Annotated in this window: 56 protein-coding genes, 3 tRNA genes and 1 pseudogene (1 of these 60 cut by a window edge); 31 read left to right on the top strand and 29 right to left on the bottom strand. The window is 68.1% G+C overall.

What is annotated here, in order from left to right:
* The 9 genes from recJ to ACFX59_RS16225 form a co-directional block, all read right to left on the bottom strand.
* Window positions 1-970: the 5' portion of a single-stranded-DNA-specific exonuclease RecJ gene (gene recJ / locus ACFX59_RS16265; protein ID WP_387433708.1), read on the bottom strand. The gene continues 785 nt to the left of window position 1, outside the view; 970 of the gene's 1755 nt are visible here — the first part of the coding sequence; it begins with the start codon at window positions 968-970; the stop codon falls past the left edge of the window.
* 96 nt (window positions 971-1066) lie between these two features.
* Complete coding sequence (locus ACFX59_RS16260) at window positions 1067-1753, bottom strand: 2OG-Fe(II) oxygenase (protein WP_307104391.1); 687 nt, start codon at window positions 1751-1753, stop codon at window positions 1067-1069.
* An 81-nt stretch (window positions 1754-1834) separates the two neighbouring features.
* A complete protein-coding gene (locus tag ACFX59_RS16255; protein ID WP_387433705.1) occupies window positions 1835-2752 on the bottom strand; it encodes an RcnB family protein in 918 nt (305 codons plus the stop codon).
* A gap of 114 nt (window positions 2753-2866) precedes the next feature.
* Window positions 2867-3424: a (2Fe-2S)-binding protein gene (locus ACFX59_RS16250; RefSeq protein WP_387433703.1), complete on the bottom strand. Its 558-nt coding sequence runs from the start codon at window positions 3422-3424 to the stop codon at window positions 2867-2869.
* Window positions 3425-3472: 48 nt separating this feature from the next.
* On the bottom strand, window positions 3473-4612 hold the full coding sequence (locus tag ACFX59_RS16245) for a CaiB/BaiF CoA-transferase family protein (protein WP_309694260.1): 1140 nt from the start codon (window positions 4610-4612) through the stop codon (window positions 3473-3475).
* Between the two features lie 139 nt (window positions 4613-4751).
* Window positions 4752-5936 carry an acyl-CoA dehydrogenase gene (locus ACFX59_RS16240; RefSeq protein ID WP_387433700.1) on the bottom strand — a complete coding sequence of 395 codons (1185 nt, stop codon included), beginning with the start codon at window positions 5934-5936 and terminating at the stop codon, window positions 4752-4754.
* A gap of 136 nt (window positions 5937-6072) precedes the next feature.
* Window positions 6073-8202 carry a TonB-dependent receptor gene (locus ACFX59_RS16235; protein ID WP_387433698.1) on the bottom strand — a complete coding sequence of 710 codons (2130 nt, stop codon included), beginning with the start codon at window positions 8200-8202 and terminating at the stop codon, window positions 6073-6075.
* Between the two features lie 78 nt (window positions 8203-8280).
* Window positions 8281-8646 carry a hypothetical protein gene (locus ACFX59_RS16230; RefSeq protein WP_387433696.1) on the bottom strand — a complete coding sequence of 122 codons (366 nt, stop codon included), beginning with the start codon at window positions 8644-8646 and terminating at the stop codon, window positions 8281-8283.
* Entirely contained in the window at window positions 8643-8819 is a 177-nt protein-coding gene (locus ACFX59_RS16225; RefSeq protein WP_307104405.1) for a hypothetical protein, read from the bottom strand. The genes ACFX59_RS16230 and ACFX59_RS16225 overlap by 4 nt, the downstream gene beginning before the upstream one ends.
* A 74-nt stretch (window positions 8820-8893) precedes the next feature.
* Between ACFX59_RS16225 and ACFX59_RS16220 the strand changes: the two genes are divergently transcribed.
* A complete protein-coding gene (locus tag ACFX59_RS16220; protein WP_309694275.1) occupies window positions 8894-9529 on the top strand; it encodes a S24 family peptidase in 636 nt (211 codons plus the stop codon).
* A 5-nt stretch (window positions 9530-9534) separates the two neighbouring features.
* On the opposite strand, the gene ACFX59_RS16215 is transcribed toward ACFX59_RS16220, so the two are convergent.
* Complete coding sequence (locus tag ACFX59_RS16215; protein WP_387433693.1) at window positions 9535-9741, bottom strand: hypothetical protein; 207 nt, start codon at window positions 9739-9741, stop codon at window positions 9535-9537.
* Window positions 9742-9878: 137 nt separating this feature from the next.
* On the opposite strand from ACFX59_RS16215, the gene ACFX59_RS16210 reads away from it, so the two are divergent.
* The 6 genes from ACFX59_RS16210 to ACFX59_RS16185 all read left to right on the top strand — a co-directional run bounded on the left by ACFX59_RS16210 (window position 9879) and on the right by ACFX59_RS16185 (window position 18415).
* On the top strand, window positions 9879-10109 hold the full coding sequence (locus ACFX59_RS16210) for a hypothetical protein (RefSeq protein WP_307104411.1): 231 nt from the start codon (window positions 9879-9881) through the stop codon (window positions 10107-10109).
* A gap of 113 nt (window positions 10110-10222) precedes the next feature.
* Entirely contained in the window at window positions 10223-12238 is a 2016-nt protein-coding gene (locus tag ACFX59_RS16205) for an autotransporter assembly complex family protein (RefSeq protein ID WP_387433690.1), read from the top strand.
* 77 nt (window positions 12239-12315) lie between these two features.
* The gene (locus ACFX59_RS16200; protein WP_387433716.1) at window positions 12316-16398 is read left to right on the top strand and encodes a translocation/assembly module TamB domain-containing protein; all 4083 of its coding nucleotides are present in this window, start codon (window positions 12316-12318) and stop codon (window positions 16396-16398) included.
* Between the two features lie 42 nt (window positions 16399-16440).
* Window positions 16441-17415, top strand: a complete 975-nt coding sequence (locus tag ACFX59_RS16195) for a quinone oxidoreductase family protein (RefSeq protein ID WP_387433714.1) — start codon at window positions 16441-16443, stop codon at window positions 17413-17415.
* 77 nt (window positions 17416-17492) lie between these two features.
* Window positions 17493-18110: a peptidylprolyl isomerase gene (locus ACFX59_RS16190; protein ID WP_387433688.1), complete on the top strand. Its 618-nt coding sequence runs from the start codon at window positions 17493-17495 to the stop codon at window positions 18108-18110.
* On the top strand, window positions 18107-18415 hold the full coding sequence (locus ACFX59_RS16185; RefSeq protein WP_387433686.1) for a putative quinol monooxygenase: 309 nt from the start codon (window positions 18107-18109) through the stop codon (window positions 18413-18415). The genes ACFX59_RS16190 and ACFX59_RS16185 overlap by 4 nt, the downstream gene beginning before the upstream one ends.
* A gap of 524 nt (window positions 18416-18939) precedes the next feature.
* Here ACFX59_RS16185 and glnA read toward each other — a convergent pair.
* From glnA to aroQ, 7 genes are all read right to left on the bottom strand, one after another.
* On the bottom strand, window positions 18940-20352 hold the full coding sequence (glnA, locus tag ACFX59_RS16180; protein ID WP_307104423.1) for a type I glutamate--ammonia ligase: 1413 nt from the start codon (window positions 20350-20352) through the stop codon (window positions 18940-18942).
* Between the two features lie 107 nt (window positions 20353-20459).
* Window positions 20460-20798, bottom strand: coding sequence for a P-II family nitrogen regulator (locus ACFX59_RS16175; protein WP_007405799.1), 339 nt, complete (start codon window positions 20796-20798; stop codon window positions 20460-20462).
* 160 nt (window positions 20799-20958) lie between these two features.
* Complete coding sequence (gene arsC / locus ACFX59_RS16170) at window positions 20959-21294, bottom strand: arsenate reductase (glutaredoxin) (RefSeq protein WP_387433711.1); 336 nt, start codon at window positions 21292-21294, stop codon at window positions 20959-20961.
* 100 nt (window positions 21295-21394) lie between these two features.
* Window positions 21395-21784, bottom strand: coding sequence for an HdeA/HdeB family chaperone (locus ACFX59_RS16165; RefSeq protein WP_387433683.1), 390 nt, complete (start codon window positions 21782-21784; stop codon window positions 21395-21397).
* Between the two features lie 173 nt (window positions 21785-21957).
* Window positions 21958-23307, bottom strand: a complete 1350-nt coding sequence (gene accC, locus ACFX59_RS16160) for an acetyl-CoA carboxylase biotin carboxylase subunit (RefSeq protein ID WP_309703603.1) — start codon at window positions 23305-23307, stop codon at window positions 21958-21960.
* 6 nt (window positions 23308-23313) lie between these two features.
* Window positions 23314-23802 carry an acetyl-CoA carboxylase biotin carboxyl carrier protein gene (gene accB, locus ACFX59_RS16155; RefSeq protein ID WP_387433680.1) on the bottom strand — a complete coding sequence of 163 codons (489 nt, stop codon included), beginning with the start codon at window positions 23800-23802 and terminating at the stop codon, window positions 23314-23316.
* Window positions 23803-23816: 14 nt separating this feature from the next.
* On the bottom strand, window positions 23817-24251 hold the full coding sequence (gene aroQ / locus ACFX59_RS16150; protein WP_387433678.1) for a type II 3-dehydroquinate dehydratase: 435 nt from the start codon (window positions 24249-24251) through the stop codon (window positions 23817-23819).
* Between the two features lie 115 nt (window positions 24252-24366).
* On the opposite strand from aroQ, the gene thiS reads away from it, so the two are divergent.
* A complete protein-coding gene (thiS, locus tag ACFX59_RS16145; protein ID WP_387433675.1) occupies window positions 24367-25377 on the top strand; it encodes a sulfur carrier protein ThiS in 1011 nt (336 codons plus the stop codon).
* Between the two features lie 90 nt (window positions 25378-25467).
* On the top strand, window positions 25468-25650 hold the full coding sequence (locus tag ACFX59_RS16140; protein WP_307104433.1) for a CsbD family protein: 183 nt from the start codon (window positions 25468-25470) through the stop codon (window positions 25648-25650).
* 215 nt (window positions 25651-25865) lie between these two features.
* Here ACFX59_RS16140 and ACFX59_RS16135 read toward each other — a convergent pair whose 3' ends face one another.
* Window positions 25866-27515: a thiamine pyrophosphate-binding protein gene (locus tag ACFX59_RS16135; protein ID WP_387433672.1), complete on the bottom strand. Its 1650-nt coding sequence runs from the start codon at window positions 27513-27515 to the stop codon at window positions 25866-25868.
* Window positions 27516-27615: 100 nt separating this feature from the next.
* On the opposite strand from ACFX59_RS16135, the gene ACFX59_RS16130 reads away from it, so the two are divergent.
* The 6 genes from ACFX59_RS16130 (at window position 27616) to leuD (ending at window position 33084) form a co-directional block, all read left to right on the top strand.
* Window positions 27616-28317 carry a CoA transferase subunit A gene (locus tag ACFX59_RS16130; RefSeq protein WP_387433670.1) on the top strand — a complete coding sequence of 234 codons (702 nt, stop codon included), beginning with the start codon at window positions 27616-27618 and terminating at the stop codon, window positions 28315-28317.
* A gap of 148 nt (window positions 28318-28465) precedes the next feature.
* Complete coding sequence (locus ACFX59_RS16125) at window positions 28466-29332, top strand: HAD family acid phosphatase (RefSeq protein ID WP_387433667.1); 867 nt, start codon at window positions 28466-28468, stop codon at window positions 29330-29332.
* A 2-nt stretch (window positions 29333-29334) separates the two neighbouring features.
* Window positions 29335-29970, top strand: coding sequence for a CoA transferase subunit B (locus tag ACFX59_RS16120; protein WP_307104443.1), 636 nt, complete (start codon window positions 29335-29337; stop codon window positions 29968-29970).
* Window positions 29970-30659 carry a glutathione S-transferase family protein gene (locus ACFX59_RS16115; protein WP_387433662.1) on the top strand — a complete coding sequence of 230 codons (690 nt, stop codon included), beginning with the start codon at window positions 29970-29972 and terminating at the stop codon, window positions 30657-30659. Before ACFX59_RS16120 ends, ACFX59_RS16115 begins: the two co-directional genes overlap by 1 nt.
* A gap of 176 nt (window positions 30660-30835) precedes the next feature.
* The gene (leuC, locus tag ACFX59_RS16110) at window positions 30836-32305 is read left to right on the top strand and encodes a 3-isopropylmalate dehydratase large subunit (protein WP_387433660.1); all 1470 of its coding nucleotides are present in this window, start codon (window positions 30836-30838) and stop codon (window positions 32303-32305) included.
* A gap of 158 nt (window positions 32306-32463) precedes the next feature.
* Window positions 32464-33084, top strand: a complete 621-nt coding sequence (gene leuD, locus ACFX59_RS16105; RefSeq protein ID WP_387433658.1) for a 3-isopropylmalate dehydratase small subunit — start codon at window positions 32464-32466, stop codon at window positions 33082-33084.
* 51 nt (window positions 33085-33135) lie between these two features.
* Here leuD and ACFX59_RS16100 read toward each other — a convergent pair whose 3' ends face one another.
* Window positions 33136-33270 carry a hypothetical protein gene (locus ACFX59_RS16100; RefSeq protein ID WP_307104450.1) on the bottom strand — a complete coding sequence of 45 codons (135 nt, stop codon included), beginning with the start codon at window positions 33268-33270 and terminating at the stop codon, window positions 33136-33138.
* Window positions 33271-33519: 249 nt separating this feature from the next.
* On the opposite strand from ACFX59_RS16100, the gene ACFX59_RS16095 reads away from it, so the two are divergent.
* The 11 genes from ACFX59_RS16095 to ACFX59_RS16045 all read left to right on the top strand — a co-directional run bounded on the left by ACFX59_RS16095 (window position 33520) and on the right by ACFX59_RS16045 (window position 41241).
* Window positions 33520-33843 carry a DUF1476 domain-containing protein gene (locus tag ACFX59_RS16095; RefSeq protein ID WP_309694350.1) on the top strand — a complete coding sequence of 108 codons (324 nt, stop codon included), beginning with the start codon at window positions 33520-33522 and terminating at the stop codon, window positions 33841-33843.
* Between the two features lies 1 nt (window position 33844).
* Entirely contained in the window at window positions 33845-34096 is a 252-nt protein-coding gene (locus ACFX59_RS16090; protein ID WP_307104454.1) for a BolA family transcriptional regulator, read from the top strand.
* A 31-nt stretch (window positions 34097-34127) separates the two neighbouring features.
* Window positions 34128-34451, top strand: coding sequence for a Grx4 family monothiol glutaredoxin (gene grxD / locus ACFX59_RS16085; protein WP_307104456.1), 324 nt, complete (start codon window positions 34128-34130; stop codon window positions 34449-34451).
* 159 nt (window positions 34452-34610) lie between these two features.
* Window positions 34611-34979 carry a BlaI/MecI/CopY family transcriptional regulator gene (locus tag ACFX59_RS16080; protein ID WP_307104458.1) on the top strand — a complete coding sequence of 123 codons (369 nt, stop codon included), beginning with the start codon at window positions 34611-34613 and terminating at the stop codon, window positions 34977-34979.
* Window positions 34976-36589, top strand: a complete 1614-nt coding sequence (locus ACFX59_RS16075; protein ID WP_387433653.1) for a M56 family metallopeptidase — start codon at window positions 34976-34978, stop codon at window positions 36587-36589. Before ACFX59_RS16080 ends, ACFX59_RS16075 begins: the two co-directional genes overlap by 4 nt.
* A 90-nt stretch (window positions 36590-36679) precedes the next feature.
* Window positions 36680-37540, top strand: a complete 861-nt coding sequence (locus ACFX59_RS16070; protein WP_387433651.1) for an MBL fold metallo-hydrolase — start codon at window positions 36680-36682, stop codon at window positions 37538-37540.
* Window positions 37522-38250: a DUF4230 domain-containing protein gene (locus tag ACFX59_RS16065; protein WP_387433649.1), complete on the top strand. Its 729-nt coding sequence runs from the start codon at window positions 37522-37524 to the stop codon at window positions 38248-38250. The genes ACFX59_RS16070 and ACFX59_RS16065 overlap by 19 nt, the downstream gene beginning before the upstream one ends.
* Before the next feature lie 45 nt (window positions 38251-38295).
* Window positions 38296-39282 carry a quinolinate synthase NadA gene (gene nadA, locus ACFX59_RS16060; protein ID WP_309703576.1) on the top strand — a complete coding sequence of 329 codons (987 nt, stop codon included), beginning with the start codon at window positions 38296-38298 and terminating at the stop codon, window positions 39280-39282.
* A complete protein-coding gene (nadC, locus tag ACFX59_RS16055) occupies window positions 39279-40115 on the top strand; it encodes a carboxylating nicotinate-nucleotide diphosphorylase (RefSeq protein ID WP_387433646.1) in 837 nt (278 codons plus the stop codon). Before nadA ends, nadC begins: the two co-directional genes overlap by 4 nt.
* Window positions 40116-40141: 26 nt before the next feature.
* Window positions 40142-40537 (top strand): hypothetical protein, encoded by a 396-nt coding sequence (locus ACFX59_RS16050; RefSeq protein ID WP_387433644.1) that lies wholly within the window; start codon window positions 40142-40144, stop codon window positions 40535-40537.
* Window positions 40534-41241 (top strand): ribonuclease T, encoded by a 708-nt coding sequence (locus ACFX59_RS16045; RefSeq protein WP_387433641.1) that lies wholly within the window; start codon window positions 40534-40536, stop codon window positions 41239-41241. Before ACFX59_RS16050 ends, ACFX59_RS16045 begins: the two co-directional genes overlap by 4 nt.
* An 8-nt stretch (window positions 41242-41249) precedes the next feature.
* On the opposite strand, the gene ACFX59_RS16040 is transcribed toward ACFX59_RS16045, so the two are convergent.
* The 7 genes and pseudogenes from ACFX59_RS16040 to aroA all read right to left on the bottom strand — a co-directional run bounded on the left by ACFX59_RS16040 (window position 41250) and on the right by aroA (window position 47807).
* Entirely contained in the window at window positions 41250-41669 is a 420-nt protein-coding gene (locus ACFX59_RS16040; RefSeq protein ID WP_387433638.1) for a DUF4112 domain-containing protein, read from the bottom strand.
* 5 nt (window positions 41670-41674) lie between these two features.
* Window positions 41675-42976: an ABC transporter substrate-binding protein gene (locus ACFX59_RS16035; RefSeq protein WP_387433635.1), complete on the bottom strand. Its 1302-nt coding sequence runs from the start codon at window positions 42974-42976 to the stop codon at window positions 41675-41677.
* A 140-nt stretch (window positions 42977-43116) separates the two neighbouring features.
* Window positions 43117-43200, bottom strand: a tRNA-Leu gene (locus tag ACFX59_RS16030).
* Window positions 43201-43311: 111 nt separating this feature from the next.
* Window positions 43312-43626, bottom strand: a pseudogene (locus ACFX59_RS16025) (integration host factor subunit beta); the annotation flags it as partial.
* A 123-nt stretch (window positions 43627-43749) separates the two neighbouring features.
* Window positions 43750-45459 (bottom strand): 30S ribosomal protein S1, encoded by a 1710-nt coding sequence (rpsA, locus tag ACFX59_RS16020; protein WP_307104474.1) that lies wholly within the window; start codon window positions 45457-45459, stop codon window positions 43750-43752.
* A gap of 387 nt (window positions 45460-45846) precedes the next feature.
* A complete protein-coding gene (gene cmk / locus ACFX59_RS16015; RefSeq protein ID WP_387433632.1) occupies window positions 45847-46479 on the bottom strand; it encodes a (d)CMP kinase in 633 nt (210 codons plus the stop codon).
* A complete protein-coding gene (aroA, locus tag ACFX59_RS16010) occupies window positions 46476-47807 on the bottom strand; it encodes a 3-phosphoshikimate 1-carboxyvinyltransferase (RefSeq protein ID WP_387433629.1) in 1332 nt (443 codons plus the stop codon). Before aroA ends, cmk begins: the two co-directional genes overlap by 4 nt.
* A 95-nt stretch (window positions 47808-47902) precedes the next feature.
* On the opposite strand from aroA, the gene ACFX59_RS16005 reads away from it, so the two are divergent.
* The 3 genes from ACFX59_RS16005 (at window position 47903) to ACFX59_RS15995 (ending at window position 48537) form a co-directional block, all read left to right on the top strand.
* Window positions 47903-48226 (top strand): TIGR02300 family protein, encoded by a 324-nt coding sequence (locus ACFX59_RS16005; RefSeq protein ID WP_307104832.1) that lies wholly within the window; start codon window positions 47903-47905, stop codon window positions 48224-48226.
* Between the two features lie 87 nt (window positions 48227-48313).
* A tRNA-Ala gene (locus ACFX59_RS16000) sits at window positions 48314-48389 on the top strand.
* Window positions 48390-48461: 72 nt separating this feature from the next.
* Window positions 48462-48537 (top strand) — tRNA-Ala (locus ACFX59_RS15995).
* A gap of 248 nt (window positions 48538-48785) precedes the next feature.
* Here ACFX59_RS15995 and ACFX59_RS15990 read toward each other — a convergent pair.
* The 3 genes from ACFX59_RS15990 to ACFX59_RS15980 all read right to left on the bottom strand — a co-directional run bounded on the left by ACFX59_RS15990 (window position 48786) and on the right by ACFX59_RS15980 (window position 53557).
* Entirely contained in the window at window positions 48786-50246 is a 1461-nt protein-coding gene (locus ACFX59_RS15990; protein ID WP_307104480.1) for a globin-coupled sensor protein, read from the bottom strand.
* Window positions 50247-50399: 153 nt separating this feature from the next.
* A complete protein-coding gene (locus ACFX59_RS15985) occupies window positions 50400-52415 on the bottom strand; it encodes a M3 family metallopeptidase (RefSeq protein ID WP_387433627.1) in 2016 nt (671 codons plus the stop codon).
* Window positions 52412-53557, bottom strand: a complete 1146-nt coding sequence (locus tag ACFX59_RS15980; protein WP_387433624.1) for a PLP-dependent cysteine synthase family protein — start codon at window positions 53555-53557, stop codon at window positions 52412-52414. The genes ACFX59_RS15985 and ACFX59_RS15980 overlap by 4 nt, the downstream gene beginning before the upstream one ends.
* Window positions 53558-53674: 117 nt before the next feature.
* On the opposite strand from ACFX59_RS15980, the gene ACFX59_RS15975 reads away from it, so the two are divergent.
* Both ACFX59_RS15975 and ACFX59_RS15970 read left to right on the top strand, forming a co-directional pair.
* Window positions 53675-54142, top strand: a complete 468-nt coding sequence (locus ACFX59_RS15975; protein ID WP_354296265.1) for an Lrp/AsnC family transcriptional regulator — start codon at window positions 53675-53677, stop codon at window positions 54140-54142.
* 404 nt (window positions 54143-54546) lie between these two features.
* Complete coding sequence (locus tag ACFX59_RS15970; protein WP_387433621.1) at window positions 54547-55542, top strand: bile acid:sodium symporter family protein; 996 nt, start codon at window positions 54547-54549, stop codon at window positions 55540-55542.
* Window positions 55543-55690 lie beyond the last annotated feature (148 nt).

Raw genomic sequence — 55690 nt, 5'->3', positions numbered from 1 at the left:
CCGCCGGGTCCTCGGTGGTGAGCAGCCGCACCCCCAGATCGGCGCGGCCCACCCGTCCGCCCGCATTGATGCGCGGACCCAGCGCAAAGCCGAGGTCGGAACAGGTCGGTGCGCGGGTCAGCCGTGCCGCCTCGGTCAGCGCGGCCAGGCCGATATTGCGCCGCTGCGCCATGACCTTCAGCCCCTGGGCGACGAAGGCGCGGTTGAGGCCGCGCAAGGGGGCCACATCGGCCACCGTGCCCAGCGCGACGAGGTCGAGCAGGTCGAGCAGGCGCGGCTCGGCCCGGTCGGCGAAGAAGCCGCGGGTGCGAAGCGTCCGGATCAGCGCCGCACCCAGCAGGAAGCAGACGCCGACCGCCGCCAGATGGCCGTGCGCGGCGCCCTCGGTCTCGTCCAGCCGGTTGGGGTTGACCACCGCATGGGCGCGCGGCAACTCGGTCGCGCATTTGTGGTGGTCGACCACCAGTATCTCGATCCCGGCGGCCTGGGCGGCGGCGAGCGGCTCGAACGCCTGCGCGCCGCAATCGACGGTGACGATCAGGTTGGCGCCCTCCGCCTGGAGGCGCAGCAGCGCCGCCTCGGTCGGGCCATAGCCTTCGCTGAGACGGTCGGGGATATAGGCGCGGGGCGCCAGGCCGAGGTCGCGCAGCAGGCGGACCATCACCGCCGCCGAGGTCGCGCCGTCCACGTCATAATCGCCGAAGATGGCGACCGCCTCTCGCGCCATCACCGCATCGGCCAGGCGCGCGGCGGCGCGGTCCATGTCGCGGAAGATCGAGGGATCGGGCATGAATCCCCGGATCGACGGCGTGCGATGCTCCTCGACCGCATCGGGCGGGCAGCCGCGTGCGAGCAACAGCTGCGCAACCAGATCGTCATGACCTAGCCCGTCGCGCGCATCGGCGGCCAGGGCACGCCAGCGCCAGGGCTGGCCGAGAATCGATTGGCCGATGCCGAGGACTTCGGTCATGGGCGGGCGGCGAAAGCGGAGAACGTCACGCGAACGCCATGCCATGCCGCGCGGAGTCGCGACAAGGGGGGATGGGGGCGGGCAGGGACCGCCGGGTCAGCTGACCCAGTTGCCCTCGCGAAACCATTTGGTGATGACGTATTTGACGCCCTCGACCACCGGCATCCCTTCATGCAGGGTCATCTCGTTGGGGCTGCCGTCCAGCTTCATGTTGTTCCAGGCGAGCAGAAGGCCCCGGCGCGGCGCGACGCGGATGCCGGCCTGCGGAAACCAGGTCGCGCCGCCCTCCGGCACGTCGTTGAGATAGATCATCGCGGTCCAGGTGCGCTGGCCGCCATGGACCCGGACCTTTTCCCAATAGCTTTCGCTTTCGTGGAAATAGTCGTGATGCGCGCGGAATTGCTGGCCGGGGGCATAACGCTGGCCCTGCATCGTCTCGCCCTGTTCGGGGGCGATGCCGAGCAGATCGGCGATCGATTCGTCGATCGGCTGCACATCGGGGGACCAGCGGTTCATGTCGCAGCTTTCCGATGTGCGGAATCCGTAATCGGGCCGGTCGGACAACAGGGTCGAGGGCCGACGATTGGAATCGATCATCGCGATCAGCGCGTCGCACTGGGCGGGCGTGAGGAAGTCATGCTGATAATAGATTTGCGCGGTATCGGTCACCACCCGCTGGACCGCAGGGTTGGCGTCCAGCCGTTCGGGCACGCTGACCCCGAAGCGGGCGCGGACGGGGGAGGCGGCGGGATTGCCCTTCGGCTTCCTCGAAAACAACGACATGACCCGGATGTGCGACGATGGGCCGCCAAAGACAAGAGGGCTGGAGACGGAGGGGGCGCGTGCACCCCCTCCGTCCCGCCATTACCAGAAGATGTCGTACACGATGTCGACCACCAGCCCGCTGCGCAGGTCGACCAGCACCGCATCATTATAATAGCGGACCCAGCGATACGAGCCGTAAGCGGGCGGCAGGCGATAGGCATAGGGATCGTCCAGCCAATAGCTCTGGCCGAAATACATCGGCTCCAGGATCACGCCGCTGGAGAAACGCTGATAGCCATAGCCACCATAGGGCGAATAATAACGGGGCAGGTGATAGGTGCCGCGATTGAGCGAGCGCCAGCCCAGCCAGTCATAGCGGCGGTCGCGACGCCAGCTGCGGTTCCACTGATCGGCCCAGGCGCGCCGTTCGGCAAAGCCGTAATTCTGGTCGTTCTGGTCCCGCCAGTCGCCGAAGCTGCGGCCCCAGCGGTCGCGATCCTCGCGCCGACGCCGTTCCTCATCGCGCCAGCGCTGGTTCTGCGCTTGGTCCCGCCATTCCCTTTGACGCCATTCCTGCTGGCGGCGGTCGTCGTCCGGCGTCCGCCAGCCCGCCGGGTCGCGCGGCCGGTCGCCGCGCCAGTCGCCGCGATCGGGGCGCGGCCGGTCCGGTCCGGGTCCGTCCGGGCCAGGGCGGTCATAGTCGCGTGGTCCGCCATCGGGGCGGCCGGGTGCGGGGCCGGGTTCGGGACGCTGTGGGCGCGGCGCCTCGGCATGGTCCGGGCGGAAGGCCGGGCGGTTCTCGGGAAAGGATTCGCGGTCGTGGAAGATTGGCCGCCCCTCGCTGCGCTCCAGCCGACCGGCCGGGCCGCCCGGACCGGGGCCTCCGGGGCGGGGGCCGCCCTCCGGACGGCCGCGCGGGCCATCCATGATCATCGCCTGCGCGCCGACCATCGCCGGGGCCATGCCCGCCGCCATCGCCGCCGTCGCCAGCAAGCCCGCCATCCAGTTCCTGCTCATCGCTCGCATCCCCATCCGTCGGCGCACGAGCCGACCCCGATCATGCGATGCACCTTGCCCCATGGCCGTTGAGCGGATGCTGAACCCGTCCGTCAGCATTGTGAAAGAATCGGGTCATGGCGTGTCATGAACGCCCGCAGGCGCAAGGAGCGCGGGAACGGCACGCGCGGCGTCGGCGGGATCGGTGCCGGGCAGGGGGGCGGCGGGGATCGTCTCCTCGCCCCGCGCGGCACGGGCGGCGCGCTGGATCGCCTCGACCAGCCGGGGATAGACGCCGCAGCGGCACAAATTGGTGATCTGCGCGCGGATCGTCGCTTCGGAGGGGGCCGGATAGCGGCGGAGCAGCGCGGCGGCGGCCATCACCAGGCCGGGGATGCAAAAGCCGCACTGGCTGACATTGGCGGCCAGGAACGCCTGCTGCACGGGGTGCGAGCGGTCGCGCGACAGCCCTTCGATCGTGGTGACGACGCTGCCCTCGATCCGACCGATGGGGATCTGGCAACTGCGCACCGCCCGCCCGTCCAGATCGACCGTGCACGCGCCGCAATCGCCCGTGCCGCAGCCATATTTGGTGCCGGTCAGGTTGGACGCGTCGCGCAGCGCCCAGAGCAGCGGCGTGTCCGGGGGCAGGCGATAGCGGATGGGCTGGTTGTTGACGGTCAGGCTGGTCATCGGGGGCGAGGCATAGGCGATCGACCAGCCCCGCTCAATCGAGGCGGGCTACGTCGTCGGCCGGTCGCGTCCCAGCAGCGGCGCGGCGCGGTCGAGCATCAGGTCGGCGTCGGAAAAGCGGATCGGGGTGCGGACGCCGGGAACGGTGGAGCCGTCGGGCCGCTGCGGATGGATGGCCAGTCCGCGCGCGACGACCTGCGGATCGGCAAAGGCCTGTTCCACCGTATTGATCGGCCCGGCGGGCACGCCCTCCGCCGCCAGCCGGGCGAGCAGCGTGTCGCGCGGCCAGACCCGCGTCGCCGCTTCGATCATCGGGGTCAGCGTGTCGCGATGCTCGCAGCGCAAGGCGTTGGTCGCGAAGCGGGGATCGTCGCCATCGATCCCGACCAGCGCGGCGAAGCGCCGGAACTGCGTGTCATTGCCCACCGCCAGGATGAACCAGCCGTCGCTGGCGGGAAAGGCGGCATAGGGCACGATATTGGGATGCGCATTGCCCAGCCGGGTCGGCGTCGTGCCCGAGGCGAGATAGTTCATCGCCTGGTTGGCGAGCACCCCGGTCATCGTGTCGAGCAGCGCCATGTCGATCCGCTGCCCACGGCCCGTGCGCTCCCGCATGTGCAGCGCCGCCTGGATCGCGATCACGGCATAGAGCCCGGTCATGATGTCCGCCAGCGCCACGCCGATCTTCTGCGGCGGACCGTCCGGCTCGCCGGTCAGGTCCATGATCCCGCTCATGCCCTGGACGATGAAGTCATAGCCCGCGCGCGGGGCATAGGGGCCGTCCTGCCCGAAGCCGGTGATCGAGCAATAGATCAGGCGCGGGTTGATCGCCGACAGGCTGTCATGGTCGAGGCCGTAGCGGGCAAGGCCGCCCAGCTTGAAATTCTCGATCACCACATCGGCATCGGCGACCAGGTCGCGGACGATCCGCTGCCCCTCCGGCGTTGCGAAGTCGGCGACGACCGAGGATTTGCCGCGATTGGCGGCGTGGAAATAGGCCGCGTCGCGGCTGCCGTCCGGGTTGGCGATGAAGGGCGGGCCCCAGCGGCGGGTGTCGTCGCCCTCGGGGCTCTCGACCTTGACGACCTGCGCGCCGAGGTCGGCCAGCACCTGCCCCGCCCAGGGACCGGCGAGGATGCGGGCCAACTCGACGACTTTCAGTCCGGTCAGGGGTGGGGGATTTGCCATCCTCAATCCTCCCCATCGCAAGATGGGGAGGGGGACCGCGCCCGCTGGGCGTGGTGGAGGGGCAGGGGCATAAGCCCCTCCACCATCCTTCGGATGGTTCCCCTCCCCAAGCCAAGCTTGGGGAGGAATGGGGACGGGATCAAAATGCCGCGATCCCGGTGATGGCGCGGCCCAGGATCAGCGCGTGGACGTCATGCGCGCCTTCATAGGTGTTGACCGTCTCCAGGTTCAGCATGTGGCGCATCACCTGATACTCGCCCGAAATGCCGTTGCCGCCATGCATGTCGCGCGATGCCCGCGCGATGTCGAGCGCCTTGCCGACATTGTTGCGCTTGACGATCGAGATCATCTCGGGCGCGAACCGGCCCTCGTCCATCAGGCGGCCGACGCGCAGCGAGGCTTGCAGGCCCAGCGCGATCTCGGTCTCCATATCGGCCAGCTTCTTCTGATAGAGCTGCGTCGCCGCCAGCGGCCGCCCGAACTGCTTGCGGTCCAGCCCATATTGGCGTGCGGCGTGGAAACAGAATTCGGCCGCCCCCATCGCGCCCCAGCTGATCCCGTAGCGTGCGCGGTTGAGGCAGCCGAACGGGCCCTTCAGCCCTTCGACATGCGGCAGCAGCGCGTCCTCGCCCACCGCCACCTCGTCCATCATCACCATGCCGGTGATCGAGGCGCGCAGGGACAGCTTGTTGTCGATCTTGGGCGCCGACAGCCCCTTCATGCCCTTTTCCAGCACGAAGCCCCGGATCGCGCCGCCATGCGCATCCGACTTGGCCCAGATCACGAAGACATCGGCGATCGGCGAATTGGAGATCCACGTCTTGCCGCCCGACAGGACATAGCCGCCATCGACCTTCTTGGCGGTGGTGCGCATGCCGCCGGGATCGGAGCCCGCATCGGGTTCGGTCAGCCCGAAACAGCCGATCCATTCGCCGCTCGCCAGCTTGGGCAGATAGCGGCTTTTCTGTTCGTCCGAGCCATAGGCATGGATCGGATACATGACGAGGCTCGACTGCACGCTCATCATCGAGCGATAGCCGCTGTCGATCCGCTCCACCTCGCGCGCGATCAGGCCATAGGCGACATAGGATGCGCCGACGCCGCCGAATTCCTCCGGGATGGTGGGGCCGAGCAGCCCGAGTTCGCCCATCTCGCGGAAGATCGCGGGATCGGTATGCTCGTTGGCGAAGGCGTCGATGATGCGCGGCGCCAGCCGGTCGTCGGCATAGGCGCGCGCGGTGTCGCGGATCATCCGCTCGTCATCGGTCAGCTGGTCGTCGAGCAGCAAGGGATCCGCCCAGTCGAACTTGCCCATTCGGGACATGTCTTCTCTCCTTATCCTCCCGCTTCTCCCGAAGGCGGCCTGGTTTGTCCACCCCCGGCGGGGGCGGGCGGCGACATGAAAAAGGGCCCCTCCCGCCGGAACGGGAAGGGCCCAGGTCTGAACGCTCGAGGGGGCGTCAGAGCTTGAAGCTGAGCGTCGCGCGCAGATCGCGACCGGCCAGCGGCGCGAAGTCCTTCAGCACGCTGGCATGGCGGCGCGCGTCGACGTCGAAGATGTTGTTGGCCGACAGGGTCAGCGTCGTCGGGTTCACCGCGCCCCAGGGCTTGAGCTGGACCGAGGCGTTGACCAGCGTGAAGCCGTTGGTCGGCGTCTCCAGCCCCAGCACGCGGCTCTGGCGGAAGCTGCGCTCCACCTCGACGCGGGCGTTCACCCGGTCCGACTGCGCTTCCAGCCCGCCGAGCAGCCGCAGCGGCGGGATGCGCGGGGCGGGGCCGGTGTTCAGGATCTGCGCATGGACATAGTCGCCCAGCAGGTCGGCGTTGATCGCATAGGTGCCGATCGTCGCAAGGCGAACCGAACCCTCCGCCTCGATCCCGTAATAGCGGGCATCGGCCTGCGCATATTGGAAGCAGGGCAGATCGACCTTGCGTCCCGACGGCGCGGCCGCTGCTTCGCACGGACCCTGCTGGACCAGCGCGTCATAGATATAGTTGGAGAAGCGGTTGTAATAGGCCGAGGCGTCGAAGCTATATCCCTCGCCATGGCCGTGGACGGTCGCCTCGATGCCCCAGCTCGCTTCCTTCTTGAAATTGGGGTTGCCCAGCTCATAGGCCTCGGTCCCGGCGTGCGGGCCGTTGGCGAACAGTTCCTCGGCCGACGGCGCGCGTTCGGTGCGCGACAGGTTCAGGCCTGCGCGCCAGTCGGGCGCGAAGCCGTAGCTGGCACCGACCGAGCCCGAAAAGGCGTCGAAGCTGCGCTGGCCCCGGAAGAAGCGGTTGTCGGCGACGGCGGTGCGCGCGGTCAGCGAGGTATGCTCGTAACGGGCGCCCGCCTCCATCTTGAAGGCGCCGCGATCCAGCTGCTGCAGGGTGAACAGGCCGACCTGCGCGGTGTTGTTGCGCGGCAGGAACGCCTCGTCGCCGCGCACGTCGAAGTCGCGGTTGAAGAACTGAACGCCTGATGCACCCTGCCAGCCGTCGCGCTTCGACTGGACCAGCTCGAGGCGGCTCTCGATGCCCTTGTTGTAGAAGGCGGTGCCGATGCCGCCATCTTCCTCCAGCTCGTAATGGCGATACTGCGCCGCGCCCGCGCGCAGGCGGATGCGGTCGAGGAAGCCGCCGCCCGTCTCGATCTCGCCGCGCAGGTCGAGGCGGTTCTGGACGAGGCTGAGACGCGGCGCCTCGGGCTTTTCGCCACCGGGGGTGAGGGTATAGCGGATCGGCACGCCGTACAGGCTGTCGTAATGGCTATAGGCGATGCCCAGCGAGCCCGTATCGGTGATCAGCGCACCGCCGACCCCCGCCGTCCAGGTCTCGCTGGCGGTGTTGGGCAGGCGACCGCGAAGATTGGCGAGCCGGGCGAAGTTGAGCGGGTCGCGGGGCGCCTGTGCCGCCGCCGCCTGCGCCTCGGCGCGGGCGCGCGGAGACAGGACATAGCCGCCGATCTTCAGATTGTCGGTCTTCAGATACGAACCGTCCGCGTGGACCACGAACTGCTTGCCGACCGCGACATCGGTCGCGCCCGCCACCGACCGTTCGGTCGCGGCCGAGCCATAGGTCGCCATGCCCGACAGGCGATAGCCATTTTCGGGCACGGTGCGCGGGATGCGGGTGTCGATGACGTTGACCACGCCGCCCACCGCCGAGGATCCGAACAGCAGCGCGGAGGGGCCGCGCAGCACCTCGATCCGCTCGGCGAGCAGCGGGTTGATGACGACGGCATGGTCGACGCTGGTGTTCGACACGTCGATCGATCCGATACCGTCGGTCAGCACGCGGATACGCTCGCCCTGGAAGCCGCGCAGCACCGGGCGCGAGGCGTTGGGGCCGAACGAGGTGGCCGACACGCCCGGCTGACGGGCCAGCGTCTCGCCGATGGTCGGCCGGATCGAGCGTTGCAGTTCCTCGCCCGTCACGATCGAGGTGCCCGACAGCACGTCCGCTTCCGACTGCTGGACCGGCGCGGTCACCACGATCTCGCGGCCGCGATTGGTCGGCTGGCCTACGGTCTGCGCGGCGGCGGGAAGGGCGAACAGGGCGGCGACGGCGGTGGCCGACAGGCCGGACAGCAGGACGGACTTGGGCAAGGACAGGGCTCCGATGATTGGCGAAGCCCCGTCGGTAGCGTAGTGTTACAACATATCAACAGAAAAATGACCGACCGTTCATCCGTTTGCCGCATCCGCAAAGGTCAGGACGCGCAGCAGCCACCCCTCCGCCGCCGGTTCGACCGCCAGATCGGCGACGATATCGCGACCCAGCGGAATATCCGCCTCCGCCAGATCGGCCAGCCAGGCGGCCAGGGCGGGGGAAGAGGGTGCGGCCAGCGACAGGGTCGCCACTGATCCACTGAATGTCGCCGACGACCAGGGCTCGACCGCCTGGACCGCGATCGTGACCGTACAGCCCGCCTGCGCGGCATGGGCGACAAGGACGCGGGCCAGCCTTTCGCCGCGATCGGCGGGACGCGGACGGCTGCGGCACAGACCGGCGGAGCGGCGGGTGGGGTCCGACCAGGCGAGCGCGGTCATGCGCGATGCTCCGCGATGAAGCTGCGGACGCGCTGGACCATCTCCGGCCCCGGCTCCCGCCCGCGCCGCAGGTCGCCCACCAGTCGCGGGTCGTTGACCGCCATGCGGCCGAACTTGGTTTCCGGCATGTGGCTGGCCTTCAGATAGCGTTCGATCAACCCCAGCAATTCCATGAACGTTCTCCCATTGTCCGAATCTCCGATGTTCTTGTTCTGTTCTAATTTCCAACTTGTCTAGGAAAAATCCTATGCCTATATCGGAGGCCATGTCGGGATCGGAGATCAGGGCCACGCTTCAGGCGCTGGCGGAGCAGGCGGGCGTCAGCCTGGCCGCGCTGTCGCGCATGCTGGGGCGCAACGAGGCCTATCTCCACCAGTTCGTCCATCGTGGGTCGCCGCGCATGCTGGCCGAGGGCGATCGCCGTCAGCTGGCCGAGTTCTTCGGCATCCCCGAAACGCGGCTGGGCGCGTCGGTGGAGGCGGGGCCGATGCTGGTGCGGCGGCTCGCGGTGGCGGCCTCGGCGGGGCCGGGGGCGACCGTGGATGACGAGGTGATGATCGGGGTCGAGGCGCTCGATCGCCAGTTGGCGCGGCGGCTGGGGCTGCACGAGGGCGCCGCCTCGGTCATCCGGGTGCGGGGCGACTCGATGGCGCCGGGGCTGATGGACGGCGATCACCTGGTCGTCGATCAGCAGGATGTCCGCCCGCCCGCGCGGGGCGGCCTCTATATCATCCGCATCGGCGAGGTGTTGATGGTCAAGCGCGTCCGTGCCGGGCCCGAGGGGCTGGTCGCGTCAAGCGACAATCCCGCCGCGCCGCCGGTCCCGCAGGGGCCGATCACGGTGATCGGGCGGGTGGTGTGGCAGATGCGGCTGCCCAGCTGACGGCCTCAGCGGCTCCGCCACCAGAGCAGCAGCGCGACGAGGATGCCGAACCCCAGTCCGGCCAGCACGCCCAGCGTCACCTGTCCCGTCGCCAGCCCGGCGAGGATGCCGCCCACCACGCCGACTGTGATGAAGAACCCGCCCGCGGGCGCGGACGGCCGCGGCGCGCGGGGCGGGGATGGCTGGGCGGAAGGGCGCTGGGGATCGGTCATGGCGACCGTCCTCGCACGATGCGCCGGGAGAGGCCAGCCGTCCCGCGACGGGGCGCGCGGCACAGGCCAAGGGGACTGGCGAAAAACGGAAATCCGGATTAGGGACGCCAGCGAAACGGCACGATTCAGGAGTGTATATGCCCGATCGCGGCGGCGGCTTTCAGGTTCCTCCCTTCGTCACCGACACCGATGTGGCGACTGCGGCGGAGATGATGGAGACGTTCGGCGAATCGGCGGGCGGAGAAGCGGCGGCGCGCGCGGGGCGTAGCCGCGACCTGGGCAACCACATCCATTTCTGCCGCTGGCGCCAGATCGAGCGCCTGATCGGCCTGTTGTCCAGCGAAGAGGCGTTCGGCACCGTGCATTGATGCGGGCCGGGTGGCACGCGGACCATGGCGCGCGACGTCCGGCGCGGCAAATCTGTTCAACCGAGCGTGCCGGGGGGTGTCGCTGCCGCTCCGTCGCGGCTAGGGACTGGGCCATGATGGTCCGCGTCGGGCGGCCGCGCCGCTCGGTCGCCATCCTTTGTATTGCCATGGAAATGGGCGGAATCGCCTGGACGGGCCAGGCGCCTGCCCAGACGGTCCCGGTCGGGACCAGCCCCGCATCGTCCCCGACCGCGCCCGCCGCGCAGACGACGCCCGATGCCATCGATCCGACGATGCTCGACCCGTCCGCGCCGCTTGCGCCGCTGCCCGAGATCGGGGTGGCCTGGCCCGACCTTTCGACCGCGCCGGGCGATCCGTCCGCGACGATCGCGGCAACGGTCGATGCGGCGGCGGAGCGGCGTTATCGCTGGCGGGTCGAGGGGATCGACGGCGCGGGGGACCTGCTCCGCAAGCGGTTCGACGAGCTGTCCAGCCTCCACACCAATGACGGCGATCCCGCCAACGCCGCGCAGCTCGACCGCCGCGCGCGAGAGGATGCCGCGCTGCTGACCAATTTGCTGCGCGGCGCGGGCTATTATGATGCGCAGGTCGTGACGCGGATCGAACCCGGCGAGGTGCCGACCGTGCTGCTGCAGGCGACACCGGGCAATCTGTACCGTTTCGCCGGGGTGACGCTCGACGGGGTGCAGAAGGCGGGGGACAAGGCCGCGCCGCTGACGCGGGCGTTCGGCATCAAGCCGGGCGATCCGGTCGACGCCGATACCATCGTCGCGGGCGAGGCGGCCCTGAAGGCGGCGGTGGGCGAGGCGGGCTTTCCCTTCGCCAAGGTCGGCGATCCGCAGATCGTGGTCGATCGCGCCGCGCGCACCGCGACGCTGGACCTGTCGATCGCGCCGGGCACGCCGCGCCGTTACGGGCGGATCATCACCACCAGCGACCGGCTGTTCGACGCCGAGCATGTCCAGGACATTGCGCGCTTCCGCCCCGGCGATCCCTATGACTCGGCCGGGCTGGACGATCTGCGCCGCGCGCTGGTGCAGACGGGACTCGTCTCCTCGGTTCAGGTCAAGCCGGTGCCCGGCGACACGCCCGAGACGGTCAATGTCGCGGTGACGCTGGAACCCGCGCCGTCGCATACCATCGCGGGCGAGCTGGGCTATGGCACCGGCGAGGGCGCGCGCGCGGCGATCAACTGGACCGATCGCAACCTCTTCCCGCCCGAGGGCGCGCTGACCCTGCGCAGCGTGCTGGGCACGCGCGAGCAGCTCGGCTCGGTGGTGTTCCGGCGCAACAACTTCAACGGCCGCGACCGGGTGCTGACCGCGCAGTTCGCCGCCGCGCATCTGCTGCGCGATGCCTATGAGGCCAAGACGCTGTCGCTGTCGGCCAGCCTGGAGCGGCAGACCAACATCTTCTTCCAGAAGACCTGGACCTGGTCGCTGGGTGCCGAGCTGTTGACCTCGGACGAGCGCGACGTGATCGAGTCGACCGGCCAGCCGCGCCGACGGACCTTCTTCATCGGCGCGTTGCCGACCAGCCTCAACTATGACGGATCGGACGATCTGCTGAACCCGACGCGCGGCTTCCGGCTGGGCGGGCGGCTGAGCCCCGAATTGTCGTTGCAGGGGGCGGCGTTCGGCTATGCCCGGACGCAGGTCGATGCCAGCATCTATCGCCCGCTCGGCGACCGGGTGGTGCTGGCGGCGCGCACCCGGCTGGGGACGATCCTGGGCGCGCCGCGCGACCAGATCGCGCCGTCGCGGCGTTTCTACGCGGGCGGCGGCGCGTCGGTGCGCGGCTATGGCTTTCAGGCGATCGGGCCGCGCGATGCCAATAACGACCCCATTGGCGGGCGCAGCCTGGCGGAATTCTCGATCGAGGCGCGGGTCAGGGCATTCGGCAATTTCGGCATCGTGCCCTTTCTCGACGCCGGGAACATCGCGACCTCGCCGCTGCCGCGCCTGACCGGGCTGCGCTTCGGCACCGGGCTGGGGGTGCGCTATTACTCCAATTTCGGACCGATCCGCCTCGATCTCGGCACGCCGCTCAACCCGCAAAAGGGGGATAGCCGGGTCGCGGTCTATGTCTCGCTGGGGCAGGCATTTTGAACGAGGGGGAGGATCTGCCCGCCGATCCGCCGGTGATCGCGCGCCGGTTTCGCTGGGGCCGGGCGCTGGCGATCCTGATGGCCTTGGTGCTGGCCACGATCGGCGCCGCGCTGATGATCGTCGATACCGCGATCGGTCATCGCTGGGTCGCCGACCGGATCGCGGCGATCCGCACCCCGACCGGCCTGCGCTTCTCGATCGGACGGATCGAAGGGTCGCTCTATTCGGACATGCGGCTGGTCGATCTGCGCGTCTATGATCTGGACGGCCTGCTGGTCCGGGTGCCGCGGGCCCGGCTGGACTGGCGGCCGTTGAACTGGGCGCGGGGGGCGCTCGACATCCGTGCGGTCGAAGCGCCGCTCGCCACGCTCTATCATGTGCCGCACACCCGCCGCACCGGGCGCGACACGCCGATCCTGCCCGATTTCGATATCCGCATCGACCGGCTCCACCTCGACCGGCTGGTCCTCGCGCCCGCCGCGCTGGGGCGTCGGCGGGTGGCGCGGATCGATGGACGCGCGGACATTCGCGACGGCCGGGCACTCGTCGCGCTCGACGGCGCGGTGGCGGGCAGCGACCGGCTTCGCCTGCGGCTGGACGCGCAGCCCGACCGCGACCGGTTCGACCTGGCGGTCCAGGCGCGGGGGCGGGCCGGGGGCGTGTTGTCGCGTCTGTCGGGCGCGCGCGCGCCGGTGTCGCTCGACGTCGCGGGCAAGGGCAGCTGGACCCGCTGGGACGGGCGCGCGCATGGCCTGATCGCGCAGCGGCGCGCGGCCGACCTGACGCTGTCGGCGCGGGCGGGGCGCTATGCCCTATCGGGCTATCTCACCCCCTCGCTAATCCTGCGCGGACGGTTGCAGCGCCTGACCGCGCCGCGCGTGACGCTGGCCGGGCAAGCCGATTTCGCCGAGCGCCGCCTGACCGGCGCGCTGGCGCTGCGCTCGGCCGCCTTGCGGGCGCGGGCGACGGGGACGGTCGATCTGGGCGGCAACCGTTTCGACGGTCTGCGGGTGGAGGCGCGCCTGCTCCGGCCCGAAGCGCTGTTCGCCAATATGCGCGGACAGGCGATCGCGATGCGCCTGCGGCTGGACGGCGCGTTCGACCGGGCGGCCTTCGACTATCGGCTGGCGGCGGACCGCTTCTCCTTCGATCGCACGGGGTTCGACGGCGCGCTGGCCGAGGGGCGGGGGCGGTTGAGCGGCGGCTGGCCGCTGACCCTACCGGTCCGCTTCACCGCCGCGCGGGTGACGGGGATCGGCGAGGCGGCGGGCGGCATATTGCGCCGCCTGTCGGTGGCGGGCGACCTGCGCATCACGCCGCGGGCGATCGTCGGACAGGGACTCGCGCTGCGGTCGGACAGGCTGGCGGGGCGGCTGGGCCTGCGGATCGACCTGACCAACGGCCGCTACGATGTCGCGCTGGACGGCGCGTTGCAGCGTTATCTGATCCCCGGCCTGGGCATCGTCGATGTCCGCTCCAAACTGACCGCCTTGCCGGGGGCGGGCGGCCATGGCACGCGCATCGTCGGGCGCGGCGAGGCGCAGGTCCGTCGCCTCGACAACAGCTTCCTGCGTTCGCTGGCGGGCGGATTGCCGCGCCTGACCACCGATCTGGAGCGCGGGCCGGACGGCGTCTTCCATTTCCATCGGCTGGTGCTGATCGGCCCGGATATCCGGCTGACCGGCGAGGCGATCCGCCGGACCGACGGCAGCTTCCGCTTCGTCGGCGGCGGGCGGCAGCGCAGCTATGGCCCGGTGCAGATGACGCTGGACGGGCGGATCGACCGGCCGACGCTGGACCTGATCCTCGCCCAGCCCAATGCCGCGCTGGGTCTTGCCAATGTGCGCGCGCATCTCGACCCCACCGACCAGGGCTTTGCGGTCCGCGCCGATGGCGGATCGCGCGTGGGCCCGTTCCGTCTGACCGGCGCGATCCTGCTGCCGCGCGGGCAGGATGCGGTGATCCAGTTCCAGCCGCTGGAGGTCGCCGGTGCCAGGGCGACCGGCGCGCTGACCGTGGCTCAAGGCGGCTTTGTCGGACAGCTGGGCGTGGCGGGCGGCGGGCTGTCGGGCGAATTGCTGTTCCGGCCCGCCAATGGCGTGCAGCGGATCGAGACCCATCTGGCGGCGCGACAGGCGCAGATTGCGGGCGTGGCGGTCCGCCAGGGACGGCTCGACCTGATCGCGCTGCTCGATCCCGCCGGGGCCTCGGTCGAGGCGTCGGCGCGTGCGCAGGGAGTGCGGCACGGCGCCTTCCACATCGCGCAGATGACCGGCACCGCGCGACTGCGTGGTGGGACGGGCGAGGTGCGGGTCGGCATTTCGGGGTCGCGCGGTCGCGCCTTCGCGATCCAGACCGTGACGCAGGTGACGCCGGGGCGGTTGTCGATGACCGCGCAGGGCACGCTCGACCGGCGTCCGCTGCAATTCCTGTCGCCCGCCGTGGTCACGCGCGACGGCGACAGCTGGGCCCTCGCGTCGACGCGCCTCGCCTTTGCGGGGGGCGAGGCGAAGCTGGCCGGGCGGCTCGACGCCGATGGCGTGGAGGTGCAGGCGGGGCTGTCCCGGATGCCGCTGGCCGTGCTCGACATCGGTTATCCGGGCCTCGGACTGGGGGGAAGCGCCAGCGGGACGCTGACCCTGCGCCGGGCGGGCGGGGCGCCGACCGGCAAGGTCGACCTGACCATTCGCGGGCTGACGCGCGCGGGGCTGGTGCTCAATTCGCGGCCGATCGACATGGGGGTAGCGGGCGTGTTGTCCGCCGACCGCCTGGGCGTGCGCGCGGTCATGGCGTCGGGCGGGCGGATCGTCGGGCGCGGCCAGGCGCTGCTGGTGCCCGCCGGACAGGGCGATTGGGCCAGCCGGATGCAGACCGGGCAGCTGATCGCGCAGCTACGCTATGCCGGGCCCGCCGATACGCTGTGGCGGCTGACCGGGGTCGAGCTGTTCGATCTGTCGGGTCCGGTGGCGATCGGCGCGGATGTCGGCGGCTCGCTCCGCCAGCCGGTCATCCGGGGGGCGGTGCGCGCGACCGGCGCGCGGATCGAAAGCGCGACGACCGGCACCGTCCTGACCGACGTCCAGGCCAGCGGCCGGTTCGGCGGATCGCGGCTGGTGATCGACCGTTTCGCCGCGCAGGCGGGGCGCGAGGGGCGGGTCAGCGGCAGCGGCCAGTTCGACTTCGCCGCCGCCCATGGCATCGGCCTCGACCTCTCGCTCCAGGCCAGCCGCGCGGCGATGATCGCGCGCGACGATATCTCCGCGACGGTGACCGGGCCGCTGACCTTCCATTCGGACGGGACGGGCGGCACGATCGCGGGCGACGTGGTGCTCGACAGCAGCCGTTATCGCCTGGGCCGCGCCTCCGCCGCGACGGCGGTGCCGCAGCTCAACATCCGCGAGATCAACGTTCCCGGCGGCGGCGAGGAGGACGATGCTCCGCGCAAGCCCTGGACGCTGGACGTCCGCGCGCGCGCCTCGGGCGGATTGATCGTCTCCGGGCTGGGTCTCAACAGCGAATGGTCGGCGGACCTGAAGATCGGCGGCACGCCCGACAATCCCGCGATCACCGGACAGGCGACGCTGATCCGCGGCGATTACGACTTTGCGGGCCGCGAGTTCGATCTGGCGCGCGGCATCATCCGCTTCGGCGGCGAGGTGCCCGCCAACCCCGCGCTCGACATCGCCGCCAATGCCAATGTCCAGGGGCTGAGCGCCTCGATCCGGGTCACCGGTACCGCGCTGAAGCCCGAGATCGGCTTTTCCAGCACCCCCGCGCTTCCCAATGACGAGTTGTTGTCGCGCCTGTTGTTCGGCACCTCGATCGCCAAGCTGTCCGCGCCCGAGGCGTTGCAGCTGGCCGCCGCCGTCGCCGCGCTTCAGGATGGCGGGGGTGGGCTGAACCCGATCAATGCGGTGCGCCGGGCGGCGGGGCTCGACCGGCTGCGCGTGCTGCCCGCCGATGTGCAGCTGGGGCGCGGCACGTCGGTGGCGGCGGGCAAATATATCACCCGGCGCCTCTATGCCGAGATCGTGACCGACGGTCAGGGCTATTCCGCGACCCAGGTCGAGTTCCAGGTCACCCGCTGGCTGTCGCTGCTCTCCAGCATCTCGACGCTGGGGCGGCAGAGCCTGAACGTGCGCATCTCGAAGGATTATTGAGGCGTGGCGCTTGCCACCATGTCGAACAGGAGCCTGAACCCCATGGAAAAGACCGCGTTCATCGACAAGACCGGCGGCCCCGAGGTGATCCGGTGGCGCGAGCACGAACTGCCCCCGCCCGGCCCCGGCGAGGTGCGCATGCGTCACCATGCGGTCGGCCTGAACTATATCGACACCTATCACCGCAGCGGGCTCTATCCCATCGACCTGCCGGGCGGGCTGGGCTCGGAGGCGGCGGGCGTGGTCGAGGCGCTGGGCGAGGGCGTGACCGATTTCGCGGTGGGCGACCGCGTCGGCGTGTTCGGCCCGGCGCGCGGCGCCTATGCGACGGCCCGCAATGTCGCGGCCGATCTGCTGGTACCCTTGCCCGACGGGGTGGATGATCGCACGGCCGCCGCGATCCTGCTCAAGGGCGCGACGACCGCGTTCCTGATCGAGGATTGCGCCGCCGTCCAGCCGGGCTGGCCCGTGCTGGTCCACGCAGCGGCGGGCGGGGTCGGGCATCTGGCGGTCGGCTGGCTGAAGGCGATCGGCGCGACCGTCATCGCCACGGTGGGGAGCGAGGCGAAGGCCGAAAAGGCGCGCGCCGCCGGGGCCGATCACGTCATCCTGAACCGGACCGAGGATGTCGCCGCCCGGGTTCGCGAGATCACCCAGGGCCAGGGCGTGCCGGTGGCGCTGGACGGCGTGGGCAGGGCGACCTGGGGCGCCTCGCTCGACAGCATGGCGCGGCGCGGGCTGGTGGTCAGCTTCGGCAATGCCTCGGGGCCGGTCGACGGGGTCCATCTGGGCCTGTTGGCGGCCAAGGGTTCGCTGTTCGTCACGCGGCCGACGCTGTTCGACTATGCGGTGACCGCCGGGGACAAGCGGCGGCTGATCGCGCGGGTCTTCGCGATGCTGGAGAAAGGCGCGATCACGCCTGAAATCGGCCAGAGCTTCGCACTGACCGACGCGGCCGAGGCACACCGCGCGATCGAGGCGGGCGAGACGGTGGGGAGCACGGTGCTGATCCCCTGACCAAAGTCCAAGCGCCAGGAATATTCCTCGTCCGACATTCCCGTTAAGCTGGCTGAAATCGCCCACCGGAGACCCATATGATCGCGCTCCTCCCGCTCGCCCTGCTGGCCATTCAGGCCGCGCCCACCACGCCGACGGCACTGGCCACGGTCGAAGCCCCCAGGCCCGTCATGGTCCGGGTCGCGATGCAGACCAGCCTGGGGCCGGTCGTCCTCGACCTCGATCGCACCCATGCGCCGATCACCACCGCCAATTTCCTGCGCTATGTCGACCAGCACCGGCTGGACGGCGTGACCTTCTATCGCTCGGTCCGCGTCGCGCCCGATTTCGGTTTCGTCCAGTTCGGCATCCAGAACGAGCCCAAGCGCATCCTGCCCCCGATCGCGCATGAGCCGACGACGAAGACCGGTCTGAAGCATCTGGACGGCACCATCTCGATCGCGCGGCTGGCGCCGGGCAGCGCGCGGGGCGACTTCACCATCATGGTGGGCGCGCAGCCCTCGCTGGATGCCGATCCCTCCAAGCCCGGCGACAATCTGGGCTATGCGGCCTTTGGTCATGTGGTCGAGGGGATGGACGTGATCCACAAGATCCTCGACGCGCAGACCGACGCCGCCAAGGGGCCGTTCAAGGGCGAGATGCTGGCCGCGCCGGTCAAGATCCTGTCAGCCAAGCGGGTGTCGGTGACGCCGTGAGCGACAGGCTGCTGATCGTCGGCACGGTGCGGTTGCCGCCGGACAATCTGGACGCCGCCCGCCCCGTCATGCGCCGCATGGTCGAGGCCAGCCGCGCCGAGCCGGGATGCCTGGAATATGGCTATGCCGAGGACGTGCTCGATCCCGGCCTCATCCATGTGAAGGAGATATGGGTCGATCAGGCGGCGCTGGATGCGCATTTCGCGTCGCCGCATATCGCCGAATGGCGGGCGGCATGGCCGGCATTTGGCATCGGTGAGCGTGATCTGCGGGTCTATACGGTCGGGGAAGCCCGCCCTGTGTGATGCTCGGACCGACATTCGATCCGCCTATTCTTCCCTCTTCCTCCGCTGAGTCCATGGCCCCTGAAGGGCAGGGGGCAGGTACTCATGTCATCCTGCTCTATTTGCGGACGACGGGAAGTGCCGTCTTTCCGCCAGTCGGAGAGCCTTGACGTCATCCGTTTCGCACCGACGCGGATCGGCGGCCGCCCTCCCAAAAAGAAGGCGATTATGTAGTTTGCAAACAAATGTAACGCGTCAGTGATCGCCGCTCTCAAATAGCGCTTGTCCATAAGGCAAGTGGACGCCGAGCCGCTCGCGATAACACGCCGCATGACAGGGCCACGACTGATCGCCCTCGCCTTTGGTAAAAATGGCGAGAGTGCATGGGTCTAACCCAACCTCGGCGACAGGCTCGCCGCAGAAACAGCAAACGCCGTCAATCATTCTGGCATCTCCGACGAGGGCTCGTTTGCAAGGTATATAATCGCCAAAAAGAAAGGGGCCTTGCGGCCCCTTTCCCGTAGTGACATCGTGCAGGGGCTGGATCAGCCGCTGTAGTACATGTCGTATTCGACCGGGCTGGGGGTCATTTCCCAGCGCATCACTTCGCTCATCTTCAGCTCGATATAGCTTTCGATCTGGTCCTTGGTGAACACGTCGCCCTTCAGCAGGAAGTCGTGATCGGCGGCCAGCGAGTCGAGCGCTTCGCGGAGCGAACCGGCGACCGTGGGAACCTGGGCCAGTTCGGCGGGCGGCAGGTCGTACAGGTTCTTGTCCATCGCCTCGCCCGGATGGATCTTGTTCTGGATACCGTCCAGACCCGCCATCAGCAGCGCCGCATAGGCGAGATACGGGTTCGCCAGCGCGTCGGGGAAGCGCACTTCGACGCGCTTCGACTTCGGACCGGTGCCGTAGGGGATGCGGCACGAAGCCGAACGGTTGCGCGCCGAGTAAGCGAGCAGCACCGGCGCTTCGTAACCCGGCACCAGGCGCTTGTAGCTGTTGGTGGTCGGGTTGGTGAAGGCGTTCACCGCCTTGGCGTGCTTGATGATGCCACCGATGAAGTACAGGCACATTTCCGACAGACCCGCATAGCCATTGCCGGCGAACAGCGGGTTCTTGCCTTCCCAGATCGAGAAGTGGGTGTGCATGCCCGAGCCGTTATCTTCCTTGATCGGCTTCGGCATGAAGGTCGCGGTCTTGCCGTACGCATGAGCGACCTGGTGCACGACATACTTGTAGATCTGCATGCGGTCGGCGGTCTGGGTCAGCGTGCCGAAGGTCAGGCCCAGCTCGTGCTGCGCGGCGGCGACCTCGTGGTGGTGCTTGTCGCAGGGCAGGCCCATTTCGAGCATGGTGGTGACCATCTCGCCGCGGATGTCGACCGCCGAGTCGACCGGCGCGACGGGGAAGTAACCGCCCTTGGCGCGCGGACGGTGGCCGAGATTGCCGCCCTCATATTCGCGGCCGGTGTTGGTCGGCAGCTCGATATCGTCGATCTTGAAGTAGGAGGACGAATAGTTCGTGTCGAACTGCACGTCGTCGAACATGAAGAATTCGGCTTCCGGGCCGACATAGACGGTGTCGCCGATGCCGGTGGTCTTCACGAACGCCTCGGCGCGCTTGGCGGTCGAGCGCGGATCGCGGGCATACAGCTCGCCGGTCGACGGCTCGACGATGTCGCAGAACACGATCAGCATCGGGGTGGCCGAGAACGGATCGGTGTACACGGCGTCGAGGTCGGGCTTCAGGACCATGTCCGACTCGTTGATCGCCTTCCAGCCCTCGATCGAGGAGCCGTCGAACATCAGGCCGTCGGTCAGCTCATCCTCACCCAGGATCGAGGCGACCATGGTCAGGTGCTGCCACTTGCCCTTGGGATCGGTGAAGCGCAGGTCGATCCACTCGATCTCTTCGTCCTTGATCTTCTTCAGGATGTCGCTGGCCGTATTCGCCATGTGCCGTTCTCTCTCTGCTTGGCCGCCCTCCGGCGAAAGGCCGGGGCCGGTGATACGTGTTTAGCCGGGCCGAATGTCAGCCCGGTGACGGATGAGTGTCGGGTGCGTCAGATCGCCGCGTCGTCGCGCTCGCCCGTGCGGATGCGCAGCGCCGTTTCGACCGGGATCACGAAGATCTTGCCGTCGCCGATCCGGCCGGTCTGCGCGGCGGCGGCGATCGCCTCCACCACGCGCTCGGCCAGACCGTCCTCGACGACCACCTCCAGCTTTACCTTCGGCAGGAAGTCGACGACATATTCGGCACCGCGATAGAGCTCGGTATGTCCCTTCTGGCGGCCGAAACCCTTCGCCTCGGTGACGGTGATGCCGGACACGCCGATTTCGTGCAGCGCCTCCTTCACCTCATCGAGCTTGAACGGCTTGATGATCGCCTCAATCTTTTTCACGAGCCTGACTGTCCCCGATGATGTTCGAACCCTCGCCCGATCTCACGCGTTGCAGAGATCGTGCCAACTGGCTTCCCCTCCTGCGAGGGTAAGAAAATGGTCAGATTTGCGCCCGAAAAGCGGGCAAAAGGATGGATGCTGCTCAAATAATGGGCAGCGATCACAGGATGCCCCGCACGGCTTCGGGCGGGCGGCCGATGACCACGCCCTTGGGCGTCTCGACCAGCGGCCGCTCGATCAGGATGGGATTGGCGGCCATTGCGGCCAGCACGGTGGCGTCGTCCGCCTGTGCGAGCGCCTTCGCTTCGGCCTCCGCCTTGCGAAGCCCGTCGCGGGGCGCCAGGCCAGCCTTGGCATAGAGGCGCGCGAGTTCTTCGACGGAGGGCGGCGACTTGAGATATTCGACCACCGTCACATCGGCACCGGCGTCGTTCAGCAGGGCCAGCGCCTCGCGCGATTTGGAGCATCGCGGATTGTGATAGATGGTCGCCCGAATGGCCATGAGCGGCTTATGCGCTCCGCAGCGGTGAAAGCCAAGGCTCTCGTGACCGGAAAGAGCGGGACGGGCAGGGGGCCCGACCCGCTCGGAAATTCGTTTAGTGCTTCGCGGCGACCGGCATCCGCTTGAGCGCGCGGGCGACGGCGGTGGTGAAATGGTCGCCGGGCCGGGCCTTGCACTGGTCGACGACGACGGGCACGATGTTCTCGACCCCGTCGACGGTATAGGTCGGATGGGGCTTGCCCTTGGGGCCATAGTTCGCCGCATAGACGATCGCCTGCGGACGGAAGCTTTCATCCAGCAGGCCGAAGTCGTGGCACGACACGGTTTCCAGCTTCTTGCCGGACTTGAGCACTTCGATCACGCGCACGCTGCCGTTCTTGCCGGGCACATGGGCCTGTTCATAGACCCGCTGCGCCATGCTGGCCGATGGAAGCGCTGCGATGGCGAGGGCGGCCAAGGCGGGGAGGGGACGGAGAAGTTTCATCTGCGATACTCCTTTCATCAAAGGCACCGCAGAAATGCCGATTGTACGGACGATGTTCCGCCAGTGAAAGATTGTTCACCAGTCCTTCATTGATCGGGATGCGGCCTGGAAAACGAAAAGGGCGCCCGGTCCTGTGACCGAGCGCCCCTGATCGAACATGGAATGGGAAGGGATCAGGCCTGCTTGGCCAGCCACTCCTCCAGCCACTTGATCGTATAGTCGCCCTTCTGAAATTCGGGATCGTCCAGCAGCGACTGGTGGAGCGGGATGGTGGTCTTCATCCCCTCGATCACGAACTCCTCCAAAGCCCGGCGCAGACGGCGGAGCGCGCCTTCGCGGGTCGTGCCGTACACGATCAGCTTGGCGATCATGCTGTCGTAATAGGGCGGGACCTTATAGCCCTGATACAGCCCGCTATCGACGCGGACATGCATGCCGCCCGGCGCGTGATACATCTTCACCGTGCCCGGCGAGGGGGCGAAGGTGCGCGGATCCTCGGCGTTGATGCGGCATTCGATGGCGTGGCCACGGAACTGCACGTCTTCCTGGCGCAGGGTCAGCGGATGCCCCTCGGCGACGCGGATCTGTTCGCGCACCAGGTCCAGCCCGGTGATCATCTCCGTCACGGGATGCTCGACCTGCAGGCGGGTGTTCATTTCGATGAAATAGAACTCGCCATTTTCCCACAGGAACTCGATCGTGCCCGCCCCGCGATAGCCCATATCGGCCATCGCCTTGGCGACCACGCCGCCCATGCGCGCGCGCTCCTCGGCCGAGATGATCGGCGAGGGGGCTTCCTCCAGCACCTTCTGGTGGCGGCGCTGGAGCGAGCAGTCGCGCTCGCCCAGATGGATCGCGTTGCCGTTGCCGTCGCCGAACACCTGGAATTCGATATGCCGGGGGTTGCCCAGATATTTTTCCATATAGACGGTGGCGTCGCCAAACGCGGCCTTCGCCTCGGTGCCCGCCTGCTGCATCAGCGTTTCGAGCTGGTCTTCGGAGGGCACGACCTTCATGCCGCGACCGCCGCCGCCGCTGGCCGCCTTGATGATGACCGGATAGCCGATCTCGGCCGCGAGGGCCTTGGCCGTATCCAGATCCGAGATCGCGCCGTCCGAACCGGGGACGAGCGGCAGGCCGAGCGCGCCGGCGGTGCGCTTGGCCTCCACCTTGTCGCCCATAACCCGGATATGCTCGGGCTTGGGGCCGACGAAGATCAGGCCGTGCGCCTCGACGATCTCGGCGAACTTGGCGTTCTCCGACAGGAAGCCGTAGCCGGGGTGGATCGCATCCGCGCCCGAAATCTCGGCGGCCGAGATGATGTTCGGGATGTTGAGATAGCTGTCCGTCGCAGAGGGCGGGCCGATGCACACCGCCTGGTCGGCGAGGCGCACATGCATGGCATCGGCGTCGGCCGTGGAGTGCACGGCGACGGTCTCGATCCCCATCTCGTGACAGGCGCGGTGGATGCGAAGCGCAATCTCACCGCGATTGGCGATCAGGAGTTTCTTGATCTGCGCCAAGGCGGCTTACTCGACGACGACCAGGGGCTGGTCGAACTCGACCGGCTGGCCGTTCTCGACCAGGACGGCGGTGACGGTGCCCGCCGACGTCGCGGTGATCGGGTTCATCACCTTCATGGCTTCCACGATCAGCAGCGTGTCGCCCGCAGCGACCTTCTGCCCGATCGAGGCGAAGGGCTTGGCGCCCGGCTCGGCCGACAGATAGACGGTGCCGACCATCGGCGACTTCACCGCATTGGCCGAGACGGCCGGGGCCGAGGCGCCGACCTCTGCGGGTGCGGCGGTGGCGACGGGCGCGGCGGCCGGGGCAGCGACGGGCGCGGGCGCCGGCGCATAGCCCATCTGGGCGACGGCCGCGGCCTTGCGCGCGACGCGGATCTTGCGGTCGCCATGCTCGACCTCGATCTCGGTCAGGGCGGTGGCGTCGAGCAGCTCGGCGAGCTGACGGACGAGGTCGACATCGACCTTCATCGCTTGTTCAGTCTTTTCGGTCATGGGACGCGCTCCTGTCAGAACCGGGCCGCGGCTTCAAGCGCGAGCAGATAGGAATGCGCGCCAAAACCCGCGATTGTGCCTTTTGCGGCACGCCCGATGAAGCTTTCATGACGGAATGGCTCCCGTGCATGAGGGTTGGATAGGTGAACCTCGATCACCGGGGTCGTCACCGACTTGATCGCGTCATGGATCGCGATCGACGTATGGGTGAAGCCCCCGGCATTGAGCAGCACGGCCTTGGCCTCATAGGCCTGGGCCTCGTGCAGCCAGTCGATCAGATGGCCTTCATGGTTGGACTGGCGCATGTCGATCTCGAGGTCGAGCTCGCGGGCCCGATCCTCCAGCATCCCCGCAATATCGTCCAGCGTGTCATGGCCATAGATATGCGGCTCGCGCAGGCCGAGCAGGTTCAGGTTCGGCCCGTTGAGGACATAAACGGTCGCGGACATCCGCACTCCCATGGTTGCGGCTCGGAATGGCCGGGCCTAGATCGAGGGCCTTCCTTAACCGCATGCCCTATCCCACGTCGAGCGGGCAGCGACTTGCATGGTAAGTGACACAGATATGCCCCATACCGATGGAACCGTGACGATCACCGTGAATGGCGAGCATAAGCGGGTAAAGGCGGGCCTGTCGCTGGCCGATCTGGCGAGCCAGCTGGGGCTGGTGCCCGAAAAGGTGGCGGTGGAGCGCAATCTGGAGGTCGTGCCGCGCTCGACGCTGGCGCAGGTCGAGATCGAGGATGGCGACGAGATCGAGATCGTGCACTTCGTCGGCGGCGGCGATCATGCGGCTGCGGTCACGGACGATGATTCGTGGGAAGTCGCGGGGCAGCGTTTCCGCTCGCGCCTGATCGTCGGCACCGGCAAGTATAAGGACTTCGCGCAGAATGCGGCGGCGGTCGAAGCCTCGGGCGCGGAGATCGTCACCGTGGCGGTGCGCCGGGTCAACGTGTCGGATCGCAATGCGCCGATGCTGACCGACTTCATCGACCCGAAGAAGATCACCTATCTGCCCAACACGGCGGGCTGCTTCACCGCCGAGGACGCGATCCGCACGCTGCGGCTGGCGCGCGAGGCGGGCGGCTGGGACCTGGTCAAGCTGGAGGTGCTGGGCGAGGCGCGGACGCTCTATCCGGACATGGTCGAGACGCTGCGCGCGACCGAGATCCTGGCCAAGGAAGGCTTCAAGCCGATGGTGTACTGCGTCGACGATCCCATCGCGGCCCGGCGGCTGGAGGATGTCGGCGCGGTCGCGATCATGCCGCTGGGCGCGCCGATCGGCTCGGGGCTGGGCATCCAGAACAGGGTGACGATCCGCCTGATCGTCGAGGGGGCCAAGGTTCCGGTGCTGGTCGATGCCGGGGTCGGCACCGCGTCCGAGGCGTCGGTGGCGATGGAGCTGGGCTGTGACGGCGTGCTGATGAACACGGCGATCGCCGAGGCCAAGGACCCGGTGCTGATGGCCCGCGCGATGAAGGCGGCGGTCGAGGCGGGGCGCATGGCCTACCGCGCCGGACGGATGGGGCAGCGCCGCTATGCCGATCCCTCGAGCCCGCTCGCCGGGCTTATCTGACATTAATTTCAGGGAACTTGCCGCGTAACAAAGGGTTCTATCTCCGAGTGTTCAACGGGATGTGGCAATCCCCAGTAAATGGAGGCCCCGATGGGTGAGCTGACCGACAAGATCAAGGGCAACGTCAACGAACTGGTTGGCAAGGCCAAGGAAGCTCTGGGCGAGCACAACCACGACGCCGATCTGAAGGCGGAGGGTCAGGCCCAGCAGGTCGAAGGCAAAGGCCAGCAGGTAAAGGGATCGGTGAAGGGCGCGCTTGGCGACAACATCTGATCCTGCTATTCGCTTCTGACTAAAGCAATCAGCAACGAAACTCACCGCCTCGGCTCACGCCGGGGCGGTTTTGTTTTGCCTGGGGGCGATCGGGTGAAGTCCGGCAGGCCGTGGCGGCGTTGCTTGGATCGTCTTGCGGGTGTCGGAATGGGACTTTTGCGTCCTTTGCTTCCTGCCCCGGCGAGAACCGGGGCGGAAGGCAAATGACACCCGACCTAGCGCCCGGCGATTCGCGACAGGGTGGTGGCGGGGGTGATGATCTCGATATCGGTCTTCAGGTGAAGCAGCCGCACGCCCGGCTCCGCCATCGCGCGCGACAGGGCGGGGGCGAAATCCTCGGTCCGCGTCACCCTCTCGCTCCAGCAGCCATAGGCACGGGCAAGCGCGGCGAAGTCGGGATTGCCGAGCCGGGTTCCCGCCACGCGGCCGGGATATTCGCGCTCCTGATGCATCCGGATTGTGCCATAGCCGCCATTGTCGACCACGATCACCAGCATCGACACGCCATGCTGGACGGCGGTCGCCAGTTCCTGTCCGTTCATCAGGAAACAGCCATCGCCCGCCAGGGCGACGACCGTCCGGTCCGGGTGGCGCAGCCCGGCGGCGGTGGCGGCGGGCACGCCATAGCCCATCGCGCCGCAGGTCGGGGCAAGCTGGCACCCCGGCTCATACCGCCAATAGCGATGCCACCAGCCCGAATAATTGCCCGCGCCGTTGCAGAGGATCGAGTCGGCGGGAAGCGCCTCGCGCATCGCCGCGACGCACTGGCCGAGATCGAGCGTCACGCCCTCGCGCGGAGCCGGGTCGGACCAGGCGCGATAGGCGGCATGGGCTTCGGCCCCGGAGGGATGCGGCGTGGCGGCCTGCGTCGCCAGCAATTCCAGCATCCCCAGCGCGCGGTCCACGTCGCAGCACAGGGCCAGATCGGTGCGATAGGTGCTGTGCAGTTCCTCCGGGTCGGGATGGATATGGACCAAAATCTGCCCCGGATGGTCGGGGGCGATCAGGCTATAGCCATCGGTCGTCGCTTCCCCCAGCCGCGCGCCCAGCACGATCAGCAGATCGGCCGCCTTCACCCGCGCGACCAGCGCGGGATTGGGGCCATAGCCCAGATTGCCCGCATAGACCGGGCAGGTCGCCGACACCGCATCCTGACGCCGGAAGGCCGCGACCAGCGGAATGCCGGCCGCCTCGCCCCATGACCCGGCCAGCGCCACCGCGTCGTCACTCCAGTGCGCGCCGCCGATGATCGCCACCGGGCGCTCGGCCTTTTCGATCAACGCCTGCACGGCCATGACGTCCTCGATCCGCACATCCTGCGACGGGCGTTCGATACGGGGGCGGGCATGGCCTTCGACCAGGTCGCACAGCATGTCCTCGGGCAGCGCCAGCACGACCGGGCCGGGCCGCCCGCTCATCGCGGTGGCGTAGGCGCGGGCGACATATTCGGGGATGCGCGCCGCATCGTCGATCCGCGCGGTCCATTTGGCCAGCGGCGCGAACATCGCCTGGAAATCGACCTCCTGAAACGCCTCGCGGTCGCGGGTGCCCCGGTCGACATCGCCGATGAACAGGATCATCGGCTGCGAATCCTGTCGTGCGACATGGACGCCGATCGCCGCATTGGTCGCCCCCGGTCCGCGCGTCACGAAGGCGATGCCCGGCCGTCCGGTCAGCGTGCCGTCGGCGCACGCCATGAAGGTCACGCCGCCCTCCTGCCGACAGGTCACGAGGTCGATCGCGGGCGTGTCGTGCAGCGCGTCGAGCACCGCCAGGAAGCTCTCACCCGGCACGGTGAAGATACGGTCGCACCCCTGTTCGAGAAGCGCATCGACAAGCAGGCGTCCGCCGGTGATCTGGGTCATGGCGCCCAGCCTAGACCCGCTGCTTCGCAAAGCGCAAACGCCGGGTTGACCGGGCTCCACCGCTCCGCCTAACGCTCCGTCCATCATAGGGAGGACGCCCATGCAGAAGCTTTATCGCGACGCGGCCCACGCGCTCGACGGCTTGTTGTTCGACGGCATGACGATCTGCGCGGGCGGCTTTGGCCTGTGCGGCATCCCGGAGCGGCTGATCGACGCGATCGAGGCGACGGGGACCAAGGACTTGACCATCGCCAGCAACAATGCCGGGATCGACGGCGTGGGGCTGGGCAAGCTGCTCCGCTCGCATCAGGTCAGGAAGATGATTTCCTCCTATGTCGGCGAGAACAAGGAGTTCGAGCGGCAATATCTCAGCGGCGAGCTGGAGGTCGAATTCTGTCCGCAGGGCACGCTCGCCGAACGGTGCCGGGCGGGGGGCGCGGGCATCCCCGGCTTCTATACCAAGACCGGCGTCGGCACGAAGGTGGCCGAGGGCAAGGAAGTGAAGAGCTTCGACGGTGAGGACTATATCCTCGAACGCGGCATCCGCGCCGACCTGTCGATCATCAAGGGGTGGAAGGCCGATGAGGCCGGGAACCTGATCTTCCGAAAGACCGCGCGCAACTTCAACCAGCCGATGGCGACGGCGGGCAAGGTCTGCGTCGCCGAGGTCGAGGAGGTGGTGCCGGTGGGCAGCCTAGATCCCGACCAGATCCATCTGCCGGGCATCTATGTGAAGCGGATGATCGTCGGCGCGCCCTACGACAAGAAGATCGAGTTTCGGACGGTCCGCGAGCGGGCTTGATGGTTGGGGCAGGCCCCTCCCGCCTGTGGGAGGGGGAGCGTATCTGGCGGAGGGGGAGTTCATGAAACGTCTGATGTTGAACCATGTCGGTCGTCCCGCAAGCTCTCCCCTCCCGCAAGCGGGAGGGGTTGGGGGAGGGCTCCCCGGCTTGAGGCTGGCCCTGACCCTCGCCGCCGCCCTGTCCCTGTCCGGCTGCGTCGTCGCGGTCGGCAACACCAGTCCTGCCCCTCCACCCCCGGCGGCGGCGAACCCCAAGCTCGCCGGGATGCAATATCTCTACGGCTCGGCCGAGGCGGACGCGATCTCGCGCCAGGCCTGGAACGCGCTCGTCACCTATGCCGCCGACCAGGTCCGCCGCCCCCCGCGCGACAGCGTGGTGCTCCAGGAGGGCGCGACCATAGACAATCCGCGCTTCCTGTCCTGTGCGGGCAAGCGCCCGGCGGCGGTGTTCGACGTCGACGAAACCGTCCTCCTGAACCTGGGTTTCGAGCAGGACGATCTGACCGGCCGTGGCGACCGCGCCTTTCCCGGCCGCTGGAGCGCCTGGGAGAAAAGCGATGGCCGTGCCGTCCTGCCGACCCCCGGCGCGACGGCGGCGATTGCCGATCTGCGTGCGATGGGCGTGACCGTGATCTTCAACACCAACCGCGACGATGCGGCGGGCGCGGCGCGCGCGATCGATGCGGCGGGGCTGGGCCCGGCGGTGCATGGCGATACGCTGTTCGTGCGGACCGATACCGATACCGGCGACGGCAAGGACGCCCGGCGTCGACGGATCGCCGAACGCTATTGCGTGATCGCGATGGGCGGCGATCAACTGGGCGATTTCAGTGACTTGTTCAACGAAGCTGGCAGCGTGGCCCAGCGTCGCGCCCGTGCAGACGCCCCGCGCATCGCCGCCTTGTGGGGGCGCGGCTGGTTCGTCTTCCCGAACCCCGTCTATGGCAAGGCGCTGAAGGGTAGCGCGGACGACATCTTCCCCGCCGATCGGCGGTGGCACCCGATGGGAGAATAGTGATGGCCTGGACCCGCGACGAAATGGCTGCCCGTGCGGCCAAGGAACTGAAGGACGGCTTCTACGTCAATCTGGGCATCGGCATCCCGACACTGGTGGCCAATCATATCCCGCAAGGCGTTGAAGTCACGCTGCAATCCGAAAACGGGATGCTGGGCATCGGCCCCTTTCCCTATGACGATGAGGTCGACCCGGACCTGATCAATGCGGGCAAGCAGACGATCAGCGAGCTGCCGCACTCGGTCTATTTCTCGTCCGCCGACAGCTTCGCGATGATCCGCGGCGGGCATATCGACCTGACCGTGCTGGGCGCGATGGAGGTGTCGGAGGGCGGCGACATCGCCAACTGGATGATCCCCGGCAAGATGATCAAGGGCATGGGCGGCGCGATGGACCTTGTCGCGGGCGTCAAGAAGATCATCGTCGTCATGGAGCATAACGCCAAGGACGGCAGCCCGAAATTCATCCCCGCCTGCACCCTGCCGCTGACCGGGCGCAATGTGGTGGACATGATCGTCACCGATCTGGCCGTCTTCCAGCGGCCCGACCATGACAGCGCCTTCCGCCTGATCGAGTGCGCGCCGGGCGTCACGGCGGACGAGATCGCCGCCAAGACGACGGCGAAGTTCGAACGCTGATGGCCTATACCCTCGTCACCGCGAACCGGAATTATTCCAGCTGGTCGCTGCGTCCCTGGCTGCTGATGAAGGCGCTGGAGATCGGCTTTGCCGACCGCGTCGAGCCGTTCGCGGCGGCGGAGAATTACGAGGCGTTCCGCGCCTTTTCGCCGACCGGGCAGGTGCCGGTGCTGATCGATGGCGAGCGGACCGTGTGGGATTCGCTGGGCATCGCGCTCTATCTCGCCGAGCGGCATCCCGGCGTCTGGCCCGAGGACGAGGCGGCGCGCGCTTGGGCGATGTGCGCGGTGGCCGAGATGCATGGCGGCTTCGGCGCGCTGCGGGCCGAGCGGACGATGAATGTCGGCGTGCGCGTGGATGCCAGGCCGCCATCGGCCCGACTCGATCGCGACGTCGCGCGGTTGATCGAATTATGGGGCGAGGGGCTTTCGCGTTTTGGTGGCCCCTGGCTGGCTGGCGAGCGGTTTTCGGCGGTCGACGCCTTCTATGCGCCCGTGGCGTTCCGGGTGCGAACTTATGGGATCGATGTCGGCGTGGTGGGGGCCGCTTGGGTGGAGACGATCCTGGCGCATCCGGCGATGCTCGACTGGGAAGTGCAGGCGCTGGCCGAGACGTGGCGGGACCCGGATCATGAGATCGAGCTGGCCGGGTGCGGTGCGGTGACGGCGGATTATCGCGCGCAAGGATAGGGGGTGGGCGTGGCCTTCGACTTCGCTCAGGCTGAACGGAGCGAGGGAAGAGGCCCTCCACCACCGCCGTTCAGCCTGAGCGAAGTCGAAGGCCACTGGAATCCGCACCCAAAAGCGAAATAACATTGCGCCACACCTTTGCGTCGCGCATCTTTTCGGATAACAGCGCCCGCATCATGGCCCAACGACCCCAGACTCTGTACGAGAAGATCTGGGCCGCGCACGTTGTCGAACGGCGGCCCGATGGCACCTGCCTCATCTATATCGACCGCCACCTCGTCCATGAGGTGACGAGCCCGCAGGCCTTTGAGGGGCTACGCGCGGCCGGTCGCAAGGTCCGCCGTCCCGAACTGACGCTGGCGGTGCCCGACCATAATCTGCCGACCACCCCGCGGCTGGACGCGGCGGGACGGCTGCTGCCCATCGCCGATCCCGAAAGCGCGCAGCAGCTCGACGCCTTGCGCCGGAACACCGCCGAGTTCGGCGTCGACTATATCGATGCGACGGCGGCGGCGCAGGGCATCGTCCATGTCGTCGGCCCCGAACAGGGCTTCACCCTGCCGGGCACGACGCTGGTCTGCGGCGACAGCCACACCTCGGCGCATGGCGCGCTGGGCGCGCTGGCCTTCGGCATCGGCACGTCGGAGGTCGAGCATGTGCTGGCCACCCAGACGCTGCTCCTGTCGCCGTCCAAGACGATGGAGGTCCGCGTCGACGGCGTGCTGGGCCATGGCGTGTCGGCCAAGGACGTGGTGCTCGCGATCATCGGCAAGATCGGCGCGGCGGGCGGCACCGGCCATGTCATCGAATTCACAGGCAGCGTGATCCGCAACCTGTCGGTCGAGGGTCGCCTGACCATCGCCAACATGTCGATCGAGGGCGGCGCGCGCGCCGGCCTGATCGCGCCGGACGAGACGACCTTCGCCTATCTGAAGGGCCGCCCCATGGCGCCGCAGGGCGCGGACTGGGACAAGGCGGTCGCCTGGTGGCGGACGCTGCCCAGCGATCCGGGCGCGGTGTACGACAAGGTCGTGATGCTCGACGCCGCCGACATCGCCCCCAATCTGACCTGGGGCACCAGCCCCGAGGATGTGGTGCCGATCACCGGCGTGGTCCCCGATCCCGACAGCTTCGCCGACCCGTCCAAGCGGGCGGCGGCGCGCAAGTCGCTGGACTATATGGGGCTGGAGCCGGGCACCGCGATGCAGGACGTGGCGATCCAGCATGTCTTCATCGGCAGCTGCACCAACAGCCGGATCGAGGATCTGCGCGCCGCCGCCGCCGTGGCGCGCGACCGCCGCGTGGCGGACGGCGTACGTGCGCTGGTCGTGCCGGGATCGGGGCTGGTCAAGCGCCAGGCCGAGGCCGAGGGGCTGGACCGCGTCTTCGTGCAGGCGGGCTTCGAATGGCGTGAGCCGGGCTGTTCGATGTGTCTGGCGATGAACCCCGACAAGGTGCCGCCGGGCGAGCGTTGTGCCTCGACCTCCAACCGCAATTTCGTCGGGCGGCAGGGGCCGGGCGCGCGGACGCATCTGCTTTCCCCGGCGATGGCCGCCGCAGCGGCCGTGACCGGGCGCCTTTCCGATGTTAGAGCGTTGATGCCGCACGAGGACGGTGAAGAGAACAGGGGAGTGACGGCAGCATGAAACATGTACTGGTGATGCTGGTGACCGGCGCGGTGCTGTGCGGCGCGGCCGCCTATGCCGCCGGGGTGGCCTCCAAGCCCGCCACCGCCGAACAACGCCGCTGACGCCCGGCCCCGCATGTGTTGCGGGGCGGGACCGGCGATGAACAGGACTATCGCATGAATCCGGTTACGACCGTATCCGGCACCGCCTATCCCTGGGGTGCCAAGAATATCGACACCGACGTCATCATCCCCGCGCACTGGTTGAAGACGATCAGCCGGGCGGGGCTGGGGCGCGGCGCGTTCGAGACGGTGCGCGCCCAGCCCGGTAATATCTTCGACGATCCGCGCTATGCCGGAGCGCCGATCCTGATCGCGGGCGACAATTTCGGGTGCGGCTCCAGCCGCGAACATGCCGCCTGGGCGCTGGCCGACATGGGCATCCGCGCGGTCATCGCGCCCAGCTTCTCCGACATCTTCTCGGGCAATGCGTTCAAGAACGGCATCGTCCCCGTCGTCCTGCCGCAGGAAGCGGTCGACCGGCTGGTCGAGGTGGCGCAGGATCAGCCCATCATGGTCGATCTGGAAACCATGAGCGTCACCACGCCCTTTCAGGATCGCTTTCCCTTCGAGCTGGATCCGTTCCGCCGCGAATGCCTGATGAACGGCCTAGACGAGATCGGCCTCACCCTGGCGCGGCACAGCGCGATCGACGCGTTCGAGGGCGAAATGGCGCAGGGACGCCCCTGGATCGAGGGGCGTCGTCGTTTGCCGCCAGAAGCGACGCCGATCGCTTGAGGCGCTTGCCGCGACCCTCGCGGGTCGTGGCGTCGCTCGGTGACGGGTCGGTCAGGCCAGCGCGAGTATGACGGCGGCGATGGCCGCCCATAGCGCCAGGGCGCCGATCATGCCGTTGATGATCCCCTCGATCGCCGGGGCGTTGGGGTATGCGGCAACGGGCGGCCGGGATAGGGGCGCGCGCATCGGACTCTCCTCATCCTAGGCGTCGCGATCCGGGTTCGGAGGCGATCGCCGATCTCCTTCGGAGGCGACTGCTCGGGCGTCGCCATCCTTATGTTTATGTGTCATGAACATTACGCACGAACGGGCGCGGCTGTTCCTCGGTTCGGCGCGACAATCGGGCGCCGTTTCGGATCGGTTGCGCGTCGGCGCGGCGGTGCCTATCTCGGGGACTTGGATCAGTGCCCCGAGGGGCAGGGGGATGGCGGACCGATGGACAGTTTTGACGAACGCAGGCGCGGGTTGGAGGCCGGGTTCGTGGCGGATCAGGAGATGATGTTCCGAATCACCGCGCGGCGCAACCGTCTGGTCGCGCAATGGGCGGCGGAGCGGATGAAGCTGACGCCCGCCGAGACCGACGCCTATGCCAAGGCGGTGGTCCAGGCCGATTTCGAGGAAGCCGGTGACGAGGACGTGATCCGCAAGCTGCTGGGCGACCTGACCGCTGCCGGGATCGATGTCGAGGAAGCCGAGGTCCGCCGCGCGCTGGACGAACAGCAGGTCGAGGCGCGCCGCCAATTGATGGAAAGCCGCTGACATGCCGATGGCCGCCGACGATATCGCCGCGATGATCCGCACCGCCATTCCCGATGCCGAGGTCCAGATCACCGACCTGGCCGGGGACGGCGACCATTATGCCGCGCATGTCGTGGCCGCCAGCTTTGCGGGGATGAGCCGGGTCGCGCGAACCCGTGCTGTCTATGCCGCGCTGGGCGGGCGCATGGGGGGCGAACTCCACGCACTGCAACTGACCACGGCGGTTCCGGCGGGTGCCGAACCGACCGCCTGACCCTTTTCGATTTCATTCAGGAACGACCGATATGACCGATGACACGAATGCGCGGATCGATGCGCTGGTAAAGGACAATGCCGTCCTGCTGTTCATGAAGGGCACGCCCCTTTTCCCGCAATGCGGCTTTTCCAGCCGCGCGGTGGCGATCCTCAACCATCTCGACGTGCCGTTCGAAAGCGTCGACGTGCTCCAGGACCAGGGCATCCGCCAGGGGATCAAGGCCTATTCGGACTGGCCGACCATTCCCCAGCTCTACGTCAAGGGCGAGTTCGTCGGCGGTTCGGACATCATGATGGAGATGTACGAAAGCGGCGAGCTGGCCGAGTTGGTCCAGGACGTGAAGTCGGCCTGATCGCCGACTTTTGCGGGCGCAAGAAGAGGAGGCCGGGTTTCGATCCGGCCTCCTTTTTTGTGGCAATCATCTCCCATCTCCAGGACCAAGCGATCGACCCATTGACTACACCTGTAATCGGCGTACGATTACGAGCGTAGTCAATGAAGGGGCGAGTCGATGGCCGAGCGTATCAGCGATGCCGAACATGCGGTGATGGAGGTTTTGTGGGAGGACTCGCCGCTGACCGCGCAGGATGTTGCCGAGCGGGTCGATCCCGAACGCGGCTGGACCACTAATACCGTCAAGACGCTGCTCGGCCGTCTTCTGGCCAAGGAAGCGATCGCGCATGAGGAGCAGGGGCGGCGCTATCTCTATCGCCCGCTGGTGGCGCGTGACGATTATGTCGTGGGCGAGTCCCGCCGCCTGATCGACCGGCTGTTCGGCGGCCGCCTGACCCCGCTCGTCGCGCATCTGGCCGAGCGCGACGAGCTGACCGCGCAGGACATTTCCGAGATCGAGGCGCTGCTCAAGGAGCTGAAGGCGTGAGCGGCGCGCAACTGGGCTGGGCGGTGGAGGCGATGATCGCCTCTGCCCTGCTGATGGCGCTGGTGTTGCTGGCGCGGGGATATGTCCGCCGGGCCTTCGGGCCGCAGGTCGCCTATGCGCTCTGGGCACTGCCGCTGCTCCGGCTGGTCCTGCCCCCGCTGCCGCGCGGCCTGTCCGAGCAGGCCACCCCGCCGCTCGCGGCGGCCAGCGAACGCTTCACCACCTATGTCATGGTGCCGATGGCCGAGCAGCTGCCCGCGCCGCTCGCCGCGCCCAGCCTCTGGCCGATGGTGGCACAGGCAGTGGCGCTGGTCTGGATCGTCGGGGCGGGGGGCTTTCTGGGGTTCCAGCTGCTGCGCCATTGGCGGTTCCGCACGCGGCTGCTCGCCACGGCGGAGACGCTGGATGCGGTCAAGGGCGTGCGCGTGGTCGCCAGCGACGGCGCGCCGGGGCCGCTCGCCTTCGGGATCTGGCACCGCTATGTCGCCTTTCCGCGCGATTTCGCCGAGCGTTACGACGCCGACGAGCGCGACCTGGCGCTGGCGCATGAGCTGGGCCACCATGCACGCGGCGATCTGATCGCCAACTGGATCGCGCTGGGCGTGCTGGCGCTCCACTGGTTCAACCCGCTGGCGTGGCGGGCCTTCCACGCCTTTCGTGCCGATCAGGAACTGGCCAATGACGCGCGTGTCCTGAAGGGGCGCAGCCGCGCCGACCGGCATGTCTATGCCTGCGCCATCGTGAAGGCCGCGCATGGCCGCGCGCTGTCGGGCGCCTGTCACCTGCACACCATCGAGGATCTGAAAGGAAGGCTGAAGATGTTGACGACTTCTCCGACTTCGCGTCGCCAGCTGGTGGCGGGTGGGGCCAGCGTATCGCTGCTCGTGCTGGCCGGGCTGGGCCTGACGGCGTCGGGCACCCCGGCGGCGGCGGCACTGACCGAGCGGGTCGAGCGGACCATCGGCGTCGACCTGACCAGCACGGCGGCGGTCCTGCCCGCGGTTGCCCAGACGGCACCCGAATTGTCCGACCCGCCCACCGCGTCGTCCGCGCCGATCGCCCCGGTGGTGACCGCCAGGCCCGCAGTCGCCATCGCGGCGACCCCGCCCGGCCCGCCCGCCATTCCTGCCGTGCCGACCACCTCGCCGGCCGTCGAACCGCCCGCCGCGCCCCAGGCCCCGGCCGTGCCGCGCATCCGCGTCGTCACCTTGCGCAACGGGCATAAGGTCCGGATTTTCGACCGCAACGCTGTCGTCCCGATGGTGCCGATGCCCCCGATGCCGGTCGTCCAGTCGCGCAGCTGCGGCACGAGCGGTAGCGACAGCCGGACCAGCTATACCACCGTCGACGGCGAGACCCGGCGGCAGGTCACGATCATCTGCACCGACCGGATCGAGCAATCCGCGCGCCTGGCGTCGCTGTCCGCCCTGAACGCCCAGCGTTCGGCCCAGACCAACATGCGGATCGCGCTTGCCAGCATCGAGAGCGCCCGCGCCTCGATCAATCGTGACCGCAACCTGTCCGAAGATGCCCGGCGCGATGCCCTGAAGGGGCTGAACGAGGCGACGGCGGAGCTGAAGGCTGAAATGGCGAACCGCGACGCGGATTGATCCGCCCCGACTTTACCCCCCTCGACCCCTGTGCCCGGCCAATGGGTACAGGGGTTGCTCTTTATCGGCGGCTTGCCCACATGATGCGGGATGGCTGAGCACCCGACCGGCATTCCGATCCTGCTTGAGCCGCTGGTCTCCCGCGTGCTCGCTCCCAATCCTTCACCCTTCACCTATACGGGGACGCAGACGCATATCGTCGGCGACCGCGACGTGGCGGTGATCGATCCCGGCCCCGACGATCCCGCCCATCTGGAGGCCCTGTCGCACGCGATCGCCGGGCGTCCGGTCGCCGCGATCCTGGTCACCCATCATCACCGCGATCACAGCCCGGCCAGTCGCCCGCTCGCCCGCGCGACGGGGGCGCCCGTCGTCGGCGCCGCGCCCTTCGCGCCCGATTATGAAGGCGGCCGGTCCGACGCCGCGTTCGACCGCGACTATGCCCCCGACCGGGTGCTGGCCGAGGGGGAGGGGGTGTCGGGCGATGGCTGGACGCTGACCGCCCTTGCGACGCCGGGCCACACCTCCAACCATCTCGCCTTCGCGCTGCCCGAAACCAAGGCGCTGTTCTCCGGCGATCACGTCATGGGCTGGTCGACCAGCATCGTCTCGCCCCCCGATGGCGACATGGGCGCCTATATGGCCAGCCTCGAAAAGTTGATGGAGCGCGACGACCGCGTCTATTATCCGGGGCATGGCGAGGCGGTGGACAATCCGCAGCGTCTGGTGCGCGGCATGCTGGGCCATCGCAAGCAGCGCGAGGGGCAGATATTGCGCCTGCTGGGCGGCGGCGATCCGCTCGAGGTAGCGGCGATGACCGCGCGCATGTATGTCGGGCTGAACCCCAAATTGCTGCCCGCGGCGGAACGCTCGGTGCTGGCGCATCTTTACGATCTGCGAATGCGGGGACTGGTCCGCGAGGAGGGAGCATCATGGACGATCGCGGCGTGAGCCCGCCGGTCGAGACGCGGCGCGGCGGCTTCGGCCTGTTCATGGCCAAGGCGGCGGGCGTCCTCGTCCTGCTGGTCCTGGCCGGGCTGATCGCGGCCTGGGGGGTACAGCGCTATGTCGCCGACCGGCTGACCCCCGATCCCACCACCATCGCGCGCGCCAGCCTGGAGGGCCTGCGCGAACAGAACCGGCTGTCGGCCTTTGCCGCCCGCTATGTCGCGGTCGTCACCTCGCGCCAGTCGCAATTGGGCTTTTCGACCGAACGGACGCTCATCATGCCGGGCATGGTCCGCTACGAGGTCGATCTGGGCAAGCTGCGCCAGCAGGATGTCCGCTGGGATGCGGGCGATCATGTGCTGACCGTCACCCTGCCGCCGCTCGAGATCGACGGCCCGCAGGTCGATATGGCGGCGATCCGCGAATATGGCTCGGGCGGGGTGCTGACCACCTTTACCGATGCCGAGCAGCGGCTGGACGCCGCCAACCGCACCGCCGGACAGGTCGAACTGATGCGACAGGCGCGAGGCCCCGCGCCGATGAAGCTGGCGCGCGACGCCACCCGCCGCGCGGTCGAACGCAGCTTCGCGATGCCGCTGCGCGCCGCCGGGGTCGATGCGACCGTCAAGGTCCGCTACGCCGACGAGGCTGGGGACGACGAACGCTGGGACACGACCCGGACGGTTCAGGAGGTTCTGGGCAACGGCGGATGACGTGCCCGATTGTCGGCGCACCGCCTTGCGCTTAGGGGAGGAAACATGACCATCCAGACGAATCTGACGGGCCTCGACCTGCGCGCCGAGATCGACCGGCTCCGCAAGGAACGCAACGCCGTCATCCTCGCCCATTATTACCAGAAGCCCGAGATTCAGGACCTGGCCGATTTCGTCGGCGACAGCCTGGACCTCAGCCGCAAGGCGCAGGCGACCGACGCGGACGTCATCGCCTTTTGCGGCGTGCGCTTCATGGCGGAGACGGCCAAGATCCTGTCGCCCGACAAGATCGTCGTGCTGCCCGACATGGCGGCCGGATGCAGCCTGGAGGACAGCTGTCCCCCCGAACAGTTCGCCGAGTTCCGCGCGCAGCACCCCGACCATATCGCGCTGACCTATATCAACTGCTCGACCGAGGTGAAGGCGCTGTCCGACATCATCGTGACGTCGTCCTCCGCCGAGCAGATCCTGGCGCAGATCGACCCGGCGCAGAAGATCATCTTCGGCCCCGACCGCAATCTGGGCGGCTATCTGGCGCGCAAGACCGGGCGCGACATGCTGCTATGGCCGGGCGTGTGCATCGTGCACGAGGCGTTTAGCGAAACCGAGCTGTTGAAGCTGCGCGCCGAGCATCCGGACGCGCCGATCGCCGCGCATCCCGAATGCCCCGCCGTCATCCTGGATCATGCCGATTATGTCGGCTCGACGCGCGGCATCCTGGAATTCGCGCAAGGCATCACCGGCGACACGCTGATCGTCGCGACCGAGCCGCACATCATCCACCAGATGCAGAAGGCGATGCCGGGCAAGACCTTCATCGGCGCCCCCGGCGCGGACGGCAATTGCAACTGCAACATCTGCCCGTACATGGCGCTGAATACCATGGAGAAGCTGTACCTCGCGCTCCGCGACCTGACCCCGCGCGTCGAGATCGAGGAGGGGCTGCGGCTCCAGGCCAAGAAGAGCCTCGACGCGATGCTGACGCTGGCAAGCGGAACGGTCGGCAAGGGCGATCTGGGCCCGCGTTCGTGATCGAGGGCTTCGACCTCGACGGCTTCGTCACCACGACGCTGGCCGAGGATATGGGGCCGGGCGGCGACATCACCTCCGCCGCGGTGATTCCGGCGAGCGCGCGGTTCGTGGGGACGATGGCCAGCCGCGATGCGATCACCGTCGCCGGGCTGCCCGTCGCGGAGGCGTTCTTCCGCCGCCTCGACCCCGAAGTCGCGATCGAGCGGCTGGTCAAGGACGGCGCGGCCGTCGCGCCGGGCACCGCGCTGCTCCGCCTGTCGGGCCAAGCCCGCGCGATGCTGACCGCCGAGCGGTCCGCGCTCAACACCGTCCAGCATCTGTCGGGCATCGCGACCATGACGGCGGCCTATGTCGCGGCCATGGCGGGGACGGGGGCAACGCTGCTCGACACGCGCAAGACCATCCCCGGCCTGCGCCTCCTGGAGAAATACGCCACCCGCATGGGCGGCGCGCAGAACCACCGCATGGGCCTGTGGGATGCGGCGATGATCAAGGACAATCACGTCGCGGTCGCGGGCGGTATCGGCCCGGCGGTCGCGGCGGCGAAGGCGGCGGGGATCGCGCGGATCATCGTCGAGGTCGATACGCTCGACCAGATCGAACCGGCCCTGGCGGCAGGCGCGACGCACCTGCTGCTCGACAATATGGGCCCGGCGATGCTGGCCGAGGGCGTCGCGCTGGTCGCGGGCCGCGTACCCACCGAGGCATCGGGCGGCGTCCGTCTGGACACGATCCGCGCGCTGGCGGAGACGGGCGTGACCTATGTCAGCGTCGGCCGCTTGACCCAGTCCGCCCCGGCGGCGGATATCGGGCTGGATTTCGCTGCGGCCTGAGCCGTGGCCTGAAAAGGGGAAAGGTCTTGCGACCCAAATCGGTGATCCTGGGCGAGCGGCTGTCGTTGCTCGCCATCCTGTTGCTGGTGGTGCTGGCGGCGCTGGGCTGGAACGATACGGTGGCGCAGGCGGGGGTCGGCATCGCGATCTTCGCCAATGTCCTGCTGATCGGGCTGTTCCTGCTGGCGACGCTGTGGACCACCCGGCTGGCGAGCCGGATCGGGCTGGGCCTGCTGATCGTGATGACCGTGCTCAACCTGCTGGGCTTTCTGTACCAGGTGTCGGTCGGTGCGCTGGCGGAGGGGGTGTTCGGCGTGCTGACGGCGGTGCAGGCGGCGGCGTCGCTGGTCGCGGTGGTGATGCTGCTGCGGCCCAATGCGCTGGCCTGGTATCGCGCCAAGGCGGAGGAGAACGAAGCATGAAGACGATCCTGATCGGGCTGGCGATGCTGGCCGCGCCGCAGATGCTGTCGGCGCAGACGCTGCAATGCACCGCCCCCCAGGGGCCGCAGCGCATCCGCCCCGACCTGCCCAGCGCCAGCCAGCCGACCCGCGTGCTGCCCATCGGCAGCTATACGCTGGCGATCACCTGGAGCCCGCAATATTGCCGCGATCCGAAGGGCGACAGCCGCTTCCAGTGCGGCGCCGGCAACCGTTTCGGCTTCACGCTGCACGGCCTGTGGCCGGATGGCGAGGAGAAGGAGTGGCCGCAATATTGCCGCCCGACCGCGATCCTGCCCCAGGCGGTGGTCCGCCGTCACATCTGCGCCACCCCCTCGGCGCAGCTGATGCAGCATGAATGGGCCAAGCATGGCACCTGCATGGCGGGCTACAGCCCGGCGCGTTATTTCCAGCAGTCCAATGCGCTCTATCACGGCCTGCGCTTCCCGGACATGATGGCGCTGTCGCGTCAGGCCAATCTGACCGCCGGTGACGTCGCGATGGCGGTGGCGGCCGCGAACCGGGGCATGACCGCGGACATGATGCGCGTCACCGCGACCCGCGAGGGCTGGCTGGACGAAATCTGGATCTGCCTGAACAAGTCGTTCCGCTATACCCGCTGCCCCGCGCATCAGGGCGGCCTGCAACCCGGTGCCCCGATCAAGATCTGGCGCGGTCAACGCTGAAGGCCGGCTTATCCCTCCACCGTGACGGTGGAGGGATGATGCTTGTCGAGATGCTTGCGGATGATCCGCAGGTTGCGCGTGTTGGACCGGAACAGCACGTCCGCCGCATCCCCAATCAGCGGCACGAAGCCCAGCACCGCGTCGAACCCGACATTGGCCATCATCCGCGCCATCTGGAACCGCGACAGGCCCAGATTGCGCGCTTCCCAGATGATGTAGCTGCCCAGCGCGGCGGCGGCGATGTCGCCTATTACGGGCACCAGCCCCAGTATCACGTCGAGCCCGATCGGCCGATTGATCCCCGGCAGCACGACGACGCGTTCCAACAGCCTTTCCATCGCCTCGATCCGCTGGCGACTGGCGGTGATCCCCTTGTCGAGGGGAAGGTTGTCGAAGATCGAGGAGTCGATGGGAGACGCTTTGGCCATGCCCCTCAATTGGGGTCGGCGCGCAGGCGGTTCAATGGATGCCAGGCGCGGCTATTGGCCTGGAACTGGCGCAGGCGTCCGCTGACCAGCGACCAGCGCAGCGGACGCGCCAGCGGGATATAGGGCGTATCGTCGTTGAGCGCGGCATCGGCGGCGGCGATCGCCGCGCTGCGGGCGGCCAGAGTGGGCGCGAGCCGGGCCTGCTCAATGGCTGCACGGGCGGCATCGCCGCATGGTGCGCAGGCGGTGGCGAGATACCAGCGCGCGCTGTCGAAGGGGGCGACCGCATCGGTCAGCCGGAGGTCGGCGGGCGCGTCCAGCGCCACGCGCTCGGGCACGATGCCGACCGACAGCAGCGTCGCGCCGACCTGTCCGTACAGCATGTTCGCCCCCGGCCCTTGCGGCAGGGCGATGCGCAGGTGCACCGGCTGTCCCCAGGCGGCGACGCGCGCACGGGCGGCGGCGCGGCGTTCGTCCAGCGTCAGCAGCGCCCAGCCGGGGATTTGCGGCGGCGCGTCCGAATCCAGCGTATCGGGGAGCAGGCGGTCACTGGCCTCCCAATTGGGCGCGATCGCTCCGAGCAATGCGGCCCGGTCGAATACGGCCGACAGCGCCTGGCGGTTTGCCGCATCCCCTAGAAACCCGTCCCGGTTGGCAATGGCAAAGCCGAACAGCCCGGCAGCGGGATCGACCCGCACCGCCGCCGGGGCGATCTTCGCCAGATCGAGCAGCGGCCAATTCTCAAACCGCCCGCCCAGCATCAGATCGGACGCGCCGCGCGAAAAGCGAAGAATGCCCCGTGCGGCGCTTTCGCCAATCAGGCGGACATCGTCCTCCGGCGCGGGCGTCGCATCGTCTTCGGGCTCGGCGCGGCGGGGGTCGGGGATCAGGCGGAGCAGGGGCGGGGGCCCGGCGCGGACGATGCGGAACGGCCCCGTGCCATGACGCGCGCGGTCGATGATCGCCATTTCGGGCTGGGCGAAGAGTTTCAGCAGATCGGGGCGCGGACGCGACAGCCGGACCTCGATGACCTGCGGGGTCATCACGACGATCTCGTCGATGGCGGTCAGAAACGGCGCGAGCGGATTGCCCGAGCCGGGCGTGATCAGGCGGCGCAAGATCGGCACGACCTGTTCGGCGGTGACGGGCGACCCGTCATTCCACGTCGCCTCGCGCAACCGGAAGATATAGCTGCCGCCCTCGTCGATGACGATCCAGCGCTCGGCCAGCCCCGGCTCGATCTGCCCATTGGCGTCGAACCGCACGAGCCCTTGCGCCAGGGAATCGCGCAGCAGCCGATGTGGCATGTCGCCGGCGCTGGCGTTGGCTGGGTCGCGCCTCTGCGAAGTCTTGTCGGGGGAGGACCGAACCGCACTGACGACAACCGCACCCGTATCGGCCCGCCGCTCGCAAGCCGAAGTGGCAAGCAGCGCGCCGGTCAACAGGATGGTGCGGACGGCGGGACTCGAACCCGCACTCCATAGGAAGCCGATTTTAAGTCGGCAGCGTCTACCGGTTTCGCCACGTCCGCGCACGGGCACAGGAAGAGACGAGGTTGTCGCCCACGTCAAGCATGGACCGATCATCGGGGAGCAGGAACCTCACCCGGTCCGGTCGGCCCGCCGCGTGGCGGCAAGAAGGATCAGGCCCCCTCGACGTTCAGGCGGGCGCGCATTTCCTTGCCGGGCTTGAAATAGGGGACGCGCTTGGCGTCGACATCGACGGTTTCGCCGGTCCGGGGATTGCGGCCGGTGCGGGCGCTGCGCGCGCGGGTAGAAAAGGCACCGAAACCACGAAGTTCGACACGACCGTTATCGGCCAGCCGCTTGGTAATCTCATCGAAGAAGATGGTTACGATCAACTCGACTTCGCGCGGGTTCAGCCCCGGATTGTGTTGACCGATTTTTTGTACCAGTTCCGAACGGATCATCGTCTTGTCCCAAGCTACAGACGCGCCGTTCCTAACCTGTGTTTCTCGCTGCTGAAAGCGATTTTATTATACGATTAAGCGACGGACTGGTTCCATTGCGTGCGAAACCGGGACACATCCGGCAAAGCGGATGTGTCCCGGCCCAACGGCTTACTTCTGGCCGCGCGCCTTCAGCGCTTCGCCCAGGATGTCGCCCAGCGACGCGCCCGAGTCGGACGAACCGTACTGCGCCACCGCCTGCTTCTCTTCGGCGATCTGCATCGCCTTGACCGAGAAGGTCGGCTTCTTCGAACGATCGAAGCCGGTGACCATCGCGTCGAACTTCTGGCCGACCTGGAAGCGCTCGGGGCGCTGCTCGTCACGGTCGCGACCCAGATCGGTACGCTTGATGAAGCCGGTCGCACCATCGTCGCCCGCCTGGACTTCCAGCCCTGCGTCGCGGACTTCGAGGACGGTCACGGTGACGACCTGGTTCTTGTTCAGGCGATCGCCAGCCGCAGCCACGCCGCCGGCAACGGGGCCGCCGCGCTCGAGCTGCTTCATGCCGAGCGAGATGCGCTCCTTCTCGGGGTCGATGTCCAGAACCACGGCCTGAACGACTTCGCCCTTGCGGTGCAGGTTGAGGGCATCCTCACCCGACACGCCCCAGGCGATGTCCGACATGTGGACCATGCCGTCGACATCGTTGTCCAGGCCGATGAACAGGCCGAACTCGGTCGCGTTCTTGACTTCGCCCTCGACGGTCGAGCCGATCGGATGAGCGGCGGCGAACGCCTCCCACGGATTGGCCTGAGCCTGCTTGAGGCCGAGCGAGATGCGGCGCTTTTCCTGATCGACCTCGAGGACGACCACATCGACTTCCTGCGAGGTCGACACGATCTTGCCCGGATGGACGTTCTTCTTGGTCCAGGACATTTCCGACACGTGGACCAGGCCTTCGATGCCCGGCTCCAGCTCGACGAACGCACCATATTCGGTGATGTTCGTGACGCGGCCCGACAGCTTCGCGCCGACCGGATACTTGGCGCCGGCGCCATCCCACGGATCGCTCTCAAGCTGCTTCATGCCGAGCGAGATGCGCTGCGTGTCCTTGTTGATGCGGATGATCTGGACGCGCACGGTGTCGCCGATCGCGATCATCTCCGACGGATGATTGACGCGCTTGTACGACAGGTCGGTGACGTGCAGCAGGCCGTCGATGCCGCCCAGGTCAACAAACGCACCGTAATCGGTGATGTTCTTGACGACGCCGTCGATGATCTGACCCTCGGCCAGGCTCTGGATCAGGCCCGAACGCTGCTCGGCGCGGGTCTCTTCCAGGACCGCGCGACGCGACACGACGATGTTGCCGCGCTTGCGGTCCATCTTCAGGATCTGGAACGGCTGCGGGATGTCCATCAGCGGGGTGACGTCGCGGACGGGGCGGATGTCAACCTGCGAGCCCGGCAGGAACGCCACGGCGCCGTTCAGGTCGACGGTGAAGCCACCCTTCACGCGGCCGAAGATCACGCCTTCGACGCGGGCCGACTTCGAGAATTCTAGCTCCAGCTTGTCCCAGGCGGCCTCGCGGCGCGCGCGGTCGCGGCTGAGCATCGCTTCGCCGTGCATGTTCTCGACGCGGTCGACATAGACCTCGACCTCGTCACCGACCTTCAGGTCAGCCTTCTGGCCGGGGGCAGCGAATTCGCGGAGGGGTACACGGCCTTCCGACTTCAGACCGACGTCGATGACGGCCATGTCGTTTTCGATCGCGGTGACGGTGCCATGCACGACGCGACCCTCGAAGCTGTCGGCACCGCCGAACATGTCATCGAGCATCGCCGCGAAATCGTCGCGCGTGGGCTGGGGGTTGGTTGCCATAAAAGGGTTAGGTTCCTGAGAGTTTTTCGCCTCCGGTCGGAGATTCGGCCCCGGCCTTCGACGATGGCCGCGCCGACCCCATGTCGACGCCACCAGGCCCGAAGATGTGACTGAAACACGGAAAAGCGGCGGTCCGCGACAAATGCGGAAAGGACGCTGAGGGCAAGGCCCTGCGTCAGCCTCTCCGCGGAACAGGGTCCGCGAGCGCGGGTGCCTTAGCCGAAAATGGGGTTTTGTGCAAGGTAAGGGCTATCCTCCCCGGTACGGGGAGGGGGACCGCCGCGAAGCGGTGGTGGAGGGGGCGTGCCGCATAGGTTTGACCTTTGGGGCTTGCCCCCTCCGTCAGCGCTGACGCGCTGCCACCTCCCCATGCTGGGGAGGATTATGTTAGCGCCCCTTGGCCGCGACCTGGGCGTCGACGAACTGGATCGCGCGGGCGACCGCGGCGTCGATGGTCAGGCTGGAGGTATCCAGCGCCGCCGCATCCGCCGCCTGGGTGAGGGGGGCCGTCGTCCGGCCGCTGTCGCGCTCGTCGCGGGCGCGGATGTCGGCCAGCACCTGCTCGAAGCTCGCGGTCGAGCCGTTCGCGGCCAGCTCGTTATGCCGCCGCCGCGCGCGGACCTGCGGGCTGGCCTTCACGAACAGCTTGGCGTCGGCGTCGGGGGCGATGACCGTGCCGATGTCGCGTCCGTCGAGGATCGCGCCGCCCGGCTGGCTGGCGAAGCGCTTCTGCCGCTGGAGCAACGCGGCGCGGACCAGCGGATGCGCCGATACGACCGAGGCAAGCTTGCCCGTCTCGTCATCGCGCAAGGCCGGATCGGCGAGCAGGCTGTCGTCGAAGCTGCACGCCGCGACCGCATCGGCCTCGCGCGTCGGGTCGAGGTGCATCGCGCGCACCGTCGCCGCCACGGCGCGGTAGAGCAGCCCGGTGTCGAGATGGGGCAGCCCATAATGCTTCGCCAGCGCGCGGGCGATGGTGCCCTTGCCGCTGGCCGCCGGTCCGTCGACCGCGATGATCATGCCAGCGCCCCCAGCGACTCCAGCGTGTCGAAGAAGACGGGATAGCTGGTCGCGACGGGCGCTGCATCGTCCAGCGTGATCGGATCACGGGAGTTCAGCGCCGCGATGGTCATGCTCATGGCGATCCGGTGGTCGAGCAGCGTCGCGATGGTCGCGCCGCCGGGGATCGGATCGCCGCCGGTGCCGGTCACGGCCATGCCGTCCTCATATTCCTCGCAACGGACACCGCATGCGCCCAGCGCTTCGGCCATGGCGGTGATGCGATCCGACTCCTTGACGCGCAGTTCCTCCGCGCCGCGTGCGATGGTCGTGCCGGTCGCGAAGGCGGCGGCGACGAACAGCACGGGATATTCGTCGATCATGCTGGGCGTCAGCTCGGGCGGCACCTCGATCGCCGTCAGGGGGGCGTGGCGGACGCGCAGGTCGGCCACCGGCTCGCCGCCGACGATGCGGGCATCCAGTTCGGTGATGTCCGCGCCCATCATCTTGAGCGCCGCGATGATGCCGGTCCGGGTCGGGTTCATGCCGACATTGGTGATCGTCACGTCCGCGCCCGGCACGATCGACCCCGCGACCAGCCAGAAGGCGGCCGAGGAGGGATCGCCCGGTACGACGATATCCTGCGGCTTCAGCTCGGCTTGCCCGCGAATCGTGATGATCCGCCCCTCGGGCGAGGGGGTGACGGTCAGTTCGGCGCCGAAGCCCGCCAACATCCGCTCGCTATGGTCGCGGGTCGCGATCGGCTCGATCACCGTCGTTTCGCCCGGCGTGTTGAGCCCCGCGAGCAGGATCGCCGACTTCACCTGGGCCGAGGCGACCGGCAGGGTGTAGCGGATGGGCACTGCCGGGCTGATCCCCCGGACCATCAGCGGCAGGCGGCCGCCCGGCGTGTCCTGGAACTGCGCGCCCATTTGCGACAGCGGATCGATGACGCGGCCCATCGGGCGCTTGGACAAAGAGGCGTCGCCGGTGAAGGTGGCGGTGATCGGATGGCTGGCGACCAGACCCATCAGCAACCGCGTCGAGGTGCCCGAATTGCCCATGTCGAGCGCGGTCTCGGGCTGGAGCAGCCCGCCGACCCCGACGCCGTGGATCACCCACACCCCGTCATCCTGCCGGACGATGTCCGCGCCCATCGCGCGCATCGCGCTGGCGGTGGCGAGCACGTCCTCGCCCTCCAGCAGGCCCCGGACCCGGCTTTGCCCGACCGCGAGCGCGGAGAGCATCAGCGAGCGGTGGCTGATCGATTTGTCGCCCGGAACGGCGATGGTGCCGCGAAGGGCGGCGGCGGCTCGCACGGTGCGAGGCTGGGGAAGAGTGTGCGCCATAGATGGCGCGGGCTTTTGACAGGGGCCTTGCGCTGTGGCAAGGCGCGCCCACTTTTCGCTCCGGCGGAAAACCCAATCCGAAAGGTATGAACGGCATGATCAAGCCGGAATGGGGCACGAAGCGTACGTGCCCGAAATGCGCGACGCGCTTTTACGACCTCGAAAAGGACGACCCCGTCACCTGCATCAATTGCGGGACGCAGTGGGAGCCCGAGCCCATCCTGAAGTCGAAGCAGCCCCTGCCGTTCGAGCAGGTCAAGGCCGAGAACAAGGAAGCCGACAGCGATCTGGCGGGCGGCGACGACGAGGATCTGGACATCACGGGTGAGGACGAAGAGCCCTCGCCCGACGACGAGGTCGATCTGGGCGGCGACGACGATCTGGGCGTCGAGACGTCCAGCGAGGATGACGAACACTAAGTCGTTCGACGGGGTTCGGCAGGGACCTGAAAAAAGTACTTGCCGAGCCCCGGCGGCCCCGCTAGTGGGCTGCCTCCACAGCGGAACGGGGCCGTAGCTCAGCTGGGAGAGCGTCGCAATGGCATTGCGAAGGTCAGGGGTTCGATCCCCCTCGGCTCCACCATTCCGCAGGACCGTCGGCAGCTAAGCTGCTGGCAGGCTGACCCGCATCCCGCCGGGCCATGCCGACATTGATGGGGCCGTAGCTCAGCTGGGAGAGCGTCGCAATGGCATTGCGAAGGTCAGGGGTTCGATCCCCCTCGGCTCCACCATCCTTTCGACATCGCTGACAGCTTCAACCGCCCTGGTCGTCCATGGGTGGTTTTTCGCATTGTGCGTCGCGTCGCTTGCTGGGCAAGCCCGGCAGGACCCGTCTGCCCGAGCGAAGGCGAAGGAACAGGGCTTCGCCAGGCGGCAAAGGCTGCCCATGCGCTTCGACTTCGCTCAGCGCGAACGAGTGGGGGACATGGCGGCGGTCGCAACATTCCCCGGTGAATGGAAAACGCGCCGTCAGGCCCGATCAGACCGCCGCCAGCCGCCGCTGCATTCGGTGAACGGGGTTGGCGGCGTCGCCGGTCATGTCGGTCAGCCGGAAACGGGCGACTTCGCGGGCCAGCGTCTCGGCCTCCAGCGCCAGCTTGCGCGCGGACGAGGTCGCCTGTTCGACCATCGCGGCATTGCGCTGGGTCACGCCATCCATTTCGGATACCGCAGTGTTGACCTGTTGCAGCCCGATCGACTGTTGCCCGGCCGACGCCGCGATCTGCGACACCAACTCGCTGATCTCGCCGATCCGTCCGATGATTCGCTGCAGCGCCTCGCCGGCCTCGTTGACCAATTCGACGCCCGTGCCGACCTGGTCGGACGAGGCGAGGATTCGCGTCTTGACGTCCTTGGCCGCCTCGGCGGACCGCTGGGCCAGTGCGCGGACCTCGCTGGCGACGACGGCAAAGCCCTTGCCCGCCTCGCCCGCGCGCGCCGCCTCGACCCCTGCGTTCAGCGCGAGCAGGTTGGTCTGGAACGAGATGCCGTCGATGACGCTGATGATCTCGCTGATTTCGGACGAGGCGCGCTCGATCCCGCCCATCGCCTCGACCGCGCGGCGGACGATCTGGCCCGATTCCTCGGCTTCCTGACGCGCCTCGCCGACGATCCGGTTGGCGCGCGAGGCGCCGTCGGCGGTCTGGCGGACCGTGGTGGTGATCTGCTGCATCGCCGCCGCCGTTTCCTCCAGCGAGGCGGCCTGCTGCTTGGTGCGGTCGGACAGGTCGTCCGAGGCCAGGCGGATGTCGCCCGACCCGATGCGGATCTCCTCGCCCGACTGGGTCACCACGCCCAGCGTCGCGCACATCTGGGTGCGCATCGCCTCGAAACTGTCGGCCAGCGCCTGATATTCGGTCGGCAGCCCGTCGAGCGAGGCGGTCAGGTCGCCCTTCGCCATTCGGTCGAACACCGCGCCGCAGCGTTCGATGACGGCGCGGCGCCCGGCTTGTTCGGCCTCGAAATAGGCGGCCAGCGCGATATCCATGTCGATCAGCGACGCCTTGACCAGCGCGGTCGCCGCCCGTGCGCGCCGCCGCGCGCCGAAGGGCCAGAGCAGCCGCCCGAGGATCAGCTTGGGCAGGACATATTCCAGCATCCGCGCATAGCCGCTGATATACCAGGTCGGCGCCAGCCCGATCCGGGCATGGACCTGCCCGATATGGGTCGAGGAGGCGGCATAGTCGCGGTCGAGCGGGCGCGAGAACAGCTTGCGCCAATGCTCCATCTGCTTGTCGCGGGCATGGTCCATCCGCGCCTGCGACGCGAACAGCCCCCGGATCTGCGACGTGTTGGCGATGTGACGGTATAGCGCGGTCAGCGCCGCGGGGGCGTGCCGTTCGATCGCGCGCTTGACCATCGGGAAGGTGGCATAGCTTTGCGCGTCATAGTCGAACGCCGCCAGCCTCTGCTCAAAATCAATATGTTCCGATCCGCTCACGGCCCATCCTCCATGCCATGCCCTGTTATGGCAAAGAGGGTTAAGAAGCCGTGGCGGTTACCGATGGGGCGCAATTTTTTCCCGCAACCCACGTCGGTTACGCGATCGGCCCCGAAACGGGCCGGGCCGCCTGCGCGAACCCGGCCCCTGGGCTCAGGCGGCCAGCCCGTGATGGCGCAGCAGCGCATCCGGCTCCGGCGCGCGGCCGCGGAAAGCGCGGAAATTCTCGGCGGCCGGACGACTCGCCCCGCGCGCCAGCACCTCGCGGCGGAACCGGTCGCCCGCCACCTGGCCCTCCTCGGCAAAGGCGGCGAAGGCGTCGGCCGACAGCAGTTCGGCCCAGAGATAGCTGTAATAGCCCGCCGCATAGCCGCCCGCGAAGATATGGGCGAAGCTGTGCGGGAAGCGATTCCATTCGGGCGGGCGGATCACCGCCACCTCGTCGCGCACCGCATTCAGCACCGCCATCACCCGGCCGCCCTGCGCCGGGTCGAAGTCGCGATGCAGCCGCAGGTCGAAGGTCGCGAACTCGATCTGGCGCAGCAGGAACAGCCCGGCCTGGAACCGCCGCGCCGCCAGCATCTTGGCGAACAGGTCGTCGGGAAGCGGCTCGCCGGTTTCGACATGCGCGGACAGCTGGGTCAGCGTGTCGCGGTCCCAGGCGAAATTCTCCATGAACTGGCTGGGCAGCTCGACCGCATCCCATTCCACGCTGGAAATCCCGCCGATCGAGGGCAGGTCGACCTCGGTCAGCAGGTGGTGGAGCACATGGCCGAACTCGTGGAGCAGCGTGACCACATCGCCATGCGCCAGCAGCGCGGGCGTATCGCCGGTCGCGGGCGGGAAGTTGCAGGTCAGATAGGCGATCGGCCGATGGAACCGGTCGGCATCGCGGAAGCGCGGACGGCACACGTCCATCCAGGCACCCCCGCGCTTGCCCGCGCGGGCATGGAAATCGCAATAGACGCCCGCGACGATCTCGCCGCTCGCATCCTGCACGTCATAATAGCGGACATCGGCATTCCACACCGACACGCCCGGCCGCTCGACCAGGCGGATGCCATAGAGCCGCTCGATCAGCGCGGTCGTGCCCTCCATGACGCGGGGCAGGGGGAAATAGGCGCGGATCGCCTCGCGATCGACGCCGAAGCGTTCGCGGCGCATATGCTCGGCGACATAGCCGGTGTCCCAGGGCTCCAGCTTGGCGATGCCGAACGTCTCGGCGGCATAGGCGCTCGCCTCGGCCAGTTCGCGCTCCGCCAGCGGACGCGCGCGGGCGGCCAGGTCGGACAGGAAGGCGAGCGCCTCGTCGGCCGACTGCGCCATCTTGGTCTCGACCGAGCGCGCGGCGGCGTCGGAAAAGCCGAGCAACTTGGCGGCCTCATGGCGCAACTCCAGGATGCGGTCGATCCGGGCGCTGTTGTCATGGGTGGGATCGGCGGCCTGGTCCGAGGCGCGGGTGGCATAGGCCTTGGCGACGCGGGCGCGCAGGTCGCGATTGTCGGCCTGGGTCAGGATCGCCTGAACGCTGGGTTCGCGCAGCGTGACGAGCCAGCCGTCCAGCTCCTTCTCGGCGGCATAGGCGGCCAGGATCGCCTTGGCATTGTCGGTCAGGCCCGACAGCAGCGCCTCGTCGGTGACGTGCTCGCCCCATGCCTCGCTCGAATCGAGCACGGCATTGCCGAACTCGGTGGTCAGCTTGTTCAACTCGACCCCGATCTCGCGGAACCGCGCCTTGGCCGCATCGTCCAGCCCGACGCCCGACAAAGTGAAGTCGCGCCGCGCCAGCACGACCGCGCGGGCCTCGGTCTCGGTCAGCGGCGCGAGGTCGACCCGGTTGAACGCGGCGAACAAGCGCGGGTCCTGCCCGGCCTCCAGCCCATATTCGGCGAGCATCGCCTGCGCCTCGGCATAGGCGGCGCGCAGCTCGGGGGTGTCGGCGACCGAATGAAGATGCCCGGCGGGCGACCAGCCTCGCGCTATCGCGAACCCCGCGCGCTCGCTGGCCAGCACGACATCGGCGAAATCGCTGGCGTTGGATCCGCCGATCCGGTCGGCGGCGGCGCGGGCATCGGCGATCAGCGCCTGGGCGGCGGGCACCAGATGCTCGGGCCGGACGGCGGCGAAATCGGGAAGGTCGGTATCGGCGAGAAGCGGATTGATGGTCATTCGGCGTCCTTGAGCAGCATCGTGCGAAGCGACATCTCGGCAGCGTCGACGCTTTCGGCAAGCCCCTGATGCGCCAACCAGCGCGGATCATGGTGGCAATCGGCATAGCGCGCGCCATGGTCGCAGATCAGCGTGGCGATCGATCCGGCTCGTCCGGCCGCGGTCATGTCCAGCGCCAGCAGCGCGGCGGCGACGAAGTTCGCGCCCGTCGACGGCCCCACCGGCCGCCCCAGGCACTCGCCCGCGATCCGCATCCCCGCGATCGACACGGCGTCGGGCAGCTTCATCATCCGGTCGATCGCACCGGGCAGGAAGGACGGCTCGACACGGGGCCGGCCGACCCCCTCGATCCGCGACGGGGCGGGGCAGCGCGCGGTGGGATCATCGTCGCGATAGCCCTGGAAAAAGGCGCTATGCTCGACATCGGCGACACAAAGCCGGGTAGGGAGCCCGCGATAGCGACAATGCCGCCCGATCGTGGCGGCGGTCCCGCCGGTTCCCGCGCCCACCACGATCCATTCGGGAACGGCATGCGGCTCGCCCGCCATCTGGGTCAGGATCGCCGAGGCGATATTGTCGCAGCGCCAGTCGGTCGCGGGCGCGGCATTGGTGAACTGGTCGAGATAGACGCCGCCCAGCGCATCGGCCAGGTCGCGCGCCTCGTCATACAGGCGGTGCGGCTCGACCAGATGGCATTGGCCGCCCTGCGCCTGGATCGCGGCGATCTTGGCGCCTGCGGTGCTGGCGGGCATGACGGCGTGGAAGGGCAGGCCGAGCAGCCGCGCGAAATAGGCCTCCGACACTGCCGTCGATCCCGACGATGCCTCGACCAGCGGGCGACCCGCGCGAATGACGCCCGCGACGATCCCGCCGATGAACAGCGACCGCGCCAGCCGGTGCTTCAGGCTGCCCGTCGGATGCGCCGATTCGTCCTTCAGATACAGGTCGACATGGGGTGCCGAGGGGAGGGTGACGGCCAGCAGCGGCGTTTCCGGGCAACGGCGCCGATCCCGGTCGAGCACCGCCAGCGCGGCATCGACGAAATGCCGGTCGACCGGCTTCTCCGTGACGGCGATGCCCAGCACATCGACTGCGCCCTGGATCGCATCCTGATCGGTGGCGGGGCGGGGGGGCGCGGTCATCAACATGGCATATTTTCCTTCGTTGCCGGAAAGGATATGCGGTTCCAATCGCGAAATCATACCAAAGTTGACGGTAGGATTGGTTTCTGGTGTGAGAAAATCCCATGTGAGGGCCATATGATCGATAGAATTGACACCGCCATCCTCGCCCAGCTCCAGGCGGATGCCAGCCTGTCGGTCGCCGAAGTGGCCGCACGGGTGAATCTTTCGCAAAATGCCTGCTGGCGGCGCATCCGGCGGCTGGAGGAGGAGGGGATCATCCTCGGCCGGGTGGCGCTGCTCGATCCGGAAAAGCTGGATGCGGGGATGACCGTCTTCGTCAGCGTGCGCACCGCCGAGCATTCCGCCGCCTGGCTCGATGATTTCGCCAAGGCGGTGAACGACATGCCCGAGGTCGTCGAGTTCTACCGCATGGCGGGGGAGATCGACTATCTGCTCAAGATCCGCGTGGCCGACATCAAATCCTATGACCGGGTCTATAAGCGACTCATCGAACGCGTCCGCCTGGTCGATGTCAGCGCCGCCTTCGCGATGGAGGAGATCAAGCACAGCACCGCGATCCCGCTGCCCCAGCCGCCCCGATGATATGGATTGCATTTTCTGCAACTGCATTTGTTGAGGTTGCAATTGCGTCAATCGCTGCTGCGATGCACAAGGGACGAGCCTTTCAGGCATCCTCTCCTAAAAACTTTCCGGCCGGTCGCAAGACCGGCCTTTTTTTTGGCCGCGCTTTCCCCTACGGAATGAAGGCGTCGTCGGCCAACGAAGACAGAATCATAAACGGGAGTGGAAGCCGCCGGTGAGACCGGCATCGGCTGGACGACCGGGATGGGGGTTGAGCGTATCGGCCATCGCTCCCCCCATTTTCCTTTGCAACATCGTCCCCACGCGCTTGGCAGCGACAGCCTTCATGACCTATCTGGCGCGCAAGGCCGTGCCGGTCCGTTCAGACAGCCGGTGCTCGACCGCCATTTCAGGGAGCGCCGACGATGCAGCGCCTTTTTTCCATCTTCGAACCCTTTGTGCTCAGCCTGTTGGGCACCGTCCTGCTGGCGACGATCCTGCCCGCGCGCGGGGCATTCGCCGTCTATGCGGGCTATATGGCGGATGCGGGGATCTTCCTTCTGTTCTTCCTGCACGGTGCCAAGCTGTCGCGCGACGCGATCTGGCAAGGGCTGCGCAACTGGCCGCTCCATCTGGCGGTGCTGGCGTCGACCTTCATCCTGTTTCCGCTGCTCGGTCTTGCCCTGTCGCATATGCCCGGCGTCGATCCGTCGCTGGCGACCGGCATCCTGTTCCTGACCCTGCTGCCCTCGACGGTGCAATCCTCGATCGCCTTCACCGCGATCGCGCGTGGCAATGTCGCGGCGGCGATCTGTAGTGCCTCCTTCTCCAATCTCCTGGGCATCGTGCTGACCCCGGCTCTGGTGGCCTTGCTGATGAAGGTCGATGGCGGGGGCGGCGTCTCGCTGGCGTCGATCGAGGGCATTCTGCTGCAATTGCTTGCGCCGTTCGTGATCGGCCATCTGCTGCGCCCCTGGATCGGCGGGTTCGTGGCCCGTCGCAAGTCGCTGCTGACCATAGTCGATCGCGGCTCGATCCTGCTCGTCGTCTATACGGCCTTTGGCGCGGCGGTGGTCGAGGGGCTGTGGTCGCGCGTGTCGCCCGCCGATCTGGGGAAGCTCGCCCTGCTGTGCCTGTTGCTGCTCGGCGTGATCCTGACGGCGACGTTCCTGATCGCGCGGGTCGTGCGCCTGCCACGGGCCGACGCGATCGTGCTGCAATTTTGCGGGTCGAAGAAGAGCCTCGCTTCGGGCGTGCCGATGGCGGGCGTCTTGTTCCCGGCAGCACAGGTCGGCATCATCCTGCTGCCGGTCATGCTCTTCCACCAGATCCAGCTCATCGCCTGCGCCATGCTTGCGCGTCATTATGGCGAGCAGGCCGATGGGGAAGGCGAGGGGGCTCGGGCGAGCGAGAAAGCCTAGCGACAGGATATTTCAGGCTCGCGCAAGAAAAACGACATTGCTGTGAAAAAAACTGTTGACCCCCGGATGGTCCCCGCCTAGAGGGGTTTCACCGCAGCGGTGGCCGACACGGTCGACCGATGCAGTCACGACAGATCGGCGCACTTGA

The sequence above is a fragment of the Sphingomonas sp. NCPPB 2930 genome (genome assembly GCF_042867205.1).
GTDB lineage: Bacteria > Pseudomonadota > Alphaproteobacteria > Sphingomonadales > Sphingomonadaceae > Sphingomonas.
The sequence above is the reverse complement of the archived record's forward strand: the minus strand, read 5'-3'. Positions and strand labels throughout refer to the sequence as shown.

Bases quoted from the DNA above. Each gene is read 5' to 3' on its own strand.
- ACFX59_RS16260 (WP_307104391.1), bottom strand. From the start codon at position 1,753: ATGTCGTTGTTTTCGAGGAAGCCGAAGGGCAATCCCGCCGCCTCCCCC.
- ACFX59_RS16255 (WP_387433705.1), bottom strand. From the start codon at position 2,752: ATGAGCAGGAACTGGATGGCGGGCTTGCTGGCGACGGCGGCGATGGCG.
- ACFX59_RS16250 (WP_387433703.1), bottom strand. From the start codon at position 3,424: ATGACCAGCCTGACCGTCAACAACCAGCCCATCCGCTATCGCCTGCCC.
- ACFX59_RS16245 (WP_309694260.1), bottom strand. From the start codon at position 4,612: ATGGCAAATCCCCCACCCCTGACCGGACTGAAAGTCGTCGAGTTGGCC.
- ACFX59_RS16240 (WP_387433700.1), bottom strand. From the start codon at position 5,936: ATGTCCCGAATGGGCAAGTTCGACTGGGCGGATCCCTTGCTGCTCGAC.
- ACFX59_RS16230 (WP_387433696.1), bottom strand. From the start codon at position 8,646: ATGACCGCGCTCGCCTGGTCGGACCCCACCCGCCGCTCCGCCGGTCTG.
- ACFX59_RS16225 (WP_307104405.1), bottom strand. From the start codon at position 8,819: ATGGAATTGCTGGGGTTGATCGAACGCTATCTGAAGGCCAGCCACATG.
- ACFX59_RS16220 (WP_309694275.1), top strand. From the start codon at position 8,894: ATGCCTATATCGGAGGCCATGTCGGGATCGGAGATCAGGGCCACGCTT.
- ACFX59_RS16215 (WP_387433693.1), bottom strand. From the start codon at position 9,741: ATGACCGATCCCCAGCGCCCTTCCGCCCAGCCATCCCCGCCCCGCGCG.
- ACFX59_RS16210 (WP_307104411.1), top strand. From the start codon at position 9,879: ATGCCCGATCGCGGCGGCGGCTTTCAGGTTCCTCCCTTCGTCACCGAC.
- ACFX59_RS16205 (WP_387433690.1), top strand. From the start codon at position 10,223: ATGATGGTCCGCGTCGGGCGGCCGCGCCGCTCGGTCGCCATCCTTTGT.
- ACFX59_RS16200 (WP_387433716.1), top strand. From the start codon at position 12,316: ATGGCCTTGGTGCTGGCCACGATCGGCGCCGCGCTGATGATCGTCGAT.
- ACFX59_RS16195 (WP_387433714.1), top strand. From the start codon at position 16,441: ATGGAAAAGACCGCGTTCATCGACAAGACCGGCGGCCCCGAGGTGATC.
- ACFX59_RS16190 (WP_387433688.1), top strand. From the start codon at position 17,493: ATGATCGCGCTCCTCCCGCTCGCCCTGCTGGCCATTCAGGCCGCGCCC.
- glnA (WP_307104423.1), bottom strand. From the start codon at position 20,352: ATGGCGAATACGGCCAGCGACATCCTGAAGAAGATCAAGGACGAAGAG.
- ACFX59_RS16165 (WP_387433683.1), bottom strand. From the start codon at position 21,784: ATGAAACTTCTCCGTCCCCTCCCCGCCTTGGCCGCCCTCGCCATCGCA.
- accB (WP_387433680.1), bottom strand. From the start codon at position 23,802: ATGACCGAAAAGACTGAACAAGCGATGAAGGTCGATGTCGACCTCGTC.
- aroQ (WP_387433678.1), bottom strand. From the start codon at position 24,251: ATGTCCGCGACCGTTTATGTCCTCAACGGGCCGAACCTGAACCTGCTC.
- thiS (WP_387433675.1), top strand. From the start codon at position 24,367: ATGCCCCATACCGATGGAACCGTGACGATCACCGTGAATGGCGAGCAT.
- ACFX59_RS16140 (WP_307104433.1), top strand. From the start codon at position 25,468: ATGGGTGAGCTGACCGACAAGATCAAGGGCAACGTCAACGAACTGGTT.
- ACFX59_RS16135 (WP_387433672.1), bottom strand. From the start codon at position 27,515: ATGACCCAGATCACCGGCGGACGCCTGCTTGTCGATGCGCTTCTCGAA.
- ACFX59_RS16130 (WP_387433670.1), top strand. From the start codon at position 27,616: ATGCAGAAGCTTTATCGCGACGCGGCCCACGCGCTCGACGGCTTGTTG.
- ACFX59_RS16120 (WP_307104443.1), top strand. From the start codon at position 29,335: ATGGCCTGGACCCGCGACGAAATGGCTGCCCGTGCGGCCAAGGAACTG.
- ACFX59_RS16115 (WP_387433662.1), top strand. From the start codon at position 29,970: ATGGCCTATACCCTCGTCACCGCGAACCGGAATTATTCCAGCTGGTCG.
- leuC (WP_387433660.1), top strand. From the start codon at position 30,836: ATGGCCCAACGACCCCAGACTCTGTACGAGAAGATCTGGGCCGCGCAC.
- leuD (WP_387433658.1), top strand. From the start codon at position 32,464: ATGAATCCGGTTACGACCGTATCCGGCACCGCCTATCCCTGGGGTGCC.
- ACFX59_RS16100 (WP_307104450.1), bottom strand. From the start codon at position 33,270: ATGCGCGCGCCCCTATCCCGGCCGCCCGTTGCCGCATACCCCAACGCC.
- ACFX59_RS16095 (WP_309694350.1), top strand. From the start codon at position 33,520: ATGGACAGTTTTGACGAACGCAGGCGCGGGTTGGAGGCCGGGTTCGTG.
- ACFX59_RS16090 (WP_307104454.1), top strand. From the start codon at position 33,845: ATGCCGATGGCCGCCGACGATATCGCCGCGATGATCCGCACCGCCATT.
- grxD (WP_307104456.1), top strand. From the start codon at position 34,128: ATGACCGATGACACGAATGCGCGGATCGATGCGCTGGTAAAGGACAAT.
- ACFX59_RS16080 (WP_307104458.1), top strand. From the start codon at position 34,611: ATGGCCGAGCGTATCAGCGATGCCGAACATGCGGTGATGGAGGTTTTG.
- ACFX59_RS16070 (WP_387433651.1), top strand. From the start codon at position 36,680: ATGGCTGAGCACCCGACCGGCATTCCGATCCTGCTTGAGCCGCTGGTC.
- ACFX59_RS16065 (WP_387433649.1), top strand. From the start codon at position 37,522: ATGGACGATCGCGGCGTGAGCCCGCCGGTCGAGACGCGGCGCGGCGGC.
- nadA (WP_309703576.1), top strand. From the start codon at position 38,296: ATGACCATCCAGACGAATCTGACGGGCCTCGACCTGCGCGCCGAGATC.
- ACFX59_RS16045 (WP_387433641.1), top strand. From the start codon at position 40,534: ATGAAGACGATCCTGATCGGGCTGGCGATGCTGGCCGCGCCGCAGATG.
- ACFX59_RS16040 (WP_387433638.1), bottom strand. From the start codon at position 41,669: ATGGCCAAAGCGTCTCCCATCGACTCCTCGATCTTCGACAACCTTCCC.
- ACFX59_RS16035 (WP_387433635.1), bottom strand. From the start codon at position 42,976: ATGCCACATCGGCTGCTGCGCGATTCCCTGGCGCAAGGGCTCGTGCGG.
- rpsA (WP_307104474.1), bottom strand. From the start codon at position 45,459: ATGGCAACCAACCCCCAGCCCACGCGCGACGATTTCGCGGCGATGCTC.
- cmk (WP_387433632.1), bottom strand. From the start codon at position 46,479: ATGATCATCGCGGTCGACGGACCGGCGGCCAGCGGCAAGGGCACCATC.
- aroA (WP_387433629.1), bottom strand. From the start codon at position 47,807: ATGGCGCACACTCTTCCCCAGCCTCGCACCGTGCGAGCCGCCGCCGCC.
- ACFX59_RS16005 (WP_307104832.1), top strand. From the start codon at position 47,903: ATGATCAAGCCGGAATGGGGCACGAAGCGTACGTGCCCGAAATGCGCG.
- ACFX59_RS15985 (WP_387433627.1), bottom strand. From the start codon at position 52,415: ATGACCATCAATCCGCTTCTCGCCGATACCGACCTTCCCGATTTCGCC.
- ACFX59_RS15980 (WP_387433624.1), bottom strand. From the start codon at position 53,557: ATGACCGCGCCCCCCCGCCCCGCCACCGATCAGGATGCGATCCAGGGC.
- ACFX59_RS15975 (WP_354296265.1), top strand. From the start codon at position 53,675: ATGATCGATAGAATTGACACCGCCATCCTCGCCCAGCTCCAGGCGGAT.
- ACFX59_RS15970 (WP_387433621.1), top strand. From the start codon at position 54,547: ATGCAGCGCCTTTTTTCCATCTTCGAACCCTTTGTGCTCAGCCTGTTG.